56 protein-coding genes (1 of these 56 cut by a window edge) are annotated in these 56296 nt (G+C 53.7%); 15 read left to right on the top strand and 41 right to left on the bottom strand.

Translation table 11 applies throughout. From position 1 onward, the window contains the following. Positions 1-170, bottom strand: the 5' portion of a protein-coding gene (locus FPZ49_RS24825; RefSeq protein WP_144852189.1) for an ATP-dependent DNA helicase. It extends 1783 nt beyond the left edge of the window; the window shows 170 of its 1953 coding nt (coding positions 1-170); it begins with the start codon at positions 168-170; its stop codon lies off the left edge, out of view. A 178-nt stretch (positions 171-348) separates the two neighbouring features. Here FPZ49_RS24825 and FPZ49_RS24820 point away from each other — a divergent pair, with 178 nt between their 5' ends. Then, entirely contained in the window at positions 349-1029 is a 681-nt protein-coding gene (locus tag FPZ49_RS24820) for an SIMPL domain-containing protein (protein WP_261381599.1), read from the top strand. 48 nt (positions 1030-1077) lie between these two features. On the opposite strand, the gene FPZ49_RS24815 is transcribed toward FPZ49_RS24820, so the two are convergent. Together FPZ49_RS24815 and FPZ49_RS35995 are read right to left on the bottom strand one after the other, a co-directional pair. Then, complete coding sequence (locus tag FPZ49_RS24815) at positions 1078-2808, bottom strand: proline--tRNA ligase (RefSeq protein ID WP_144852185.1); 1731 nt, start codon at positions 2806-2808, stop codon at positions 1078-1080. A gap of 155 nt (positions 2809-2963) precedes the next feature. Beyond that, the gene (locus FPZ49_RS35995; protein ID WP_186446069.1) at positions 2964-3137 is read right to left on the bottom strand and encodes a hypothetical protein; all 174 of its coding nucleotides are present in this window, start codon (positions 3135-3137) and stop codon (positions 2964-2966) included. A 98-nt stretch (positions 3138-3235) separates the two neighbouring features. Here FPZ49_RS35995 and FPZ49_RS24810 point away from each other — a divergent pair, with 98 nt between their 5' ends. Then, entirely contained in the window at positions 3236-3535 is a 300-nt protein-coding gene (locus FPZ49_RS24810; protein WP_144852182.1) for a hypothetical protein, read from the top strand. A 57-nt stretch (positions 3536-3592) separates the two neighbouring features. Further along, entirely contained in the window at positions 3593-4186 is a 594-nt protein-coding gene (locus FPZ49_RS24805) for a YdeI/OmpD-associated family protein (protein ID WP_144852179.1), read from the top strand. A 45-nt stretch (positions 4187-4231) separates the two neighbouring features. Here FPZ49_RS24805 and FPZ49_RS24800 read toward each other — a convergent pair whose 3' ends face one another. The 3 genes from FPZ49_RS24800 to FPZ49_RS24785 all read right to left on the bottom strand — a co-directional run bounded on the left by FPZ49_RS24800 (position 4232) and on the right by FPZ49_RS24785 (position 6841). Further along, positions 4232-5221, bottom strand: coding sequence for a helveticin J family class III bacteriocin (locus tag FPZ49_RS24800; RefSeq protein ID WP_144852177.1), 990 nt, complete (start codon positions 5219-5221; stop codon positions 4232-4234). A 462-nt stretch (positions 5222-5683) separates the two neighbouring features. Continuing rightward, complete coding sequence (locus tag FPZ49_RS24790) at positions 5684-5941, bottom strand: YqkE family protein (protein WP_144852171.1); 258 nt, start codon at positions 5939-5941, stop codon at positions 5684-5686. 123 nt (positions 5942-6064) lie between these two features. Continuing rightward, positions 6065-6841, bottom strand: coding sequence for a YheC/YheD family protein (locus FPZ49_RS24785; protein ID WP_186446068.1), 777 nt, complete (start codon positions 6839-6841; stop codon positions 6065-6067). Positions 6842-7000: 159 nt separating this feature from the next. Between FPZ49_RS24785 and xerS the strand changes: the two genes are divergently transcribed. Beyond that, on the top strand, positions 7001-8086 hold the full coding sequence (gene xerS / locus FPZ49_RS24780; RefSeq protein ID WP_144852165.1) for a tyrosine recombinase XerS: 1086 nt from the start codon (positions 7001-7003) through the stop codon (positions 8084-8086). 99 nt (positions 8087-8185) lie between these two features. Here xerS and FPZ49_RS24775 read toward each other — a convergent pair whose 3' ends face one another. The 3 genes from FPZ49_RS24775 to FPZ49_RS24765 form a co-directional block, all read right to left on the bottom strand. Beyond that, positions 8186-9064 carry an aldo/keto reductase gene (locus tag FPZ49_RS24775; protein ID WP_144852162.1) on the bottom strand — a complete coding sequence of 293 codons (879 nt, stop codon included), beginning with the start codon at positions 9062-9064 and terminating at the stop codon, positions 8186-8188. 35 nt (positions 9065-9099) lie between these two features. Then, on the bottom strand, positions 9100-9570 hold the full coding sequence (locus FPZ49_RS24770) for an NUDIX domain-containing protein (RefSeq protein WP_261381598.1): 471 nt from the start codon (positions 9568-9570) through the stop codon (positions 9100-9102). A 117-nt stretch (positions 9571-9687) separates the two neighbouring features. Then, positions 9688-10095: a VOC family protein gene (locus tag FPZ49_RS24765; protein ID WP_144852156.1), complete on the bottom strand. Its 408-nt coding sequence runs from the start codon at positions 10093-10095 to the stop codon at positions 9688-9690. 262 nt (positions 10096-10357) lie between these two features. On the opposite strand from FPZ49_RS24765, the gene FPZ49_RS24760 reads away from it, so the two are divergent. Beyond that, positions 10358-11299, top strand: coding sequence for an aldo/keto reductase family protein (locus tag FPZ49_RS24760; protein WP_144852153.1), 942 nt, complete (start codon positions 10358-10360; stop codon positions 11297-11299). A gap of 171 nt (positions 11300-11470) precedes the next feature. On the opposite strand, the gene FPZ49_RS24755 is transcribed toward FPZ49_RS24760, so the two are convergent. Then, complete coding sequence (locus FPZ49_RS24755) at positions 11471-12934, bottom strand: amidase family protein (RefSeq protein WP_144852227.1); 1464 nt, start codon at positions 12932-12934, stop codon at positions 11471-11473. A gap of 163 nt (positions 12935-13097) precedes the next feature. Then, on the bottom strand, positions 13098-13778 hold the full coding sequence (locus FPZ49_RS24750) for an SOS response-associated peptidase (protein ID WP_144852151.1): 681 nt from the start codon (positions 13776-13778) through the stop codon (positions 13098-13100). Positions 13779-13975: 197 nt separating this feature from the next. Between FPZ49_RS24750 and FPZ49_RS24745 the strand changes: the two genes are divergently transcribed. Next, the gene (locus FPZ49_RS24745; protein ID WP_144852224.1) at positions 13976-14842 is read left to right on the top strand and encodes an aldose epimerase family protein; all 867 of its coding nucleotides are present in this window, start codon (positions 13976-13978) and stop codon (positions 14840-14842) included. Between the two features lie 165 nt (positions 14843-15007). Here the strand turns inward: FPZ49_RS24745 and FPZ49_RS24740 are convergent, their stop codons facing one another. Both FPZ49_RS24740 and FPZ49_RS24735 read right to left on the bottom strand, forming a co-directional pair. After that, the gene (locus FPZ49_RS24740) at positions 15008-15652 is read right to left on the bottom strand and encodes an NUDIX hydrolase (RefSeq protein WP_144852148.1); all 645 of its coding nucleotides are present in this window, start codon (positions 15650-15652) and stop codon (positions 15008-15010) included. Between the two features lie 2 nt (positions 15653-15654). Then, positions 15655-16584, bottom strand: coding sequence for a D-2-hydroxyacid dehydrogenase (locus FPZ49_RS24735; RefSeq protein ID WP_144852145.1), 930 nt, complete (start codon positions 16582-16584; stop codon positions 15655-15657). 53 nt (positions 16585-16637) lie between these two features. On the opposite strand from FPZ49_RS24735, the gene FPZ49_RS24730 reads away from it, so the two are divergent. Next, complete coding sequence (locus tag FPZ49_RS24730) at positions 16638-16898, top strand: DUF2533 family protein (RefSeq protein WP_144852142.1); 261 nt, start codon at positions 16638-16640, stop codon at positions 16896-16898. 92 nt (positions 16899-16990) lie between these two features. On the opposite strand, the gene FPZ49_RS24725 is transcribed toward FPZ49_RS24730, so the two are convergent. Next, entirely contained in the window at positions 16991-18145 is a 1155-nt protein-coding gene (locus FPZ49_RS24725) for an MFS transporter (protein ID WP_186446067.1), read from the bottom strand. Positions 18146-18184: 39 nt separating this feature from the next. Next, a complete protein-coding gene (locus FPZ49_RS24720; protein ID WP_144852137.1) occupies positions 18185-18712 on the bottom strand; it encodes a hypothetical protein in 528 nt (175 codons plus the stop codon). A 121-nt stretch (positions 18713-18833) separates the two neighbouring features. Here FPZ49_RS24720 and FPZ49_RS24715 point away from each other — a divergent pair, with 121 nt between their 5' ends. Next, on the top strand, positions 18834-19391 hold the full coding sequence (locus tag FPZ49_RS24715) for a hypothetical protein (RefSeq protein ID WP_144852134.1): 558 nt from the start codon (positions 18834-18836) through the stop codon (positions 19389-19391). On the opposite strand, the gene FPZ49_RS24710 is transcribed toward FPZ49_RS24715, so the two are convergent. After that, on the bottom strand, positions 19363-20124 hold the full coding sequence (locus tag FPZ49_RS24710) for a (S)-benzoin forming benzil reductase (protein ID WP_144852131.1): 762 nt from the start codon (positions 20122-20124) through the stop codon (positions 19363-19365). The two genes, FPZ49_RS24715 and FPZ49_RS24710, sit on opposite strands and share 29 nt — an antisense overlap. Positions 20125-20211: 87 nt before the next feature. Then, positions 20212-20736, bottom strand: coding sequence for an ADP-heptose synthase (locus FPZ49_RS24705; RefSeq protein ID WP_144852128.1), 525 nt, complete (start codon positions 20734-20736; stop codon positions 20212-20214). Positions 20737-21124: 388 nt separating this feature from the next. On the opposite strand from FPZ49_RS24705, the gene FPZ49_RS24700 reads away from it, so the two are divergent. Further along, complete coding sequence (locus tag FPZ49_RS24700; RefSeq protein WP_144852126.1) at positions 21125-22048, top strand: DMT family transporter; 924 nt, start codon at positions 21125-21127, stop codon at positions 22046-22048. A 57-nt stretch (positions 22049-22105) separates the two neighbouring features. Then, positions 22106-23035 (top strand): DMT family transporter, encoded by a 930-nt coding sequence (locus tag FPZ49_RS24695; protein WP_144852123.1) that lies wholly within the window; start codon positions 22106-22108, stop codon positions 23033-23035. 25 nt (positions 23036-23060) lie between these two features. Here FPZ49_RS24695 and FPZ49_RS24690 read toward each other — a convergent pair whose 3' ends face one another. The 4 genes from FPZ49_RS24690 to FPZ49_RS24675 form a co-directional block, all read right to left on the bottom strand. Then, positions 23061-23330 carry a hypothetical protein gene (locus FPZ49_RS24690; RefSeq protein ID WP_144852120.1) on the bottom strand — a complete coding sequence of 90 codons (270 nt, stop codon included), beginning with the start codon at positions 23328-23330 and terminating at the stop codon, positions 23061-23063. 128 nt (positions 23331-23458) lie between these two features. Next, the gene (locus tag FPZ49_RS24685) at positions 23459-23947 is read right to left on the bottom strand and encodes a C40 family peptidase (protein ID WP_144852118.1); all 489 of its coding nucleotides are present in this window, start codon (positions 23945-23947) and stop codon (positions 23459-23461) included. 223 nt (positions 23948-24170) lie between these two features. After that, the gene (locus FPZ49_RS24680) at positions 24171-25541 is read right to left on the bottom strand and encodes a sensor histidine kinase (protein WP_144852116.1); all 1371 of its coding nucleotides are present in this window, start codon (positions 25539-25541) and stop codon (positions 24171-24173) included. Continuing rightward, positions 25538-26227 (bottom strand): response regulator transcription factor, encoded by a 690-nt coding sequence (locus FPZ49_RS24675; protein ID WP_144852221.1) that lies wholly within the window; start codon positions 26225-26227, stop codon positions 25538-25540. The genes FPZ49_RS24680 and FPZ49_RS24675 overlap by 4 nt, the downstream gene beginning before the upstream one ends. A gap of 237 nt (positions 26228-26464) precedes the next feature. On the opposite strand from FPZ49_RS24675, the gene FPZ49_RS24670 reads away from it, so the two are divergent. Continuing rightward, positions 26465-27124 (top strand): deoxynucleoside kinase, encoded by a 660-nt coding sequence (locus FPZ49_RS24670; RefSeq protein ID WP_144852114.1) that lies wholly within the window; start codon positions 26465-26467, stop codon positions 27122-27124. Positions 27125-27153: 29 nt separating this feature from the next. On the opposite strand, the gene FPZ49_RS24665 is transcribed toward FPZ49_RS24670, so the two are convergent. The 17 genes from FPZ49_RS24665 to FPZ49_RS24585 form a co-directional block, all read right to left on the bottom strand. Then, positions 27154-27675, bottom strand: coding sequence for a hypothetical protein (locus FPZ49_RS24665; protein WP_144852111.1), 522 nt, complete (start codon positions 27673-27675; stop codon positions 27154-27156). Between the two features lie 37 nt (positions 27676-27712). Beyond that, complete coding sequence (locus FPZ49_RS24660; RefSeq protein ID WP_144852108.1) at positions 27713-28003, bottom strand: hypothetical protein; 291 nt, start codon at positions 28001-28003, stop codon at positions 27713-27715. Between the two features lie 81 nt (positions 28004-28084). Then, on the bottom strand, positions 28085-30388 hold the full coding sequence (locus FPZ49_RS24655; RefSeq protein WP_144852105.1) for a thiamine pyrophosphate-dependent enzyme: 2304 nt from the start codon (positions 30386-30388) through the stop codon (positions 28085-28087). Positions 30389-30424: 36 nt separating this feature from the next. Then, complete coding sequence (locus tag FPZ49_RS24650; RefSeq protein WP_144852102.1) at positions 30425-31432, bottom strand: 2-oxoacid:acceptor oxidoreductase family protein; 1008 nt, start codon at positions 31430-31432, stop codon at positions 30425-30427. Between the two features lie 278 nt (positions 31433-31710). Then, the gene (ggt, locus tag FPZ49_RS24645; RefSeq protein WP_144852099.1) at positions 31711-33306 is read right to left on the bottom strand and encodes a gamma-glutamyltransferase; all 1596 of its coding nucleotides are present in this window, start codon (positions 33304-33306) and stop codon (positions 31711-31713) included. Further along, positions 33299-34543, bottom strand: a complete 1245-nt coding sequence (locus FPZ49_RS24640) for a pyridoxal-phosphate-dependent aminotransferase family protein (RefSeq protein ID WP_144852096.1) — start codon at positions 34541-34543, stop codon at positions 33299-33301. Before FPZ49_RS24640 ends, ggt begins: the two co-directional genes overlap by 8 nt. A 32-nt stretch (positions 34544-34575) precedes the next feature. Beyond that, positions 34576-35835 carry an allantoate deiminase gene (gene allC, locus FPZ49_RS24635; RefSeq protein WP_144852093.1) on the bottom strand — a complete coding sequence of 420 codons (1260 nt, stop codon included), beginning with the start codon at positions 35833-35835 and terminating at the stop codon, positions 34576-34578. A 13-nt stretch (positions 35836-35848) separates the two neighbouring features. Continuing rightward, on the bottom strand, positions 35849-37288 hold the full coding sequence (locus tag FPZ49_RS24630) for an allantoinase (protein ID WP_391563865.1): 1440 nt from the start codon (positions 37286-37288) through the stop codon (positions 35849-35851). Positions 37289-37312: 24 nt separating this feature from the next. Continuing rightward, positions 37313-37684: a hydroxyisourate hydrolase gene (gene uraH, locus FPZ49_RS24625; RefSeq protein ID WP_144852087.1), complete on the bottom strand. Its 372-nt coding sequence runs from the start codon at positions 37682-37684 to the stop codon at positions 37313-37315. After that, a complete protein-coding gene (gene pucL / locus FPZ49_RS24620; protein WP_261381595.1) occupies positions 37681-39198 on the bottom strand; it encodes a factor-independent urate hydroxylase in 1518 nt (505 codons plus the stop codon). The genes uraH and pucL overlap by 4 nt, the downstream gene beginning before the upstream one ends. Further along, positions 39195-40472: an amidohydrolase family protein gene (locus tag FPZ49_RS24615; protein WP_144852084.1), complete on the bottom strand. Its 1278-nt coding sequence runs from the start codon at positions 40470-40472 to the stop codon at positions 39195-39197. The genes pucL and FPZ49_RS24615 overlap by 4 nt, the downstream gene beginning before the upstream one ends. A 30-nt stretch (positions 40473-40502) precedes the next feature. Continuing rightward, entirely contained in the window at positions 40503-41573 is a 1071-nt protein-coding gene (locus tag FPZ49_RS24610) for an ABC transporter substrate-binding protein (RefSeq protein ID WP_144852080.1), read from the bottom strand. A gap of 15 nt (positions 41574-41588) precedes the next feature. Continuing rightward, positions 41589-42965, bottom strand: a complete 1377-nt coding sequence (locus FPZ49_RS24605; protein WP_261381593.1) for an amidohydrolase family protein — start codon at positions 42963-42965, stop codon at positions 41589-41591. 3 nt (positions 42966-42968) lie between these two features. Beyond that, positions 42969-43883, bottom strand: coding sequence for an ABC transporter permease (locus FPZ49_RS24600; RefSeq protein WP_144852077.1), 915 nt, complete (start codon positions 43881-43883; stop codon positions 42969-42971). Beyond that, entirely contained in the window at positions 43864-45228 is a 1365-nt protein-coding gene (locus FPZ49_RS24595; RefSeq protein ID WP_144852073.1) for an FAD-binding oxidoreductase, read from the bottom strand. The genes FPZ49_RS24600 and FPZ49_RS24595 overlap by 20 nt, the downstream gene beginning before the upstream one ends. A 33-nt stretch (positions 45229-45261) precedes the next feature. Continuing rightward, entirely contained in the window at positions 45262-46068 is an 807-nt protein-coding gene (locus FPZ49_RS24590) for an ABC transporter ATP-binding protein (protein ID WP_144852071.1), read from the bottom strand. After that, positions 46065-46919: a creatininase family protein gene (locus FPZ49_RS24585; protein WP_144852070.1), complete on the bottom strand. Its 855-nt coding sequence runs from the start codon at positions 46917-46919 to the stop codon at positions 46065-46067. The genes FPZ49_RS24590 and FPZ49_RS24585 overlap by 4 nt, the downstream gene beginning before the upstream one ends. 247 nt (positions 46920-47166) lie before the next feature. On the opposite strand from FPZ49_RS24585, the gene FPZ49_RS24580 reads away from it, so the two are divergent. Both FPZ49_RS24580 and FPZ49_RS24575 read left to right on the top strand, forming a co-directional pair. After that, a complete protein-coding gene (locus tag FPZ49_RS24580; RefSeq protein WP_144852067.1) occupies positions 47167-47889 on the top strand; it encodes a metallophosphoesterase family protein in 723 nt (240 codons plus the stop codon). A gap of 82 nt (positions 47890-47971) precedes the next feature. After that, the gene (locus tag FPZ49_RS24575) at positions 47972-48289 is read left to right on the top strand and encodes a cyclic-phosphate processing receiver domain-containing protein (protein ID WP_144852065.1); all 318 of its coding nucleotides are present in this window, start codon (positions 47972-47974) and stop codon (positions 48287-48289) included. 34 nt (positions 48290-48323) lie between these two features. Here the strand turns inward: FPZ49_RS24575 and FPZ49_RS24570 are convergent, their stop codons facing one another. From FPZ49_RS24570 to FPZ49_RS24560, 3 genes are read right to left on the bottom strand one after another with little or no spacing between them, the layout of a single operon-like run. After that, positions 48324-49316, bottom strand: coding sequence for a Gfo/Idh/MocA family protein (locus FPZ49_RS24570; protein ID WP_144852063.1), 993 nt, complete (start codon positions 49314-49316; stop codon positions 48324-48326). Positions 49317-49347: 31 nt separating this feature from the next. Further along, positions 49348-50658: an enolase C-terminal domain-like protein gene (locus FPZ49_RS24565; protein WP_144852061.1), complete on the bottom strand. Its 1311-nt coding sequence runs from the start codon at positions 50656-50658 to the stop codon at positions 49348-49350. A 17-nt stretch (positions 50659-50675) separates the two neighbouring features. Further along, positions 50676-51674: a hydroxyacid dehydrogenase gene (locus FPZ49_RS24560; RefSeq protein WP_144852059.1), complete on the bottom strand. Its 999-nt coding sequence runs from the start codon at positions 51672-51674 to the stop codon at positions 50676-50678. A gap of 163 nt (positions 51675-51837) precedes the next feature. On the opposite strand from FPZ49_RS24560, the gene FPZ49_RS24555 reads away from it, so the two are divergent. Beyond that, on the top strand, positions 51838-54957 hold the full coding sequence (locus FPZ49_RS24555; RefSeq protein ID WP_144852057.1) for a phospholipid carrier-dependent glycosyltransferase: 3120 nt from the start codon (positions 51838-51840) through the stop codon (positions 54955-54957). Between the two features lie 18 nt (positions 54958-54975). Beyond that, entirely contained in the window at positions 54976-55956 is a 981-nt protein-coding gene (locus FPZ49_RS24550; RefSeq protein ID WP_144852055.1) for a glycosyltransferase family 2 protein, read from the top strand. Positions 55957-56296: the final 340 nt, after the last annotated feature.

The following is a 56296-nucleotide window of genomic DNA, read 5'->3' as shown; positions in this document are numbered from 1 at the left end:
GTCTTCTTCTCTGCAAAGGCGCGCTCCAGCTGAAACGCCATATAAATCTGCTCATCCCGAACCTCAAACCCGGCTTCAGGCAAAATATCGTAAAACACATCCGCCACCCAATCGCCTACTTGCGGCAGGAAAGGCTGCGACGGATCATGAGTAAAAGGATACCGTTCCAATACGAGAGAACCTCCAGCTTTGAGATAAAAAAATAAACGTCCTATCAATATAACATATTTTCGACATTTTTCGTAGCCGCACATTTCATGAGCATCATTCCTACTTCCCGCCATATGACTAGTAATAAGAAGCCAATACACTGACAACGGTTAACAGTTGAAGTAAAGGATGTGACCTATGAATTATTACCCTGCCATGTCTTATGCCCCCGCGATGACGATGACGCAAGCGGTGCCCTCCGGCCAGAGAAATACCCTTGAGGTGATTGGAGAAGGCTCGTCAACGGCAGCCCCGGACAAAGCCGTGATCGTACTCGGAGCCATTACGGAAAATGTAAGCCTTAGCGTCGCCCAAAAAGAAAACGCCGACGCCGTCACGAGCATTCTAAGCGCGTTAACCAAATTAGGCATCCCGAAAGAGCAAATGCAAACCGTCACCTACCGCATCGATACGCAATATGATTACGCCGATGGCCATCAAACCTTTCGCGGCTATCAAGTGACTCATATGCTGCAAATTACGATACCAAACGTGGATCGAACCGGCCTTGTGGTGGACACTGCAGTTGCAAGCGGCGCAAACCAAGTCAACAGCATCCAATTTGCCATGGCGCATCCGGAGCAGCATTATCGTCAAGCACTGGCTGAAGCTGTCGCAGACGCGCGATTGAAGGCTTTAACGATTGCCGGCGCGCTTGGTGTAACCTTGTACCCGGTTCCCGTGCAGGTGCAGGAGCGTTCGCTGGGAGCCGAGCCGTCTCCATTGCCGATGGCCAAATTCGCGATGGCTTCCGCCACTCCGATTCAGCCGGGGGAGCTGAAAATCGCAGCTGCAGTCAAGCTCGTGTTCACCTATTAAGTGGAAAAAACCGGCTGCACTCGCTCGCACGCAGTCGGTTTTTCTTCCTTACATTTTGTTAACGGCATTAAGAATGCACGTTATCCCCTCGTCCACGGTCATGCTTGCCGCCTCCGGCGTCCCCCGCTCCTTGAACTCGATGCGCTTCTCGCCTGCCCCTTTGCCCACGACGATCCGGAATGGGCTGCCCATTAGATCGGCATCCTTCAGCTTTACTCCAGGACGCTCGTCGCGGTCATCGAGCAGCACTTCGATCCCCGCTTGGCGCAGCCGGTCATAGATCATCTTCGCCAAGTCCCACTGCACCTCATCCTTCACCGAAATCGGCACAATATGCACCTGGTATGGAGCGATTGAAGCTGGCCAGATCACACCGTTAGCATCGTGATGCTGCTCCACAATCGCCGTCATTACGCGTGAAACGCCAATGCCATAGCAGCCCATCATCATTACCTGCTCTTGGCCGGTGCGGTCAACGTACTTCGCGCCAAGCGGTGCACTGTACTTCGTGCCCAACTTAAACACATGACCGAGCTCAATCCCGCGGTAAAAATGCAGCGTCCCCTCCGCACAACGCGGACATGGTTCGTGCTCACAAGCATTGCGGAAGTCCCCGACCTGAGTGAGCGTAAAATCGCGGCCAGGACGCACATGGGCCAGATGGTAATCCTGTTTATTCGCTCCCGTAATACAGGATGGCATTTGAGCAACGTCATGATCCACCAAGACCGGAATCGTTAACCCCATCGGTCCGGCAAAGCCTACAGGAGCGCCGGTAACCTTCTGTACTGTTTGCGCATCCGCCAGCTCGACCGAATCCACTCCCAGATGATTTTTCACCTTGATCTCGTTCACTTCATGGTCTCCCCGCACGCAGACAGCACACACCTGACCATTGTCAGCTTTATAGATCAGCGTTTTTATAAGCTGGTTGGCGGTAGCACCTAATGCAGCGGTAAGCTCCTCAATTGAATGCAGGTCCGGCGTGTGCAGGCTCTCGATCTCGCTTTTATCGGAAGAAGCGGCGGATGAATCTAAGCTGAAGCTTGCTCCCCTCCGTCCCTGCTCCGCCCTCTCCAGATTGGCGGCATAGCCGCAATCGCTGCAAGCCACGACCGTATCTTCGCCGATGTCCACGAGCGCCATAAATTCATGAGTGCCCCCCTCTCCGCCAATCGCCCCCGCATCGGCCTCCACCGCTCGGAAGTTCAGTCCGAGCCGTGTAAAAATCCGATGGTAGGCTTCATACATCCGCCGGTAAGCTATCTCCAAGCCCGCTGCATCCGCGTCAAAGGAGTACGCGTCCTTCATCAGAAATTCCCGGCCGCGCAGCAATCCGAAGCGGGGACGGCGTTCGTCGCGGAACTTCGTTTGAATTTGATACAAATTGAGCGGCAGCTGGCGATAGGAGCTGACTTCGCCCCGAACAAGCGTCGTGATAACCTCCTCATGCGTTGGCCCCAGCGCGAACTCCCTGCCATGGCGGTCATGAAGACGAATCAGCTCCGGCCCGTAGGCCGAGTACCTCCCGGATTGCTGCCACAGCTCTGCGGGCTGCATCGCTGGCATGAGCAGCTCCTGCGCCCCGGCCTCATCCATTTCCTCGCGCACGATGTCCGCGATTTTTTTCAACACGCGCCAGCCGAGCGGCAAATACGTATAAATCCCGGCCGCTACCTGCCGGATCATGCCTGCGCGAAGCATTAGCTGGTGGCTGGCCGTATCCGCATCCGCCGGCGCTTCACGTAAGGTAGGTATAAGCAGTGTACTTTGTCGCATCGTTATCTCCTCCTGGAAAAAGACTTCATTAAAAAACAAAAAAACGCACTCGTAAGGGACGAATGCGCTCGTGGTACCACCCTAATTTCCCGCCATTGCCTCATGACAGGACTCCATCGGATAACGGGATGCTCCCGGAAGCGGCTACTGTCCTCTTACAGGTTCGCCGCTGCAGCTCTCAAGGTGGGAATCGTTTCATCGTGTCGGGAAGCCTTGCAGCCGGGGGCCTCCTCTCTGTACAACCGGTACGAAACGTCAGATCCTTGGTCGTTGCTATTGTGCATATCAATAATTTTTTCCACTTTACTCCATTCTCTAAGATTAGTCAAGGGATGAAAGCCCCTGCCGTTAGACACTCTACTTGCGTTCCTTCGCGGATGCCAGTACATTAAAATACTAGAGACAGCAAGCAAAGGAGCCCCATTCGATGAACAAAAAAGAGATGGAAGAACAAATCATCCGCAACTTCCAGCAGGAGGAGCAAATGATGATTCTTGTTTTCGCACAGTGGTGCGTGAATCATGAGCTCGATCCAGCGGTTCTGTACACGCGTGCTTACCCGGACCAAGAGGCGAATCCCGCTTTGCAGCAGGTGCTTGAGCTGACCGTGCCGAAGGAAGAAGCTGGCGAAGTACCGGATGCCACGGTGCTAGGCGTCTTGTCGCTGTTCGGCAATGAGGAGCTGGCGTTCGTCGTTACCGAAGAGATTGCCAAACGTAAAGGTTGATGTATAATCATGTAAAGACAATATGTGGAAGAAACCATTGAAGCGAGGTGCTCTTAGATGACCAACAGCACATTGAATCCTAAGGTGGATGGATTTTTAAGAAAGGCCAAGCAGTGGAAGGACGAATTCGAGAAGCTGAGAGAGATTGTGCTTGACTGTGAGTTAACCGAAGATTTCAAGTGGATGCATCCTTGTTACACATTACAGGATAAAAACATCGTGTTAATCCACGGCTTTAAAGAGTACTGTGCGCTTCTGTTTCACAAAGGTGCCTTGCTCAAGGATACCCATGGGATTCTAATCCAGCAAACCGAGAATGTTCAAGCGGCGCGCCAGATCCGATTCACCAACGTGCAAGAAATCGCGGCCATGGAAGACATTTTGAAGGCCTATATTTATGAAGCCATTGAAGTGGAAAAAGCCGGGCTGGAAGTGTCGTTTAAAAAGAGCACCGAATTCCCGGTTCCCGAAGAGCTGCAAACGAAATTCGATGAACACCCCGACTTGAAAACGGCATTTGAAGCGTTGACACCGGGGCGGCAGAGAGCTTACCTTCTTCATTTTGCCGAGGCCAAGCAATCCAAAACAAGAGTGTCCAGGATAGAAAAATATATGCCGCAAATTATGAGTGGCAAAGGCTTAAATGATTAGAGCATCTCAACGGGGTTGAGATGCCCTTTCTTTTTTATACAGAGATTAAAAGATGCTGTCAGCCACGTAGTAGATTTTTTGCGTATTTTGTTTATTCACGGTGTCTGGAACGATATTGAAATAAACTCTGCTATCTTTCGTCTGTACACCCTCGATTTCGTACATTCCCACATTGGTAATGTTCGCAAGCGTTTTGTAAGCTCCCGTGTTGTCCATCATCGCAATTTGAGGGGTATCACCTGCCGCACCGCCAGAGGTGAAGATTTTGGTTTTATCAAGCATATCTACACCTTGGAACGACCCGTTGGGCCTAACGATTTCAGTCCCTGACTGCGTGAAGCTAGTAACACAGGCACTCACTGCGGCCGCACTGTTCATTTGCACCTGCTCATTGCTGTCCAGCAGCTGGTTCAAAGCGACCGTGTCATAAATGGACCAAGTGACGGTTCCCTCCTCCGTCTGGACGCGGAACACGGTATAGGTGCTGTTGCCGCCGGCATCAACCCGATAGGTTGTCCCTAGGCTGGTGCCGGTCGTGTCGGCGTAGTTCATATAAGTGAACCGGTGCAGGTCGGTGTAATCAACAGTAGTGCCAGGCGAATATTCCAATCTGGCTACTTGGAGAGACCAGTAGTAGGTAGGATCTGTATCAGCTTTGGAGCTGAAATATAAATAATTGATGCCGTTGTAGGTGTACATATCCAGCGTTTGGCAATGGCCCGCATTGGTGATCGTCATCTCATCCACGTATGTCGCGGTGCTTCCGCTCATCAGCAATCTGGACAAATAGCAGTTTGACCCCGAGCGCTGAGTGACGTATAGATACGTGGAGGCGACGTAAAATTTTTGCACATTCAGATTGTGGTTCAATCCTTTGAGCGTGTACGCAAGGGTGGCCGAAGCGTTTACCGTTGTCGCAGGTGTAGCCGCAAACACGGGCAGCACCGACAAGCTCCAAATCAGGATGGAGAGAACAACGGAAGTCAGAAGCTTGATTGGCTTTATTAAAGGGCTTGATACAGAAACTTGATACATACGAACAATACCTCCATTCAAAATGAGCTTGCCATTGGAACATGCGCATTGAACTGACCTGCCTTCTCGCTTCCCTCCCTCCCCTCAGAATCCAACTCTCCGCAAGCGGCGGGCAACAAAAAAACCCGAAACATTATACCTCTCCCTAAAGAAGAAGTCGTAATGTTCGGGTTCTCTCTGGACTCCACCCACATAACGATCGTTGCGTTAACCGCTTACATCCCCATTATTATCCAGCTGTTACTTACTGTCAAGTTAAGGTTTTATGTTCACGGCACTTGAATGACAAAAGGAACGGTGAACATGGAGATGCTGCTCGGCGTCGGCACTTAGAATGACCACGTGGCCTACGGCACCAAGGTAAGGCTGCAGATTTGTAATCGGATTTTTGATTTTAGCATCCTTAATAGTAAATGTCATTAATGATTCTTTGCCGGCCGTTAGCTTGTCACCCATTCCACTTTAGTCATACTTTTTAAAATCCTTACTGTTATTCAACAAATATTCGAAGTCGTTCTCGCGCCGCTTCTGTTCCGCTTTCTGAGCATCCGCCGCCTTTTGTCTGGCCTCGGCCCGCTGCTTCTCCTCCTCCGCACGCATCTGATCCGACTGCGCCTTCAGCCGATTCACCACATCCGGATTCAGCAGATCCTTCAGCGTCGCAGGCTTATCCTGAGCGGCGGGAGTTTTCGCGGCTTGCGGTCGATTTTTCTTCACCATATGCATCACCTCTTTACAATGTCTTAATTATACCACTTTATTACCCATGGTTCTATTCAGGCCGAGACAGATAAAAACAAGGTTACATAACATTTGTTATGTAACCTTGTTTTGCGTAACTCATCATATGATTTTTTTATGCTTTTTCCGATATGCCCAATACAATCGCCCAATGCGTCTGTAAAAGGTTTTGTTCTTCAGCTTTTTGAACAGTGAGTGTGCCGGATTGTGAAGATTGACTTCGATGATCCACACTTTTCCATTCGTATCGACAGCCAAATCGATCCCGCATTGGAAAGAGAAAAACGGATACGACTTCGAATGCTTCATTATCGTTCGGCTTAGCGAGATGAGCTCTTTTTTCACGCGCTCAATCTGTTCCTCATCGTAGTTAAGTGACTGGCGCAGCGCTTGATCGACCGACATTACGTATCCGCGGCCCTGCTGAACATTGGAAACGACGCTTCCCTGCCCGGCCACCTTCGCCACCATGCCTCCGTACTGCCACTTCCGCTCGCCGTCGCGCATCATCATGACCCGGATATCGAAGACTTTTCCCTTCACCTTGGCCAGATCAATGGCTCTTTGCACGATAAACGTCTGCTTGGGATTGCCGCTTTTTATTCGCTGTACCAGCTCCTGCACCGTCGCGGCCTTATTGATCTTCCCGCGTACCCGAACGAAGCGATAGCCCTCATCCGCCTGCCATACCTTGACAACGCCTCTCCCCTGATGCTGCGTGCTTGCTTTGACGTATACGGTCCCGTAGTCATTCAAATAGCGGGTCAACGTTTTCACGTTCAGCATCGTTGTCGGAGGCAAATAAGCAGCAATGCCAGAATGCTTCGAATAAAACCGGTGCAGCCTCCATTTGGCCAGCAGCTTCATTTTTTCGTACATGCCATCCATCCCTCTGCAATAGACTTCTTTCTTAGCATAGAAAAGTTGCCCCTCATTGGGTACGGCGACAGCGGAGTTGCTGTAGATTTAATGTGCTGAATGTGTTCGAAACCGATGCCAAAACATGGTATGCTATGGACAGAAGAGGTGATTGAAGCCATGAATGTCATTAAAGTCAAGGACCGCACCGAGCTGGAAAAGAAGCTGCCTGCGATGCCCTGGTATGTGGAGAAATTTATTAACTATAAGCTGCCGGACCTGTCTCCCTCCTCCTTGCTGGAGTATGTTCGAGACTATGAAGCGTTTCTTTCCTGGCTGATTGCCGAAGGGCTCACAACCGCACCGGTGATCAAGGACATCCCGATTGTGGATCTCGAAAGACTGCACATGGAAAGCATCGATAATTTCAAAATGTTCCTGGCCACCCGCAAAGAACAAGCGAACACGAAAACAACCATTTCCCGCAAGCTGTCCTCGCTTCGTTCGTTATTCCACTATTTGAGCCAAATCGCGGAGGACGAAAATTTTTATCCGCTGCTGAAACGAAATGTCATGGCCAAGGTGGAAATCAAGCGGACGCACAAGCCGAAGGACACCGCCGCGAAGCTGGAGGGCAAGCTGCTGCAGGAGTTTGAAATTGACGAATTCATCGACTATATTAAAACCGGCTATCCCGTCGATGTCGCCAAGAACAAACAAGCGCTGTATTCACACGAGCTGAATAAGACACGGGACGCTTGTATCGTCAGCCTGATTCTGAATTCCGGCTTGCGCGTGTCTGAGGTTGTCAACCTGAACCTGGACGATATCGATCTCAAAAAGAAGCTGGCCTACGTGTACCGCAAGGGTAAAAATGACGATACGTTCAAAACCCCCGTCTATTTCCGGCAGGAAGCGATTGACGAGCTGTCCCTGTATATCGAGCTGCGCGGTCTGCAGTACAAGCCGGTGAAGCGGGAAAAAGCCCTCTTCCTAGCCATCGCCAATGGCAAGAAAGAAGGCGAGCGGATGACCAAGCGGGCGATTCAAGAAATGGTGATGAAGTATGCCAAACGGTTCGGCAAGCCGTATTTATCCGTCCATAAGCTGCGGCATTCGTTTGCTACGGACTATTATTTGCGCAATGACCTGTATAAAACGCAGGAGCAGCTCGGTCACGCTTCCCCCGAAACAACGCAAATTTATGCGCACTTAACCGATAAAACGATGGCGGAAGCGATTGATCGTATTAAAGAAAGCAGTTAATTAATGAAGTAGATCATTTACGTTGTTAATTAATTTCATTGTTGAAAAAACCTTGAAGCGAATCGTCAGCCATTGCTGATCGCCTCAAGGTTTTTATGTTTAAGCTATTGAAGTCGGGGCACCGAACGGGCTCTCATACCGCGCAACTTGCGCCAGCACCTGCTCCGCCTCCGCTCGCTTCCCAGGCTCATAGCGGTTCACCGCATCCACAATTTTCGGGAACAGATGAATGTCTCCGGCGGTGGCAAACCCACAGACGCCTTCGAAGGAGAGCACAAATTGCACACAGGCGTCGATCAACTGCTGCTCATCGAACGGCTCATACCAAGTCGCATAGGTTCTTTGCTGATCTTGACCCCAAGGCGCTTTGGCAATCGCTTTGATGACGCGCAGCGGAACATTGCGTTTCATCGTTTCTTCCTGCAGCGCATCGAATGCTTCCCGGTACTCCGGCATAGAGTACAGCCGGTAGTTGAGCGGCGTCAGCACGGTTTCGAACGGATAGCGGCGAAGCGCCTCCAGATGCGTGCTTGGTGCAAGATGGCCATGGCCGGTGATGCCAATCGCTTTGATAATGCCCTCTTCCTTCGCTTCGATCGCGGCTTCAATCGCCCCGCCTTTACCCAGCGCTTTATCCAGCTCCGTCAAATCGCCGATGGCGTGCAGCTGCAGCAGATCGACGTTATCGACCTGCAGACGCTCCAGGGAGCGATAAATTTGCTCCTTCGCCTTCTCCTTGGTCCGCTCGCCGGTCTTGGTTGCGAGGAAGATTTGGTCCCGGTGCTTGCTCATAAGCGGGCCCATCCGCACTTCGGCATCGCCGTAGCTAGCCGCCGTATCAAAATGATTGACACCATGCTGAAGGGCAAACGTAATCGATTGGTCCGCTTCCTCCTGCGTCACTTTCCCGAGACTCGCGGCGCCAAACATGACGACGGAGCTTTCATAACCAAGGTTGCCCATAGTTCGCTTAAGCATGTGGAACTGCCTCCTTTTAGCTGATGGTCTGATGATTAATCGTTGAGGATCGAAAATCCGTGTCCATTCACCGGTACGATCGGCGACTTATCGGCCTTCAGGCCGGCCCCTGTTTGGTTCAAGGCAATATTAACCAGCCACTGGGTAAAGCCGGCGACCTTCATCTCTTTCATTTCCTCCAGGCTGAAAAAGCCCGCGCCGTCCGATTCAACACCGTCCGGAACGGGGTCGCCTTCTTGGTATTCCATCGCAAAAGCGATATAAACGTTATGTATGTCTCGCGGTTGGTCGCGCACAGCGACGATCTCTCTGACCTTCGCCCGTACGCCGCTTTCCTCATACACTTCGCGCACAATCGTTTCTTCGATCGGCTCATGCTGCTCGATGTAGCCGCCGGGATTCGTCCAGTTGCCTTTTCCGGGCTCGATCGCTCTGCGCACTAGCAGCACCTTTTCATCGCGCAGCACTAATGCGCCGACTCCGATACTATAGTTTCCCCAATGCACGAACTTACAACCTTCCCCAGTACATGCAAGGCGTTCCGTTCCCAGAAAATCGCGTAATTCCAGCGGTTGCCCGCATTCCATGCAAAATTTTGCCGCCACCGTGCATCCTTCTTTCTATTAGCTTCTCATCTGTGGTGATCCCGGGTTCATCTGCATAAACTCGATGCGGTTCCCGTCCGGGTCTTTGGCCCAGCATTGATCGTTGCCGTCTTTTCCTTTTTTCGGCTCTACATCGAGCGTGATTCCTTGGGCTTTCAAATGTGCCGCGATTTCATGGATATCGTCTACTTCCAGGCAAAGATGGTTGAAGCCAATCGGTTTCGTCACAGGCTCCGGCTTATTTTCGCCCCCATAGAAGAGCTCGATAAATTGGCCGTCGCACACTTTAATATATACGATCCATGGCTCGTCTTTATCATTATGCAGCTCAAAAGCCTGTTTAAATCCCAGCACGCCGCAGTAAAACTGCAGGGATCGCTCCATATCCTGAACTGTCAGCGCCAAATGCCCAATCCGTTTAATCATCCCGCGCATGCCTCCTGTGATCTGTCCGACAAGCGAACAGACTCCTTAGTTTGGAAACTCGCAATACTACTCCATCATAATATAATCTAGCGCCTGATTAGAAGTGCTGAAATGAATATAACCTACTTACCTCCAGGTAAGTAAAGATCTGAACGGGTAACTAATGCACGAATTTTTCACTACTTTGAATCTTTTCTCAATTCGTATACAATGGCTCCTGTACATATTGAAACCATTTTTGATTGCTGGAGGGAACGATACGATGAAATACCGGAAATTAGGAAGAACAGGACTCAAGGTCAGTGAAATCAGCCTTGGCAGCTGGATGACCTATGGCGGCTATGTGGAAAATGACAACGCGATCCGCTCCATTGAGCAGGCTTATGATTTGGGTGTGAACTTTTTTGATACGGCGAATGTGTACGAGCGCGGCGCCGCCGAAGTACTCATGGGTGAGGTGCTGAAGGCCTACCCACGGGACTCGTACGTGCTGGCCACCAAAGTATTCTGGCCAATGGGTGACGGGCCGAACGATCGCGGGCTATCCCGCAAGCATGTGATCGAGCAATGCCACGCCAGCTTGAAGCGGCTGCAAACAGACTATGTGGACATTTACTACTGCCACCGCTACGATCCGGAGACACCGCTCGAGGAAACGCTTCGTGCGATCGACGACCTGGTGACACAGGGCAAAGCGCTGTATGTCGGAGTCAGTGAGTGGACAGCGGCACAAATGGTCGATGCGCTGGGCATCGCCGACCGTTACCTGCTGGACAAGATCGTGGTCAACCAGCCGGTATATAACATGTTTAACCGCTATATTGAGAAGGACGTCATTCCAACCGGTATCGAAAAAGGCATCGGCCAAGTCGTCTTCTCCCCACTGGCTCAAGGACTGCTGACCGGCAAATACCGCCGGGGACAAGCCATCCCTGCCGAGAGCCGCGCGGCCAGCAAGGATTGGGGCGAGACTCAGCTGAGCGAGAGCAAGCTGCTCAAGGTGGAGCAGCTGATCGGCATCGCCGATGAGCTCGGCATTCAGGTGTCGCAGCTGGCGCTGGCCTGGATCCTTCGCCAGGACAACATCGCAAGCGCCCTCGTGGGTGCGAGTCGTCCACAGCAGGTAGTCGAAAACTGCGCCGCCTCCGGCATCGTGCTCAGCACCGATGTACTGGAGCGGATCGAGCAGATTTTAAGCGCGTAAGCGTGGAAAGAACCTCAACTCCCATGGATATGGGAATTGAGGTTCTTTAATTTGCGTTGGCGCTGCTGAACGCCGTGCTCAGGCGGCATGTGAGGGACTTTTCCCGCTTTTTCGGCTCAATCCCGCTTGCGTGGGCGGCATGTGCGGGAAACTTCCCGCACTTACTCGGTCCTACCGCTCCAATATCGGCGGCACGCGCAGCGGCTCGCCAGCCTGTTCAAACGCGTATGCCAGCTTAATCAGTGTCGGCTCACTGTACGCGGAACCGGTAAAGCAGATGCCAAACGGCTTACCGTCCGACGACGTGTATCCCCCTGGTACAGCGACAGACGGATACCCTGCCTTGGCAGCAATGGCAGCACCTGTCGTCGTCGGGAATAGCAGTGCGTCCAGACGATGCTCCGCCAGCACGAAGTCAATCCCCTCTTCTCTGGATAGACGCAAATCCCTCATCCGATCCTCCAAATACTGTGCTTCCGTTAAAGTCCCTGAAGTTTCCTCTGCGGCCATCAGATGAACTTGGCCATATTTTAGCGTTTTCTCAAAATGCTTAGCATTGTAAACAATGAGCTCTCTCAGCGAATGGACAGGCAAGTGTGGAGCAAGCTTTCCCAGATACGCATTGAGATCCGCCTTGAACTCATGACGGAACACCGAGGATTGCAAATCAGCCAGCGCTTCTGCCGATGGAATATCTACCTGATCGACAATTACGGCTCCCGCCTCACGCATCCGTCCAAGAAGCTGCTCGAACAGCTCCTTTTCCTCCTCGGTAAGCTTGTCATGATAAACCTTACGCGGTACACCAATTCGTGCACCTCGAAGCCCATCCCTGTCCAAAAACGCAGCATAATTGTCCGGTACCCGTCCAATCGAAGCACCCGTCACCGAATCGGCCGGATCAAAGCCCGTCATCCCGTTCAGTAAATAAGCAGCATCTGCTACGGTACGAGCCAGAGGCCCTGCCGTGTCTTGGCTGTGCGCAAGCGGGATGACACCGAAGCGGCTGATCAGCCCGAGCGTCGGCTTAATTCCGACGACCGAATTGTTGACGGCCGGGCTAAGAATGGAGCCCGACGTCTCAGTCCCCACCGCCACCGGCGCAAAGCCTGCGGCAACCGCCACACCCGACCCCGCGCTTGAGCCGCCGGTAGGGAATTGACCAGGGCTGTACGGATTCAGCACTTGCCCGCCGCGCGAGCTGTACCCTCCCGGCATGCCCACGGTCATGTAGTTCGCCCACTCCGTCATATTGAGCTTCCCAAGCAGGACAGCCCCAGCCTCTCTCAAGCGTGCAGCCAGAAAAGCATCTTGCGCCGCATAATGCTCCGCGAGGGCGATGGAGCCTGCACTGGTGTGCATTTTATCCCCTGTATCAATATTGTCCTTCAAAAGAACCGGAATGCCATGTAGCGGCCCTCTTGCACCCTGGCGTTTCCGCTCGTGATCCAATGCTTCAGCAATCGCCACCGCATCCGGATTGAGCTCCAGCACCGAGTTCAGCTTCGGGCCTTGCTTGTCATACGCTGCAATTCTTGCAATACAGCTCTTCACCAACGCTGCAGCTGTCAGCCTACCGGATTCCATCGCTTCCTGCAGCTCTGCAATTGTGGCTTCTTCCAACGGAAATACCATTGTCATCCATCCTCTCCCATACTTCCTACTTACGATACTTTACAACCGTTGCTCACAGCAAGGGAAAAATCGGGTATAAGTATCTAAATCCAATCATCGAAATGATTAGCTACACAAAAATAAGCCCGCTCGACTCATAAAGTCAAACGGGCAGTAACGCACCTTACTTCAACAAAGCATATTTGGCGGGAAGCGATGCCTCATCGAAGCACTCCTCCGACTCAAGCGACAAGTCGCTCAGTCTTGGGGTCACCGGATAAGCCCGCATCCGCTCGGGATGGTAGGGCTTCAGCAGTGTTTGCAGGTAGTCCGGCTCCTTATTGCGCGCGGGATCGAGCCAAGAAGCCATCTCCTCCTCCCGCAATATCGCTGGCATTGCCGGAGCATAGTCGTAAATCAGCCGATTGGAGCGCGTCGTCATGAGGGTGCAGGTGCGAATTTCATTCCCGCTGGGGGTTTGCCAGATGTCATATAAGCCCGCCATCCCGAACACGCCTTGATCCTTAAGCACGATCCTCACCGGCTGGCTCACCTTGCCCTCGTGCCTCCACATATAAAACCCGTTGCAAGGGATGATGCAGCGCTGCTTGCTGAACATCCGGCGATAGGCCCTCTTCTCCATCACTGACTCACTGTCAGCATTCACCGCATCTTTGGCCCAGAACGGCATCAGCCCCCAGCGGAACGACTCCAACCGCCGCTCCCCCTCTACGTTCACGATCGCAGCCACGGACTGCGTCGGTGCAATATTGTACCTCGGCTGATACGCCGACCGGACACTGGCGATTTGAAAATAATCGGTCAGCTCTGACAGCTCCACGGATAACGAATATCGGTCACACATGCGAATAGCACCTCACCACTTGAGATTTGTTACTTCCAGTATCTTCAAGGATTGAGATATTATGCATGATACGCATCATCTGATCAGCACCAACCATTTTACAATTGCAAACACGCACGTGCCAAAGCCTGCTAAATTTGAACTCCAAGCCGTTCCCTATGGTATGATGTCCTTATGATGTGAAAGGAGCTGCAATGATGTCCAATTACGAAATCAAAACCTACACGGATGGGTTCCCCATCTACGAAGTAATCGAGCACAGCACGAACTCCTGGTTTAAAATAGCACCGGTGCGGGGCGGCATTGTCATCAGTTATGGAGTTCAAGGGCAGGAGCTGCTCTATTTAGACAAGGAGACGTTTTATGATCCAGCGGCCAATATTCGCGGAGGAATTCCCGTGCTCTTCCCGATCTCTGGCCAGCTGACGGACGGGAAATATGAGTGGAACGGCCAGCACTATGCGATGAAAAATCACGGTGTCGCGCGTATCAATCCCTGGGAGGTAGTCGGAACCGACGTAACGGACAGCGCCGTCATCACACTCCGATTGGCAAGCAGCGAGGAAACCCGGGAGTCGTTCCCATTCGACTTCGAGCTGCTGTTTACATACCGGCTAAAAGATGGCCAGCTGACGATCGAACAGCATTACGCCAACCGCTCGGATAGCGAAATGCCGATGTACCCCGGCTTCCATCCTTATTTTGCTGCGGATCGAAAAGCATTGGCCTATGAGACGGATGCGCGGAAGCTTTACAATTACAACGATAACAGTACGAAGGAGTACAGCCAACAGGTCATCGATTTGGATGATACGGTCGAATCGGTTGTATTTTTGGAAGCGGAAAAAAGGGAAATCGCGTTCTCACCTACTGCGGAGCGAACGATTCGGATGACGTATGGCAAGGAATTTCAAGCCGTCGTGCTGTGGTCGGTTGTCGGCAAACCGTTTATTTGTGTCGAACCGTGGATGGCGCGAACCAATGAGCTGAATCGAAAGCAGGAGCTGGTGTACGTCAAGCCTGGCGCGGGTTTGAGCACTTTTTTGACGATCAGCGTGAATTAATTAACCTCATTAAGAAACAACCGTTCGCACTTAAAATCATTTGAAATTGACACGTTTGTCGAAATATTCAGAAAAATCGAAAATTTAATCGAGTATTGCGCTTGCCCGGGAAATGATTCGAAATTTCCGCCATCATTTCCCGGTAAGCGATCATTTATTTCCTCGCTAAACGGGCTGCCGGTAAGTATCGATTGCATGCAGCACGAACTCGTAATACGCCTTGGGATGCGGTACGAAATCCTCCGCTTTTACCACGATTTTCCTCTGCGCCAGCCTGCCATCCGGTTCCCGAGTAACCCCGGACAAGGTCCAAGCCTCCCCCGCATCCGTCCCTTCGATCATCCGACGCATGTCTTGCAGCGGCATCCGATACAGCCCTGTCACTTCATCCTCCTGCAGTTGATAGTCCGCCAATGGTTGATCCGAGCAATACAGATAAACATGGCAAAACTCCCGGTCAATAACTCCATTTGACAAATGCTTGTCTACGGGAAAGGTTCCACAAGCGATCAGTTCCTCGAATTGAATCGTCACTCCCAGCTCCTCTGCCAGCTCTCGAACCCCATCTTCTACGTCTTCACCAGCCGACAAATGACCGGCGCACGAGATATCCAACAATTCAGGATGCGTATCCTTGTCCGGATGACGCTTTTGGAACAGGACATGAGGACCGTCCGCCGTCTCCGTCCAAATCCAGCACTGAAAGGAACGATGCCAGTACCCTTTGGCATGCGTCTCTCCTCGAGTTGCCGTTCCAAGGTGATTCATCTGCTCGTCGTAAATATCGAATAGCTCTTGCGCTTTTGACATCCCTAATATCCCCGTTCCGTATTCACTTGATTGGTGAGCGTTGCGCCTTTTTCCAGCTGCTCGAGCGTGCTTAGAAGTCCTTCAGCAGCTTCCTCCACACTAGTCACCGCCGAAATGTGCGGAGTGATTTGGACATCCGGTCTCGACCAGAGCGGCGAATCCGGGGCTAGCGGCTCCTCCTCGAAGACATCCAACACGGCCAGCCGGACCGAACCGCGATCCAATGCGTCCAGCATCGCTCTTGTATCTACCGATGGCCCGCGCCCAACGTTGATAAATCCCGCCCCATTCAGCTCAGCTAGCAGCGCCTGATTAAACAGGTGATGCGTCGCATTCGTCAAAGGCAGCGTGTTAATGACCCAATCAGCTCGGGCTAAGCAATCCCCCATAGCGTCCAGTTTGCATACCTGGTTATAAAATGGCTTTGCCTCCCCGCTGAAGGAAATACCGGTAACTTGGGCGCCAAGCAGCGATAATACCCGGGCAATTTCTTGTCCAATAGAGCCGGTTCCGAAGACCACAGCTCGGATCGAGCTTAATAAAGGCGACGCTGCGGGCGTCCATTCCGAACGCGCCTGCTGACGGGCAAACGTCGCATGCTGATTTAAATCCGCCATTATATAGCCCAGGCAATACTCCGCGATTTTGCGGCCGAACTCCCCGGTTGTACGTGTCAGCAGCACATCCGACTGCCAGGGCTTACGGAACAGGAAGGCGTCGACCCCTGCGCCCAGGGCATGGACCCACCGCAAGGATCCAAAATGAAACGTCGGCACCGGCTTAAAAGCGACATAAGCATCAGCCCAATCCAAGTCCGCTTCCGTCACCTCCGACTCGGCCAGAAAACGAAACTGCTTGTCCGGCCTCCGCTCCTTCAAAATCTCAAGCTCACGGTACATCCGGCCCGTAATTAAAAGGTTGTTGATCTCCATTGCTTCCCCGCCTATAATTCAAATATGAGACATACATAAAGGAGCAGCGAACCATGAATGCACATGAAGCCATCACGGCGCATATCCGTAAACAAAACGCTCACCTCGAGCGATTTCTAGAACTGGACGAGGCCCGCGAGCGCGCCATCGAGAAAGCGACAGCGCTCTGCGCAGCCGGCCAGCCCTTCTCCACAGACGAAATAAACGAATGGTCGGCCCGCATCAACGCCCATGCGCGCAACGGCATTTCCCCGACCCGCGTGATCGTGACCCAGGAAATGATCCGCGAGCATGCACTGCGCAGCCAGTCCTAACACACGAACGCAAAAGCAGGCTTTACTTCCCGACTTCACTTGGAGGGAGAAGTAAAGCTTTTTTTTTAATCAATTAGTTTACATAACATTTTTTATGTCACCTTATTGGCGACCTGCCCGGTTCGCTTTAGCAGAATAAAGCTGTAAGCAAAACTGACCGCCGATAAGCATGCCATCACTTTATACAACGCTGACCCTCCCAGCAGCTCGATCAGCCACCCTCCGAAGCCAGAGCCGATAATCCCCGATACGCCGAAAAACACCACGGTGAGTACCGTCTGACCTGTTGACTTCCACTGCTCGGGTACGATCGAGTACAAATATTGGATGGATGCCGCATAAAAAAAGACAAACGTACAGCCTTGAAATACCTGCAGGCCAACAAGCTCAGAAGGAGTACGAACAAAAGCACAGAGCAGAAACCGCAGTGCGTATAGTCCTGCCGCGATCGACATGAGGAGCGTTTCTTTCCCCGGCTTAATCAGCTTGGAGCTGAGCGCGAAGAACACCGTTTCCGTAATCGTCATCACAAACCAGCAGAGCCCGGTGTAAGTGACACTGCCCCCCAGCTGTGCCATGTACAGCCCGATGAAGCTGTCGTTCATTTTATGAGGAATGGCGACAAGCAGCACCAGGACAAAAAAAGTAAGCGTATGCGACTGCAGGAAAAACGCGCCTAAATGCTTAAGCCTGGCAGGCTTCGATGAAGCTTCGACATCCGTCAGCCCCAGACAGAGCAAGAGGCTCAGTACGCCGAACGTCAGAAAAACCCACGACAAGCTCCCCATGCCCCAGCTTTGTACGAATAATCCCGCCGACAACGAAGTCACCGCATAGCCGAGCGCGCCGAACATGCGTAGTGAGCCGTAGCTGACCCGGATCCGCTGCGAGGTTTGAAAATTCAAGCTTTCGACCAGCGGGTCAGTCGGCAAGTACAGCAAATACATCAGTCCGACCATGAGGCTCAATGTCCAAACTTGGTGGGAGCGGTACATCCCCGTTCCTACTAGCACGGAGGCAGCCAAAATGAGGAGCAGCACCGTTTTGATTGTGCGGTATTTATCGCTGACCATCCCCCAAAGCGGCTGCGAGACGATGCTGATTACGCTGCCGGCGCCTAGAAGCATCCCGATCTGAGCCCCCGACATCCCTATGCTAGAGCAATAAACCGGCAGAAACGAAAGAAACAGCGCGAACAGCGAGAAATAAAAAAAGTTAAAGCCTCGTAAGCGTAGTGCCGTTGACATGCATGTCTCCTTAAAGTTGCGATTCATAACCCAAGTTGGCTATACCTGGCGCTCCAAGAGCTCCAGGCTTTCGACGATATGCTCCAAGAGCGAATCCAGATCGGCGATATGGTTCTCATCGACCTTGCGCTGGAACGCGACCGTCGCAATAAAAATCGTTCGGCGCGGAGCAGGCTGCGTGGTAAAGCGGCTTCGTTCCTCGTACCCAATCGCCGCCTCGCTTCCCCATTGCTGATGCAGATGCCGATGAATCGCGTCGAATCGCCCGATACCCACCGGATCAGCGGGAAGCTCAAATTCAATGGACAGCTCGGCTCCCGGCTGGGCACCTACAACGCTTACCCCGCGCAGCTCGGCGGCAAAATCCAACAGCCCGCTGCTAAGGCGCAATTCCGCCTTCACCTTCCCCTCACGCAGCTTCACAGCGATTCCGAACGTACGGCTCATGCTGGCTAGGTCTATCTGATCGACCCGTCCGATGACCGAAATCAGCTCTTCCGCATCGAGGTCGTACAAGCCCCCTTCCAGCACGACCTTTAAATTATCAAAAATGGTCGGATCAAACATGGTTGACTCACCCTCATCGTTAACTGATCAATATCTTGTGCATAAAATTTTCCATTTCGATGAAAGCTAGTATGGTTTCGCCCCATCCAATCCCGTTCATCAGAGTCAAAGGAGCAGCATTATGTCCATACGACAAATGGTTTCCATTTTTATCGCTTTCATTCTCTTCGGTATACTGCCGGTCACACCGCTTGCCGCGCAGCCCGATATCAGTAAAATCCGGCTTCAGCACGTCCCTGTCACCACGGAAACGGAGCTTACGCGCAGCGCCGATCTGATCGTATACGGGCATTTTGACACGCGTATGGAGACGTTTCCCACGGGCATCAAGCTGTCCGCAGGCGAGCTGGTTAATTATGTACAGCCATTTCGAATCCATGAAACATTGAAAGGCCGCGCCGAGCGCAGCCCCATTCGGATTGTGACCGACGGTGTTGAACCGCTGCCACCACCTGCCAATCCACTCAATCTTACGTATACCGGTCCGTTTGCCGAAGGTGAGTATGTCGTTTTTTTGCGGCGCGTTCCGAACACCAAGCTGTATTCGCTGGTCGGAAGCTGGCAGAGCATTTATCCGCTGCTCGGCGGGAAGCTAATTACCCTGCGTGAGGGCGGCTTCGCCGCCTACAACGGCCTTACGGTAGATGAGCTTAAGCGTAAAGTTGCCGCAAATCAATAACATCGCCTTGCTGGAAGCGTCCGCTCTCCAGGACACCAGCGATGCGATCGGCAGCGTCTTCCGGTGAAGTCAGAGCGTCCGTTGCCTTGAGCTCGATGAACTTGTTCACATCCGGGAACGAGGCCTCCGGAGTGGAGCGGATGAGCTCCTGCATTTGGGTGTCGACAATGCCTGGCGCGATGGAGAGGAGCTTCACGGCGTGAGCGCCCTCACCCTGCTCCAGAGCTACGCAGCGGGTCAGCATGTCCAGCCCGGCCTTCGACGTGCAGTACGCCGCCCAGCCGCTGTAAGGGTGCTTGCCTGCGCCGGACGAGATGTTCACGATCGTACGAGGCATTTCCCAGCCCTCCGTTAAGCGGATGAACGCTGCGGTGCAGATCATCGGAGCGAGCAAATTCACCTGCAGGTGCTCCGTCATGACTTGACTGTCCGCTTCCTGCAGCGGCATGATCGGCTCGAGCATCCCGGCATTATTGATGAAGGTGACGGAGCTTGTCTCTTGTTTGTTTACTTTTGCAAACACTCTCTCCAGCAAAGCGTCCAATCCCTGCGTTTCCTTGAGGTCATACGGAAAAAATTCATACGCCGCCTCTTGCTTCTCAGCCCACGCCGCAAGCTGTTCATTAGCTTTACGTGAAATGCCAATGACCCGATTCGATGGCTGCAGCAGCCGCTTCGCCAATGCCTCCCCGATCCCTCGCGAAACGCCGGTAATGATATAAATGTTGTTCATCCAATTATCCTCCTCATTTTTCGTGAACACCTAAGCAGAAAAAAATCCCCGGACGGGGATTGATCCATCAAATGATCACTTCCTGCTTTATGGAGCGAGCCAATCGTCCGCGGAGATGCCTTGCTCCACAGCAAAATCGAAATCGTATACATCATAGACTTGCACTGGAACCTCGGCTTGAATAATTTTTTCCATCAGCTCCAGCTGATCCGTCAAAATCGGGGCTTGCTCCCTGAGCGAAGTCAACACCACCTCCGTCTCGATCGGATCGAAGCCCTCCCCATACTGCGCATTCTCCATGGCATTCACGATAATAAACGTGACGTTCTCATGGATTGGCAGCGGCGGGCTGAGCCGCCAAGGGGACTGCAAGGAGCGCTCCAGCTTCTTCTTATTAAAGGAATCGTCGAAATAAGCGATCAATTCTCCGATTTTCAGCTTCACGTGCGCATCGTCGTCTGGCTCCGACATCACCGGTTCCGGACTGTCTTTCATTTCGTACAGCTCCATCACGGTGGAATACGGAATTAAATATTCCACAGGGCGGCTCGGCAACATCAATTCGCCATAGATCGCCACCAGTACCGCTTCAATTACAAACCGCCGGGTCATCCGTCTGCACCCCCATTATGCCGTGCTTGATATAGTGTTGTTCCTGCCTGCTGCCCGGTCTATCTTCTTTCATATCATAAAATGGCTAAAATGTCCATGTATCCGTTCTCTTTCATCGTTTGCATCATGACCGGATGGTCGAACACGGTCTGCAGATCCGGAATGCGCGGCAAAATGTTGTTGCCCGGATTCCCTTCTCCGTCGTATACTTCATTAAGCTGTTGTATTAACGTAGCATGGAATGATTACGGAAAATCCGTATTAAGTATTAAGAAGCCCTCGGAATTAATGGATTGGACGCACTTCCAATAAATACATAATCCCATTACAAGGTTGCACAATCCTAAGGTGTTCCAGTACAACTTGAGTTCAGAGAGGTGTGTGTACCATGTGGAAATCCCCTTATGTGCTGCTGCTTGTCGCTACCTGCCTTTGGGGCGGCAATTTTGTCGTGGGCAAAGCGATCGTAGCGGACATCCCGCCGCTCATGCTGGCAGCCACACGCTGGATGCTGGCTCTCCTTCTGGTATTGCCCATCTGGGGCAAAGAGCTGCGAGCTAACCGTCCCTTGCTGCTAAAGCATTGGCGAATGGTGCTGTTCCTCTCGCTGACCGGTGTAGCGGGCTTCAACACATTGACTTACATCGCGGTGCAATATACCGATTCGATCAACGCCTCCCTGATGAATGCGGCAACACCGATTATCGTCGTGCTCCTCTCCACCCTCATGCTGCGGGAAAAGACAGCTTGGAACGCCATACCCGCGATCCTAATTTCCATGGTCGGCGTCCTGTGGATCATTTCACACGGCACCTGGTCTGCTATTAGCGGGCTTTCTTTTAACAGTGGTGACTTGTGGATGATCGTGGCGATAACCTGCTGGGCTGCTTATTCCGTCGGGATGAAAAAGGTAGCTGGAGTGCTCCCAGTCAATGCGCTGTTTGTCGCCAAAATCATCGTCGCTTTGATGGTCCTAGTTCCTAGCTCAATTGTAGAGTGGATCGTTCGACAGCCTCAGCTGCACCTGACAGCACCGCTTACTGCCGGCGTCATTTATGTAGGGATATTCGCTTCCGTGGTGGCCTTCTCTTCGTGGAATTCCGCGATTATGGTGCTCGGCCCTGCTCGATGCTCCGGTTTTCTGAATTTCATTCCGCTGTTCAGCGCCATCTTCGCTACATTATTCCGAGGCGAGGTCATTCATTATTACCACCTGATCGGCGCGTGCCTGATCGTCACCGGCGTCTTCTGGATGAATCGCGTGCTGCAGAACGGAACAAAAACCAACTCGACTCGGGCGACAGCCGCCTAAGCGTAAAACTAACAACTAACAACTAGCATATCTCTCACAAAAGGAGTCCTTAACCTCATGAATCATCACAAACGATTGCCTGTTCCCCTGTGGCTGCCGCTCATTATTGGCATTATAGCCATTTCTTTTTCCGCTATATTTGTCCGATGGTCAACTGCGCCGGTTTCCGTGATCGCGATGTATCGTCTGCTGCTCACCACTTTGCTGATGCTTCCCTTTCTTCTACGTCATCGGGAGGCCATTGCATGCATGAGCGTAAAAGAATGGCTGCCGTTGTTCTGGTCCGGCCTAGCGCTGGGGGTTCACTTCTTGCTTTGGATGGGCTCCCTTCGCTTCACAACCGTGGCCAGCTCCACCTCCATTTTGACGCTTGAACCGGTATTTGTACTGATCGGCGCGATAATCGTATTTCGTCAACGCACGCATCCGCTTGCGGTGGCCAGCATGCTGACCGCCATGGTCGGGGCGATCATGATCGGCTGGGGCGATTGGAGCTTCAAAGGGGTGGCGCTGCTGGGTGACCTGCTCTCCCTGCTCGGTACGGCGGCGATTGCGGTTCATATGATTATGGGCAAAAGCCTCGTGTCCCGCATCCCGTCCTTTGTTTACAGCTTCTTCGTCTTCTTGTTCGCCGCTATCGTTTTGGCTGGTTACAATGTGGTGACGGGGATCGCTTTTACCGGTTACTCTTCCTCTGATTGGGGCATTTTCTTGCTGCTTGCGGTTGTGCCGACGCTGTTCGGCCATTATTTGTTTAACTGGCTGCTCAATTATCTTCGCCCTGAAACAGTGTCGATGAGCGTGCTTGGGGAGCCGCTTGGCGCGTCCCTGCTGGCTTTTCTGCTGCTGGGCGAATCGCTCACTTGGCTGCAAGCCGCAGCGGGCGCCGTACTGTTGCTCGGTGTATGGATGTTTCTTCGTGTCGGCGAGAAAAAGCCCGAGGATGCCCTCGCGCCAGCCAAAAAACCTTCAGGACTCATGTCCTGAAGGTTTTTTCTTTCTTGCGTCATACCTACTGCCCGCCGCCCAGTGTTGCGATTTCTTGATCCCCCGAGCTGTAAATCGACGCCGCGGCGAGATTTTGTTTGTTCGCCATTTGGGTGACATCGAGCATCAAGGTTGCATTCGAGAACGTCTGCCCGTTCGTACTATGCCCGGAACGACCGTCATGCTTGCCGCAAACACCGCATCCGGAGACACCGGAGTCACAAATATGTAAAAATTGACCGCTGGTGAAGTCAATTTTCAGTCCGACAACGCAAAAAAGCCTTATTACTCCCAAGAGCATTGGGCATACTGTACTTAAAGAGCCTCATATTTGTACAAAATCTTGCGACGCAGCGCGGATTTACTGCACTAAAGTCTCATCGAATAGCAAAAACCGCCCTTCAAAAAAGGACGGTTCGCTACTTACAACACGCGGCGCGCGGTTTTGTAGTGCGCTTTCCACCAGCCGGTGTTCAGATTCGAGATCGTTACGCCGGGCTTGCCCCACGTATGAATAAACTGGCCATTACCGATATAAATCCCGACATGGTGGATCGGCGAGTAGAAAAATACCAGATCCCCAGGCTTCAAATTGCTTTTCGAAACATACGAGCCAACTTTAGACTGTGCTTGCGAGGTACGAGGCAGATTAATCCCATACTTATGGAACGCATACCAAGTAAGCGACGAGCAGTCGAACGAGCTCGTGTTACCAAGCGTAGCTCCGAAATTATATGGACGGCCCATAAACTTCTTGGCTGTGGAAATAACACCCTGCGCTTTAGATGTAGCGGAAGCCGCTTCGGCCTTCGGTGTCGGAATAGCGACTGCTGTACCACCCATTAATACTGCAGTACTAAGTGTAACTGCCATTGTCATTTTACCCAAACGCTTTTGAATCAGGTTTCTCATCGTAACGTCCTCCTTGAATTTGAGAGTTTAGTTAGCCGGTGATTGGCCTGAACACACTATAACACAGCTAGTTTTGGAGTGATTTTCCTAGACTTCCTCTGAACGCAGGGTTGGTCAAGGGTTAGGCTCGATTATTAGAATTCCATGAGAATTCTCTCAGAGTTTGCTTCTTGCAAGCTTTTAAAAACGCTTTCATTATTGGTATGCCGCGATTCCTCGCGGCTCATTTTTGCTGCTGAAACCCGATAGTCACGGTGGTGCCGACCCCGATTTTACTGTCGATATGAATCGTTCCGCGGTGCTGCGTCACGATTTGCTTCGCAATGGACAGTCCGAGCCCAGTCCCCCCGGTTCCTCTTCCTCTAGCCTTATCTACGCGGTAAAAACGTTCAAATAAATGAGGGAGCTCATCCTTCGGAATCCCCATCCCCCGGTCGATAATTTGCAGCTGTACGTGGTGTCTAACGCGCGAAATATCAATTTTGACGGGCTCCTTGCTATATTTGAAGGCATTATCGATTAAAATAATAAGCAGCTGCTTCAACTTCTCCCGGTCGGCACACAGTACGATAGGTCGTTCTTCTTCATCCGGACAAAAGAGCTCAATCTGACGTTGAAAAGCATGCTCCATTTGCTCTGCCGCCTGCTTCACCAGCGGAATCAGCTCGACATCACTGCAATTCATCAATTCCTCGCGCTCCACCTCGGCAAGCTTCAGCAAGGAGGTGATCAAGCTTTTCAGCCGAGCACTCTCCGAATGGATCGCCTCGATCGCTTCCTCTCTTACGGCCGGATCGTTGCCTCCCCATCTCTTAAGCAAGGAAGCATAGCTCTCGATGACCGTCAGCGGCGTTCGAAGCTCGTGTGAGGCGTCCGCGACGAATTGCTTCTGCTTCTGGTCTGTATCTTGCAGGAACAAGATCATCTCATTAAAGGTTTGACCCAATCGCCCCAGCTCGTCCTTTTTCGACGTATATTTCGGATCCAGCAGCACAAAATCCCCACTGCTGCGGATCGCTCGCATCGTTTCCAGCAGCTGCCTGAGCGGTCGTATGATCACTCTGGTATAAAACACAGCAGCTATAATAGAAAATAAAATGATGCTGATCGTCGTAATCGTGAGCCCGGTAACCAGGATGTCCAGGACGGAGCTGATGAAATCCAGCTCTTTGCCCAGCTCCAGCAAACCGATCTGCGTGCCGGTATTCTCACTGATGATAGGCACTTGAATAAACAGCTTACGGGAGTCAAAATCATTGACTACAGTAGATTGATACCCTGTCCGGTAAACAGCCGGGTACGCCGACAGCTCTTCGTTCGAGGACAATTGCGCACGAATCCTCCCGCTGGCTCCAATAATGCGAATCAGGGTGTCCTCAGCGCCAAACTCCTGTAGCAGGTCGGGACGGCTCCAATTCCTCGGATTATGGATGTCTGGATTGCGCAGAATGATCTGAGCTTTATTCCATAGCAGACGGTCCTCCTCCGAGGTCGTTTTTTTAAACGTATAATAGTAGATAAAAATATTGAAAAAGATCAGGATGATCAAAATCCACGATCCTGTAAGCCATACTAAACGTGTTCTCAGGCTCATCCGTCGGACTCCGTCAGCTCATAACCGATGCCGCGGGACGTTCGAATCAGCTTCGGTTTGTAGCCTTTATCGATTTTTTGGCGCAAATAGCGAATGTAGACGTCCACGATGTTCGTATCGCCGACAAAGTCATAGCCCCAAACGTCGGAGATGATCTCATCCCGGCTCAGGACGTGATCCTTGTGCTGAATCAAATAGTGCAGCAGCTCAAATTCCTTTGGTGTCAGCTCGATCAAATTGCCCGCACGCGTCACCTTCCTCGCTTTCACATCCACCACTAAGTCTGCGCAGCGCAAGATGTCCCCTGAGGGCTTCTGGCGGTTGGTTAGTGCGATTAGATTGCGGATACGGGCGAGCAGCTCCTCCAGCACAAACGGCTTCGTTACATAGTCATTCGCTCCTTGATCGAAGCCGCTCACAATATCAGGTGTAGCATCTCTTGCAGTGAGCAAGATGACCGGCACCGTTTCATTGGCTTGACGGATCCGTCGCAGCACTTCAAGCCCGTTCAAACTAGGGAGCATCACGTCCAGCAAAATCAAGCTCCATGGTTTAGCAACCGCCATAGCCGCTCCATCTCTGCCATCGGCCGCCCTCTCCACGGTGTAGCCTTCGTGCTCCAGCTCGAGCTGCAGCACGCGAGCAATTTTATCCTCATCCTCAACGATCAAAATGTTCCCAGTCATCATACGCTCCGTCCCAAGCTGTAAAGTTGAATCTAGCTTTTCCTATCCACTTCCTCCCTATGCGATCCAGCTCAAAATTAGGTACCAATTGACAATCTTATGCAGTGATTTCTTTGTCGATTCCTGCTATAATGAGTCGGTTCGGCTTTTTAGCCACTCAATAGTTCATAGGGATAGATTCATAGGGTTCGCTAATCTTGGTAAGCAATCGGTCTCGTAAAAGGAGAAAGGGGAAGCATGGCAGTGATTGTTGTCGGGGGAATGATTGGTTTAGGGAAGACATCTGTAGCCACCTTACTGGGTGAGGCATTGGGCTCGCAGGTTTTTTATGAAAGCGTCGATGAAAATCCGATTTTGCCTTTATTTTATACGTCCACACCAGAAGAAATTGAAAGCAAACGGTATCCGTTTCTCCTTCAGCTATACTTCCTAGACACACGGTTCAAAGCGATCAAAGAGGCCTTGGTACATAGGCATAACGTGCTGGATCGCAGCATTTATGAGGATTGGTATTTTGCACGGATCAACAAACAACTGGGTAGAATTAGCGATCTAGAGTTTACGATATATGAAAATTTGGCCAATAATATGCTGGAGGAGCTGGAAGAGCTTCCGAAGAAGGCGCCGGATCTGATGGTTTATTTGAAAGGCTCCTTCGAAACGGTGATGTATCGCATCGGACTCCGCGGGCGGAGCTTCGAGCAGGACCCTGCTTTGGTCGAGTATTATCGGACGCTCTGGCGCGACTATGACGATTGGGTGATGCATCATTACCACGCTTCGCAAGTGCTGATCGTTGATATGGATACGACCGATGTCGTTGGACGCCAAGAAGATGCGGAACGTCTTGTAGTTCAAGTGAAAGAGAAGCTTCAGCTGGTCGCGGCGGTTGGTTAATTCAGCATAGAAAAAAGAGCAAAGCCGAATTATCGGTCTTTGCTCTTTTCTTTTTTCGCGCTGCCTTCGCTGCCGAAGGCCATGATGAGGTTTTGGATTTTTTGCAGCCGGATGTACTCGTTCTGCTTGAGATCCGTCCGGAAGTAAGCATACATATAAGCGCCTTCGATAAAAGAGAGCGACGGATAGCAGACGATATCCGAATTGGTGAATGGATTATCGATGAGAATCTGCCATTCGCCATCTCTGTCCGCTTGCGGGATCGATTCCAGCACGGTGATTTTGTACGCGATCAGCTGCTCGAATTCATTCCACACCACCTGCCAGACCGGGCTAAAATGGCCTGGCACTGGAAACAGCTGCTTCGCTCGCTCCAGCAGCGTCGTAATCTTCTCGATCTCAGTTTCATCGAAGCCCTTGAGCCGTTCCCGGAACCCATCCAGAAAATGACGGAACGCGGTAAAGCCCTCTTTCTGAATCAGGCTCTGAAACTGCTCCAGCTCTTGCTCCGAGCTTGCTTGCTCAAACACGGCAAAGGGATTCATTTTCATACCTATTAGTCCTCCGGTGTCCGTTATGATGTTCGCTTCAATCTCGGGCTTGGACCGAAAGAAGCCCTGCAGTATCCATAATCAGCCTGCGAGAAGGATCGTTCTTCAGCTTCACGTTGAACACCTTCACGCGGTCCTCCGTGACCGAGGTTACGAACCACTGATCCTTATCCTCAAAACCAAGCGTATCCAGGAATGCTTCCTTCTCCTGCTCCGCCTCTGAGCTTTGGCTCCACTGCTTCACACCGAAGTAATCCAGGTTGTAGTTGTTGCGCTGCACGCACGCGGCGATCTCGCCGGTTTGCGCATGTCTTAATACAAACGGCATAAGCTGGCCCCCTTGTCTTACGATTGAAACGAAAAGGCGCAAGCTCTAAGAAGAGTTTGCGCCTGAATGCGCGTTACTATTTTACAAGTAAGGATTTTCGTGCTTGGCCTTGAGCCGGCTCCAACGGCGCTCGACTTCCGTCTCAAACGATTGAAGCGCTTCGGCGTACTCCGGCTTCGTCAGGTGCTTCGTTTTACCCATGTTTTTCAGCCATTCGCCCACCGGAATCCGCTTGCTCTTATCTTCCGGGTTGTAGGTGATCGTAGTGACTCCGTTCTCCACTTCATAAAGTGGGAAGAAGCACGAGTTTACGGCTTGATCAATCAGCGACTGGCCGATTTCTTCTTCCGACAGCCAGTTCAGCGGACAGGTGATCAAAATTTTGCCGTACACCATACCTTCATTCTGTGCATAGTACTGAGCCTTCGCCGCTTTCTTCAGCATATCCTGAGGCGCTGCTTCGGACCCTGTAAATACGTAAGGAATGTTGGTTGCCGCCATAATTTGCGGAGTATCTTTATGGTGGAACAGCTTACCGCCTTGATGCTTACCAACGTTGGACGTCGAAGTCCGGTGGCCCAGTGGTGTCGAGTAGGACAGCTGTGCACCCGTATTCATGTATCCTTCGTTATCATACTCCAGAACGATCATTTTATGGTTCCGCAGTGCAGCACCGATGGCAGGACCCATACCGATGTCCATACCGCCGTCTCCAGTAATCATAACGAACGTGAAGTCCGCCGGCAGGTTCAGATGATCCAGCTCGCCGCGGCGCTTACGCTCCCAGAACATTTCCACTACGCCGGACAGTGTTGCTGCCCCGCTTTGGAACAGGTTGTGGATGTAAGTCGCTTTATGCGAAGAGTACGGATAGCCTGTGGTAACAACCATCGCACAGCCCGTGTGGAACAGTGCTACGATGTCACCCTCGATGCCTTTGAAGAACAGCTCGAGACCGGAGAAAATACCGCAGCCCGGACATGCGCCATGACCTGGAGCCAAACGCTTCGGCTTCTTCGTCAGCTGACGAATCGGCGGAACTTTGACTTTCAGCTGGCCAGTCGCTTCGTCTTTGTCGACGGTGATGAGCCCGGTTTTTAAATCTTCATATTTCATTGGCTCGATTACGCGTTCAGGCTTTTTGGAACGATCTCCTGGCGTATGGCCATAGTAATCGAACGGCACTTCCACTTTGCCTTTGCTTGCCGCATCAATGGCGAGTTCAAACAGGTGGTGACCGTCTTCTGCGTAGAAGTCTTTACCGCCCAGACCGTATACACGGCTTACGACTTGCGTAGAAGTATTGCCAGCCGTGAACAACGCAGCTTTGATCTCCAGCGACATGTTACCGCCATGTGCACCGTACGAGTCTGCACGGTCACCGATGGTGACGGCTTTCACATTCTTGAGCGCTTCAGCGATTTGCTTCGCAGGGAACGGACGAATCATGTTCGGCGCGATGGAACCGGCTTTGATGCCCTTCTCGCGAAGCTGGTCTACGACATCCTTGATGATCTCGGACGACGAGTTCATGAGGAATACCGCTACCTCGGCATCTTCCATGCGGTACAGGTCCAGGATCGGATAATCGCGGCCTGTCAGCAGCTTATACTCTTGTTGGATGCGGTCGAACACTTCGCCTGCTTTGTACATGGCAACGGACTGCTGGTAGCAGTTGTTGATGTAGTCCGGCTCGTTCATGTAAGGACCGACCGTGATCGGATTGTTTCGGTCAAGCACGTGCGGGAATTGCTTCGGTTGTTCGCCGATGAACGCATGCACGTCTTCTTTATGTGCAAAGGTTTGCACGCGGCGCTTCTGGTGGGAAGTGAAGTAACCGTCGGAAGCCACGATAACAGGCAAACGGACTTCTGGATCTTCAGCCAGCTTGATCGCCATAATGTTCATATCGTACACCGCTTGCGGATCGCGGCACATCAGGATCGGCCATCCGGTGTTCAAAGCATAGTACAAATCGGAGTGGTCGCCGTGAATGTTCAGTGGACCGGATACGGAACGGCACACCAGGTTCATTACCATCGGGAAACGCGTACCGGATTGCACCGGCATTTGCTCCAGCATGTACAGGTAACCGTTGGCGCTGGTGGCGTTGAATACGCGTCCGCCGGCAGTAGCCGCACCATAACAAATCCCTGCGGAGCCGTGCTCGCCGTCCGCTGGAATCAGCTTGATGTCATGCTGGCCGTTGGCTTTCATCAAGTCAAGAAATTGCGCAACCTCCGTCGACGGGGAGATTGGGAAATAACCCATCACATGATAGTTGATTTGATGTGCTGCATAGGCCGCCATCTCGTTACCGGACTCATAAACCATCCGCTGCTCGACTGTGCCTTGGCTGACTTCTTTGTTCATTTCGATTGCCATCTTATGGTTCACCTCTTCCGAGATTTCTGTGTCCTATTACTTAGTGACTAAATTGAAGCGATGCGGAACGCGATGCTGCTCGCCGTATCCGTCGGTTTCCCTGTTGCGCGAGAGCGCCTCGGTCGGACAGGCCACGACGCACTTCAGACAGCCTTTGCAATATTGGTAATCGATCCCTTGCAGGAACATCTGAGGGCGGCCCTTCTTATCCGGCTGCTCTTCCCAGACGAAGCAGAAGTCCGGACAGGCCGTATCACAGGCTGCGCAATGGATACACTTGTCATCGTCGAAGTGAGGCATCATCCCGCTGCGGGAAATGCTCAGGTCTTTCAAAATGCTGTTACCAGGGTTGGACACGATCCCGCCGATCGGCTGGGTTTCGTAACCATATACAGGAATGTCCCAACGCTTAGGCGCAGGCATCTCAGTACCTTCAGGTAAGGTAAAGGTTTGGAACTTCACTTCATCATAGCCGCGTTGGAACGTGCGGAGCGCAGGCTCTACAGCTTGCGGATATTTCTTCTCGAGCGATTTGCGAATGATCGCCTTCATGCCCTCAAAATCCAAAAACTCACAAAGACGGAATAAGCCGCCAAGCATCGCCATGTTAACGCGGTTCTTTTCTTCCAGCGCAATGCCGGTCGCGTCAACGACAGCAAGCACGCCGCCGGTCAGTTTCAGCTTGTCTTTGAGTGCTTCAGGGCTTTTCTCTGAGTTAACCAGCACAACGCTATCTTCATAGATACCGCTGATGACATTGACCGTCTTGGACAGGTTTTCATGGAAAACCCCGACGACATGTGGTCTTTCCACCGGCGTGGTATCACGGATATTCGTATCCAGATCACAGAAACGGATGTGTGCTTTCACCGGCGATCCTTTTTTCTCGGAACCATAGGAAGAAAAGCTAACGCCGTTGAAACCGCTTCCTACAACGCCCGCTTCAGCAAGCATCTTACCTGCCAAGTTGGCACCAAGACCGCCGATGGATTCGAGCCGAATTTCAAAGAAGCCGAGTTCGTTCGTTTTCGGTAGAACCCTCATGTCTTCAACTCCCCTCAATATTGTAAAGGTATTATATTCCTTATCAGACAGTATAACAGTTTCTAATCTGCACGCATAGTGTTTTCAGACATCTTTTCCGCATAAAATCTGGAGACCGAAGTAACTGTACTATAATGTATGCAAGGGTGTACTATGTTGGTAACCAGCTTGTACAAAATGGAAGCGATCGATACACTCTATCAGCGATTGGCCTTCATTATATGAAAATAAATAAATCCCCAACAGCTAGTGTCAGGGATTTCTATTTGTTATGATGCTTACCAGCCTATTGCCATGCCGTCGCCTCGAGGATCCGCCGCCCCGCTTAGGAGTCCCTGCTCGCCGATCATGATGCCCTGCGCCTGTCCGGCAACGCCGCTCCATGATGGCAGCAGCTCCACGTCGTGCCCCCATAGCTTGAGCCGCTGCGCCTCCGTGTCGAGTCCACGGTTTTCGATCCGCAGCTTGTCGCTGTCCTCTCCCCAGGTTCTTCCGTACACCCAGCGTGGCAATGCAATCGCCTCCTGGATGGAGCAGCCGTAATCGAGCACCCCCGTCATGATCGACAGCTGCGTCTGCGGCTGACCTTCTCCCCCTTGCGTTCCCATGAGCAAAAATGGTTTTCCCTCCCGCGTAATCATGCCCGGCATTAAGGTATGAAACGTGCGCTTCCCCGGCTCCAGCCGATTGGGATGATACGAATCCATGGAAAAGTAGCTGCCCCGGTTCTGCAGGATCATTCCACTTGTGCCCGGCATATATGCCGATCCAAAATCGAAATAAAGGCTCTGGATAAACGAAACGGCGTTGCCCTCCTCGTCTCGAACGGCGGCATACGCAGTGTCCTGACCGCTGGCTGATGAACAATGCTGTCCGGCGTGCGGAGGCTGCAGTTTGATGCAATTCAGCAGATGGCTGGCGTACGCTTTGGAGAGCAGCCGCTCCAGCGGAATGGAAACGAAAGCGGGATCGCTCAGATAGCAGTCGCGGTCGGCGAACGCTTTTTTCACCACCTCGGTCATGCAATGGTAAAATTCAGCCGAATGGCGCTCCAGCTTGGACACGTTCAGCCGCTCCAGCATATTCATCATCATGAGCGCGGAGAAGCCTTGAGAATTGGGTGGCAGCTGGTAGATGACATTCCCTCGATAGGTGGTTGAGATCGGCTCGACCCAGTCGCTGCGGTGGGCTCGAAAATCGTCCTCGGTGAGCAGGCCCCCGTCATGCGCCATGGATGTGGTGATCGAGTGCATGAGTCTGCCGTTATAAAATGCGTCGCGTCCATCGGTTTGCAAAATGCGCAACGTGGCTGCCAGCTCAGGCTGTGTCAAGCGCTCGCCCTGGCGCTTAAGCCGGCCTTGATGTAAAAAGGTGCGCGCCATCGACACGCTTCGTCTTAGCAGCGGCTCATCTCTAACCATCCAGACGGCTAGGTCACGCGAAATCGGGAACCCGTTCTCGGCGAATTGAAGCGCAGGAGATAAGAGCTGCTCCCAGGGCAGCCGTCCGCGTTTGGACGAGACTTCCCACCACGCATCCACCATCCCAGGTACGGTAATGGCGCTTAAGACGCCGCGATGCGGGATGGCCTGCAGTCCCCGCTTGCGAAACGCCTCCGGTGTCGCTTGGCCGGCAGCCCGTCCGCTTCCGTTGAGCGCTTCCACCTTTTTGCTGCGAGCGTCATACATGAGAAAAAAGGCGTCCCCGCCTAGCCCCGTCATATGCGGGTACACCACCGCCAGCGCAGCACTGATCGCTACAGCCGCGTCATAAGCATTGCCGCCCTGCTGAAGGATGCGGCTCCCGATCTGCGTAGCCAAATAATGCGGTGACGCGACCATCGCGTGAAAGCCGGTAGGCATGAGGTTATTCATAGCGCGACCTCCCATACGAATCCAGGGCCGCTTGCACTGCTTGTCCTGTATGAACTCGTGCGCCATGACGCGCCAGCACGGCTTCGAGCGCACCTAGGATGTGCAGGACGTTCTTTTTTCTGCAGCTGTAGCCCATTGTGCCGATTCGCCATATTTTTCCTTTGAGCGGTCCGAAGGAGCTTGCGATTTCAATGCCGAAGTCGTCCAAGAGCATCGCCCTCACCGATTCCCCGTCCACTCCAGGCGGAATCATCACACAAGTAACCACAGGGAGCTTACAGGTCGGGTCGCCGTACAAGGTCATGCCCATTGCTTGAATGCCAGCTACTAGCGCCGCTTCTTGAGCTCTATGTCGAGCAAAACGGGCCTCTAGCCCCTCCTCGAGCACGATTCGCACTCCCTCCCGAAGCGCATACAGCATGGAGGTCGCCTCGGTATGGTGATTGAGCCTGTCCGCACTCCAGTAATCCTGAAGCTGACTCAGGTCAAAGTAATTGCTTTGAATGCCCCGGATTTGCGTTTGGCTTGACTCAGGATGGTGGGCTGGGCGAAGGCCACGTTCGATTTTTTTGCGCTTCAGCACTTTAGCCTCGGCGCGCTGATTATAGGAAATCGGAGCCATCCCGGAGGGGATGGAGAGGCACTTCTGCGTCCCGCCGATGACGGCATCAATGCACCATTCATCGGGTTCCACGGGCACACCGCCAATCGTTGCAACCGCATCGACTACAAAGAGCACATCCATCTCCCGGCATGCTTTGCCGATGTCCGCGAGCGGCTGCATGCAGCCCGTCGACGTTTCGCCGTGCACCATGGCCACGATGTGTGGACGGTTCGCGCCGATGTGACGGATGACCTGCTCCTGGTCAAACACCTTGCCCCATTCCTGCTCGAGGGTGCTAACCATAGCGCCGCAGCGCTCCGCAATCTCCACCAGCAAATGCCCGAACCGGCCAAAGATGGGTACGAATACCCGGTCTCCCGGCTCAATCAGGCTGGTCAGTACGGCTTCAATCCCTGAGCGTGACGTACCGTCAATCGGATAGGCCCATCGGTTCGTCGTTTGGAACAATTCCCGGAGCATTTCCATCGTTTCATTCATTAACCCCGTAAATTCCGGATCAAATTGCCCCAAAATCGGGAAGGACATCGCCCGCAGCACTCTTGGATCTGCTTCTACCGGACCCGGTGTCATGATGGTCCTTGGGGAAGGCGATAAATCGCGGTATTTTTTCATCGGGTGCGCCCCCTCTTGTCTTTCGTCTGTTGTCATGAATAGGCTAAGTCGTATAGCAAATCAATGAGCACAGCCACACCGGCCGAAAGTGATTCCGGCGCCGTATATTCCAGCGGAGAATGGCTGATGCCATGGCGGCTCGGGACAAACAGCATGGCTGTCTTACACACCGGCTGCATGATTTGAGCGTCGTGACCGGCCCCGCTGAACATCGCTCGTGAGCTTAAGCCTCGGGCTTCGCAAATGTTTGTAAGCTTTTCCATGAGCTCAGGATGCATCGGCACAGGCTGGGCATTCATCCACTCGCTTCCAGACAGCTTGAGCCCTCTGGTATCGGCAATGGCTTGAAGCCGGCTGCCGATCTCTTCACAGAACGACGCCAACACGATCTCGTCCGCATGACGCACATCCAATGTAAATTGGACGGTGCCGGGGATGACATTGGGAATATTGGGCGAAACTTCGAGCTGCCCTACGGTAGCGACCATCGGTTCTTTGAGCGCCGACGCTTTTTCTTCAATTAAAGCAATCATCTCCGCCGCTCCCGCCAATGCATCGCGCCGCCAAGCCATCGGAGTTGTCCCCGCATGATTCGCTTCCCCCATCACCATAAAGGTGAATCGGCGCTGCCCTACGATGCCGCCGACGATTCCGACAGCCTGCTCCTCCCGCTCCAGAACAGCACCTTGCTCGATGTGCAGCTCAATAAACGCCTGAATATCCGTTCGCTTAGAAGGTCGGTGCGTTCCTGCGCCGAAGCCCGCCGAATGCATAGCTTCCTGAAGGCTAATGCCTTGGGCATCCCGGATATCCAGTGGTGGCTCTGCGGTTTGGAAACGGCCGGTAACATTCCCGGAGCCCCAGTAAGTTAGGGGGAATCGACTTCCTTCTTCTTCGGCGAATGATACGACCTCCAGCGACCTTTTGGGCTGGCCGTAGTTGGCAAGTAGAAAGCTTAGGGCAGCAATCCCTGCTGCGACTCCATAAGCCCCGTCATACTTGCCTCCAGAGCGGACCGTGTCGATATGAGAGCCGGTGAGGATGCAGCCCTCGCCAAGCTCCTCTCCCTCCAACCGGCCGAATAAATTGCCCGCATCGTCAAAATAAGCGGTCAGTCCGCTGGCTTCCATGACTTCACTCAGCGCAAGCTGTGCCTGCATCCACGAATCGGAATACAACAGTCTCGTTACCCCGCCGGCCGGATCGGCGCCAAAGCCCGAGAGCCATTCCAACTGGGTTTGAATCTCTGTTGCAAATTGCTTTAAATATTGAACGTTCTCCTCCGTGGTCACGGTAATCACCTCCTTATGCCGAATTGCTATGATCTGTATCTGTAGAGGCTGTCCCAATGCTTCTAGGCAACCATTCTCCGAGGCATTCCCCGATGATAGGCAAGGGATTGCTAATGTCGTAAATTATTAGCCCCCTAAGTAATGTCGCGGTCACTCGGCAATGGAAGGTACGGCCCACATAGGGGCTTTGTTTATGCTTATACTTTAGCTGCTCCGCAGTCAACGTGTACCCGCCCGACGACAGGTCTAGCAGCGCCAAATCGGCATCCATTCCAATACGAATGGCGCCTTTGCTGGGGAGACCAAACCGTTTCGCGGGATTTTCGGACAGCATGCGCGCTAAGTGCGGCAGCGAGATACCTCGCTTCACAAAGCCTTCGCCGACCATCAGCTCCAGCGAGCTCTGGGCACCTGAGATGCCGCCCCAGGCTTCGAACCAGCTGCCGCTCGCGGCCTGTTTCAAGTCCGGCGGACAAGGGGAATGGTCGGAGGCGATCAGGTCGATCTGGCCGTTGGCCAGCGCTTCCCATAGGCCTTGCTGCTCCTCTTCGGTGCGAAGAGGCGGCGCGCATTTGGCAACCGGCCCGAGACGGGCCATGTCTTCCGCGGTCAGCGTTAGGTAATGCGGGCACGTTTCGACCGTGACATCCAGCCCCTGCCGCTTCGCGAGATCTATCGCAGCAACCGCCTGAGGGCTGCTAATATGTACAAAATGGAGCGCACAGCCCGTCTGCTCCGCATAGAAGAGCGCACGGCGCACGGCCTCCAGCTCGGCGATCACCGGTCGGGACGCAGCGTAGTCGAGCGCCCCATGCCTGCCCGCTCGCTTCGCCTCCGCGGCCAGCCGGGATACAAGCGGCTCGCTCTCCGCATGCAGCGCCAGCACGCCCCCCAGCTCGGCGATGACTCGCATCCCCTCATAGAGCGTCCAGTCGTCGACCTCGCGGAAGATGTCTTCGCCTTCCCCGCCGGGATCGGACATGAACGCCTTGAAGCCCGCCACGCCCGCCTCGGCGAGCGGCCGCAGCTTCTCCGCGTTGCCCGGCACGAGCCCGCCCCATAAGGCGTAATCCACGTAGGAGCGCCCGTGCGCCGCATTTCGTTTGAGCTGCAGCGCCTCCGGCGAAACCGTGGGCGGCCGCCCATTCAGCGGCATATCGATGTACGTCGTGCAGCCGCCGGCAGCGAGCGAGGCCGAGCCGGTGGCGAAGCCTTCCCAGGCGTTTAAGCCCGGCTCGTTAAAATGCACGTGCGCGTCCACCATGCCCGGCATGATGTATCGGCCATGCGCGGAGAGCATGCGGGTTGCCGTGCTGTCAGCATCAGAGGCCAGCGATTCGCCTAGCGCGGCGATTTTACCATCGCGAATACCGATGTCCAGCGCAGCCACACGATCCGGCAGGACAACCAGACCCCCGTGTACAATCAAATCAAATCGTTCGCTTATGCTCATCCCCATGCTGCTCACCTCCTCAGTCTAGCTTCCACGATACGTACTGTAGCCTCCGGGGGCAACGAGCAGCGGAACGTGATAGTGCTCCTCTGGCGCGTGGAGGACGAATCGAATGGGTACATGCTCTAGAAATGGCGGTTGTGACTGTGCCTCCAGAGCCTTTGCATCATGTTTTCGGAAATATTCTCCAACGATGAAGACCAGCTCATAAACCCCCGCTGTACACTCTTCTCCTGCCAGCAAAGGAGCATCCAGCCGCCCGTCGCCATTCGTCACCGCTTGCCGAACCAATACCCACGCGCCGCCTTCGTCCAAGCGCCACAGCTCCAGCGCCATTCCGCCGGCCGGTTTGCCAATGGATACATCGAGCACATGCGTCGTCAGCCGACCGCTCATGGCGCTTCTCCATCGGCAGCCGCCTCCGCTCGGGCCAGATCGGCCCTCGTCACCGCAAAGCCTTGGAAGCCGTAAGGCGGCCTCGGCTCCGTATAGACTCGCCCTTCGCCATCGGGAATCGATTCCACGATCGTCTCCCACGTCCGGTTATTCGACTCGAAGCGAACCTCCTCCAGCTGAGGAAACCGAGTTAAGATTCTCAGACCGATGTGATAGATCAAATTTTGAATGGAGGGGCTGTTGAGCTCGTGAAACACACTATGGGCGAGATCGCGAATTTGCTCGGCGGCGACGTAGCGTCGCTCACCAGGTGCGATGGCATCCATCGGGTCCAAGTAGCTCCATCGGATGTTCAGCCAAATAAACAGCGGGCGATCCGACGTTTCCGGCAGCGTCGTATACTCATCACGCACAAAGCCGGCGAAGGCGCTGCCCTTCACTTTGATCAGCTGCAAATCCGATACGGCACATTGGTGTCCGAGTACGCAAAGGCCGCTGTCACTGTCGCTTCGTGTCACTTCCAGCGCTGCCGAGGCATGATCGTTATGAGAGCGACGGTAGACTAAGCTGCTGTCCGTCAATCCCCCCGCCCCGTCGGGCACCTGCAGCATTTCGAACGGGATGCGGTCGGCGCTGATCTCAATGGCGCTCATCTGGCTGTATTTGTGCAAAAACGTCCCGCAAATATGGTACAAAAACCCTTCGATCGTGCTGCCCGTAAAATCGGCGGCATGTCGCAGGATCAAGTTTTTCATGGAGTCGGTGGCGACGACCATCGAGTTATCCCCCTCCGTAAAGGAAGGCAGAAACGCATCCCCGCGTACCGCGATTTTGACGTTCATGGCGAAAATGACATTATCATGCCCCGAAAATCCGGACTCCGGAATCGGCGCCACAGCGGTTAAAGGTGCGGCAAAGGTGCGATAGACGAGCACGTCGCCTTTTCCATAGTACATCGTCCGCCCTGCCATGGAATTGGTCGAAGGGGTAGGACTAGCTGCAGAAGCATTTTCATCAATGAGATCGGTTAAACGAAACATGGCGATTTTCCCCACTTCCCTTAGCGCTAGTTCTAGCTCCTCTTCCGGAGAGCCCTTCAGTCTGCTCATCATGGCTGCCAGAATCGTATGCTTGGTATGGCCGCGCACCGCTTTAATGAACGGAAACCCGAATTTATCGGTATACAGCTTGTTGTAGGACGAAAAAGCAGCAAACTCCTCCGGCGTCAAATCGGTCAGCCCCGCCCCCTGCTGCTCTGAAACCGACGCTTCCGACATTTTCAGCCTGCCGGCCAAATCCGGGTGGGCCCGCAGCAGCGCGAGCTGCTCGGATTCGGTGGCCAGCTGGACTTCCAGCTGCATCGCCTCATGGAGCTCGGCCAGTGATCGAAACGGCGCCGACTTCTTCCACGCCCGAACAGCGACCCATGGCGAATGCTCGAACACCCAGCCGATCGCATCAATAAATTGCGGTCCGGTCATTTCATTCAGTTGATCGATCGTGTAGGCTTTCATATCGCTTCACTCGCTTTGCATTCAAATAAAAGCTGCTCCATCAGCACGGTTCGAGCCGGTACGGTAACGGAGACGACTCGCCCCTGGCTCACCACATAGCGGCATGCAGGCTGCGCAGCCAGCAAATCCGATGCGTCCCGGCCTGGAAGCAGAATAAAGCTGGCCGGTTTGCCGGGCGCAAGGCCGTATTGGTCGCCGAGCTGCAGTACATCTGCCGCCCGGACGGTAACCATCCGCAGCGCCTCTTCCAGCTCCTCCCGGCCGGTCATATGCGCCAAGTGAACCGCCATGTGGGCGGCCTGCAGCATACTGCCCGTGCCCAGTGGATAAAAAGGGGTCCGAATATCGTCGTGCGCGATGCTGACGTTGACCCCCGCCTGCCACAGCTCCTTGATCCGGGCGATGCCCCGCCCCTTCGGATAGCCGTCGAAGCGCCCCTGCATGGCGCTGTTGATGAGCGGGCAGCTCACGATGTGAATGCCCGAGCGCACCAGCAGCCCCAGCAGCTTTTGAAAATAGGCTTCGCTATAGTAAGCCGTCGCATTGACATGGCTTGCTGTGACGCGCTCGCGGAGCCCCGTTCGCAAAGCCAGCTCGGCCACGGCTTCAAGAAAGCGCGAATGCCCATCGTCCAACTCGTCGCAGAATACATGGACGAAGCGGTTGTACTTGGCCGCAAGCGTAAAGCAGATGTCGAGCGAAGTGAGGCCCGCCTCGCGCGTCGGCTCGCAGTGCGGAATCGCACCGATACCGTCTGCTCCGAGGCGTATCGCTTCTTCGAGCCGCTGCACGTTGTCGGGGCAAGCGATGAGGCCGTCCTGCGGGAACGCGATGACCTGCAGCTGCACAAACGGCCGAACAAGCTCGCGCAGCTCCAGCAAGGCCCGCAGCGCCGTCAGCTTCGGGTCGGAAATGTCCGCCTGCGTCCGCACGTGCAGGATCCCACCGGCCACCTGTGCCCGAATCACGGCTTCCGCTCGCTGGAGCACATCCTCCCGCGTCAGCTCCTGCTTCCGCGCCTGCCACAGCCGAATCCCTTCGAACAGCGTCCCGCTTTCGTTCCAGGCCGGTTCGCCCGCCGTCAGCACCGTGTCCAAGTGGATGTGCGATTCCACGAAAGGGGGCAGCAGCAATAGGCCGCTGCCGTCAACCTCTTGCGCCCCGGTGCCGCTCGGCACACTGCCGATCACAGCGATGTCGCTTCCGCTTACAGCCACGTCAACTGCAGCCTCCGCCCCGGAGAGACGAACCTTGCGAAATACCAGATCATACATGCAGGCTCCCCCTCGCGCCAGTCATCGCTGTTATTTTTTCGGCAAAAATTCCTGTGTAAACACCTTGCTCACATCCTGAGGCGCCTTCAGCAGTCTCAGATCGTACAGCTGCTTATTCAGCGTTTCCCATCGATCCTTGGACATGTAACCTACGCCCTTGGTGGCAGCATCGTCACCGAAGACAAGCGGCTGCAAGGCCACGGCGCTGTAGTCCAGCTTATCCAACGGCATATCCGGATTTTTTTCTTTGATGGCAGGATTGATTTCCTTGTAATTGTCTTTGTAATAGTTCCAGCCTTTAATGGTCGCTTCGACGAACGCTTTGACCGCTTGCGGATTTTCCTTCAGGAAGCTCTCCGTCGTGTACATCAGATTGCCGTACGGGTTGTAGCCGAAGTCCGCGTTAAGCAGCACATCCACCTCGACCCCTTGCTCCTTCATGGAGAACGGCTCCGAAGTAATGTAGCTTTGGCTGGCCGACGTTTTATCCGCCACAAAATTCGCCAGCTGGCCGGTATACTTGAGCTCCTCGACCTTGTCGAGCTTGAACGCTTTCTTCATATACTCCCAGTACGCCACGCCGCTGCCTACATACACCTTGTGACCGTTCAGGTCCGACATGCTTTTCAGATTTTGGCCTTTGTGGACCATGATGCCTTGGGGATTTTTCTGGAACACCGCCATAATCGCCACGAGCGGAATGCCGTTCTCACGAGCAAACAGCACCTCATCCGCCTGGCCCATGCCGAATTGCGCTTTACCGGAGGCGACGATCTGTGTAGCTGAGATGCCCGGGCCACCCGATGTAATCGTCATATCCAGCCCTGCATCTTTGTAAAAGCCTTTGATCTGTGCCGTATAATTGCCGCCATGCTCGGCTTGGGCGAACCAGTTGGTCACCTGGGTGACGGCGATCGGCTTTTTCTCCGGTGCAGGGGCTGGCGTTGTGCTGCTTGCAGCCGGCTTTGAATCGGTAGTGGCAGCCGGTTTCGTCTCCGCGGAGGAGCCGCAGCCGCTCAAGAGGCTCCCAGCCGTAAGCAGGAGTGCCAGCGTAGTGCGAATCGGTCGAAAATTCCCCCAAAAAGATGATGCTATTCTCATGTATATTCCCCCGTCTCACTTTTTATTTTGAACACCCGAAGCTTGAGTGGCATGCTGCTCGGGATCGGATACCCAGCCCATGTGATGCTCCGTCCGTGTCACGGACAGCCAGCGCCTGTTGTTGTAGACCCAACGCCCCGCCGGCTGCTCGGCAAACCACTCATCCACCGTCAGAGCATCCATGATGACAAAATTTACCGGATGCCCCTCTGCAATTCCGTACTCTTTTAGCCCCAGAATGGAAGCCGGAATGTCCGTCATCATTCGCAGCAGCGTGCGCAGCTCCTGCGGGCTGCCCATATGTGCCGCATAAGCGGTTAGCTGCCCGATCTGTGCCAAATCGCCCCGGCCGAACGGGTGGAACGGGTCTTGAATATTGTCCGACGCCGTCGCCAGTGGAATTCCGGCTTCCAGCAGCTCCTTAATTCGGGTCGTTCCTCGCCGGATCAAGCCGCGATCGCCCCGACCCTGCAGATACAGATTGCACGCCGGAAGCGTTACAGCCTGAAGCTTGGCGTCCGCCATACTGCGAATGACCGATGCCGCCGCTTCCTCATCCATCGCAGATAGGGAACACAGATGGTCCACGGTGACGCAGCCTTGAAAGCCATACGCAATCGTTTTCTCTGCGATGTAAGCAGCGGTCCGTTTCGTTGGATCGTCGCTCTCATCGGCGTGCAGATCGATCGGTTTCCCGTATCGTGCCGCAAGCTCAAAGATGCGGTCAATATCCCGCTCCGGTGTTTCCGACAAGTGCGGCGCCCCTCCGAGGCCATCTAAACCTAGCTGCAGCGCCTCATGAATGGCATCCTGCTCCAGCAGCGTATGGCTGTTATACGGACACATCGGGAAAAACTCCAGCGCCACCTGCCCACTTAGCTCTTCCTTTAGCTCCAATGCCGCCTGCACCGTTCGCATCGCAACCTCAGCGCCGGTCCGCAGATGGAAGTCGATATGGCTGCGGATCGCCGTCGTGCCAAACGAGAGTGCACGAAGTGCCGCTTTGCGCATTCGCGCTTTGATTTGCTCCTTTGTAAACATTGGCGCCACCCGGCTATAGCTATGGATCGCTTCATAGAGCGTACCCGATTGATTCGGCGCAGCGCTCAAAGAATAAGCTTTATCCAGATGCATGTGCGCATCCACCAAACCCGGCAGCAGCATCCGTCCCTCTAGGTCGATCCGACAGCCGGACAAATCTCTACCGTCACTCAGAGTGGATAACGTTGCAATCGGACCTCCTTGCTGCTCTTGCAGCTCCCCGGGCTGCTCCTGCTTCCTAATCGATATCCAACGTCCTCCGGCCGCTTTTAGCTCGAACAGCTTCTTTTCCTCCAGCAGAGGCAGCGCTGCATTGATCAAATGCAGCTCGAACGTATTTACCATAGGCATAGGCTAGTTCTCCGATCGCATCTCGGATTCGTGCCACGAGCTGAGCATCCATTTGGCGAAGGCATTCACGAGCAGGAAAAAGCCGATGCCGAGCACCGATGCGGACAGCCCGCAGGCAAACAAGTAAGGCGTCTGCAGTCTGGAGGCCGCCACCGTGATCGCGTAGCCCAAGCCGCCCTTGCCGCCGCCGATGCCTGCGATGTATTCTCCGACGATGGCACCGATGACCGCGAGCGTACAGGAGATTTTGAGCCCTGCAACGATGTACGGGAGAGCGGCCGGGAGGCGCAGCTTCCACATCGTTTGCAGCCGGGAAGCATTGTACAGGTAGAACAAATTTTTCATATTATGGTCGGTCGAGTTTAGCCCAATCAGGGTGTTCGAGAGCATCGGGAAAAACCCGATCAAAAACGCGATAATAACGATGGCGTTCATCCCTGCGCCGAACCAGATCACGATGATGGGCGCAATCGCAACGATCGGGATCGTCTGCAAAATGATCGCGTACGGATAGACGCTTTTCTCAATCAGCTTGGAGCTGGCGAGCAGCACCGCCCCCAAGACGCCCATCACGATGCTGAGCAAGAAGCCGAGAACGGCTTCCGATATCGTCGTCATCACGGATACGAACAGTCCGTTAGCATGCTCTGTCGCCGCTTGAACAATATCCGAAGGCTTCGGCAAAATGTACGGCGGAACGTTCAGCAGCCTTACCACCAGTTCCCAACCGCCGACGAAGACGATAAACGCTGCGAATGGGGGCAGCAGTTGGGCCAGCACCGTTTTGAACGATCGGTTCCCCCGCCCACTTGATTCTCGCTCCAGCTTATGCGTCCATGAAGCGCGTTCGCGGGGCGGATAAATTTCATCTGCCATGCGCTGCAGCTGCAATCCGCTTTTATCCATGTCGAGCGCCATACCGGCTCCCCTCCTCTGTCCATTCGTCCTGAATTTTTCCCGGATTCAGCAATCCTAACGGATCGTTCTCGCGCTTCTTGCGCTGCATGCTGCCTACCTCACCCCGCCCGCCGTTCGCGAGCATCCAAGTGTGCGGATCGAAAATTTTCACGCCGATCGATTCGAAATACCCAATGATCTCGTACAGCCGCTCCTCGCTTTGAAATTTCACGAGCGGGAGCGAATTGGGAGAAAGCTTGCCGCCGCTTCGCACCCATTCAAAATGCAGCAGCACCTCGTCGCCGTACTTGTTTTTAATGAGGCGGATTTGCTCCAAATATTGATCCGGAGAAAAGCCCGCCTGCAAATAGGTGATCGTAGGGTCTGATTTCAACGCCCAGAGCGTTGTATGATTCCATGTAAAATCGGACAGTCCAAGCGTCTTGCGGTACTGCTCCGCCTCGATCACATGACCGATGCGGCCCTGGTAGCGCAGCGCCAGCTCCTTGACCTGCTCCTGCGTGCCGTTCGCCGTCTCCAGCAGCACCGCCGCCGCTCCCAGCTCCAGTACCTTCGCCAGCGGCATAAAATAAGACGGGATCGGCCACTCCATCGGACTGATCAGCCGCTTACGGATCGTCTCCTCCTTCGCCAGCGCTTCGCCGAAGCGCACCGCCTGCTCGAAGCTGTCGAAGTGAGCGACCGACTGTACCCATTCCATGCGGGGGGCGAGCGGGATCGTAAGCTCCGTCATAATGCCCGTAGTGCCATAGTTGTGGATGTAGTCATAGAGCGCTTTGCCGTTGACGACGAGCCGCCGTGGCGTTTCTTCCATCGTGTAAATGACGGCTTCGAGCACGTTGCCATCCCACAGATTGCCCCACGTAATCGAGCCGATGCCGCCGGACCCTCCGCTTACAAATCCGCCCGCCGTCGCTTTCATGAAGGTGCTTGGATAAATACGCAGCTCCTGGCCCAGCTCCCGGGCTTTTTTTTCCAGCGCCCCCAGCTTTACGCCGCACTGTACGGTGGCATAGCCCGCACCGATCGTGATGATACGGTCCAGCCCGCTCAGATCGAGCACCAGTCCGCCGTTCAGCGGCACCGCTTGCCCGTAGTTGCCTGTGCCGGCGCCCCGCACCGTAACCGGTATCTGGTGACGGTAGGCGAAGGCGAGCAGCTGCGCCACCTCGCGCTCATCCTTCGGCGCCACGATCCCGTCGGCCAGCTTCGTGCGCAGCTGCCGATCCAATACCGGCGAGTACCAATAGTAATCCTTCGACAGACGCTCCCTCGATTCCGTGTCCAGAAGCAGCCGTTTGTCGCCCATCAGGTCACTTAATTCCTTCTCCCATCCGATAGCCATCTTCTCTCTCCTTTCTATCTGACAACCTAAATCTTAGTGCTTCAACGCGCCGGAAACGGTTCGAACCAGCTCACTGAATTCCGCGGTCGTACGAAATCGCTCATCACGTGGAAACGGGATCGGAATATCGATCGTCCCGGATACCTTCCCCGGCCTTGGAGTCATAACGACCACACGCGTGGACAGGAACACCGCTTCGAACACATTGTGGGTGACGAACAGCACCGTCATTTTCGAATCCTGCTGCCAAATATTTAACAGCTCATCTTGCAGCGTCTGGCGGGTAATTTCATCCAGCGCGCCGAACGGCTCATCCATCAGAAGCAGCTTGGGTCTGGACACGAGAGCTCTCGCGATCGAAACACGCATCTTCATACCGCCCGACAGCTGTCTTGGCAGCACCTTCATGTAGTCCTTCAATCCGACTAGCTCGAGCACCCGCTCGGCTTCCTGCTTTTGTACGGCCTTCGGGCCCCCCCTAAGGTCAAGCGGCAGCGTGACGTTATCTTGCACCGAGCACCATGGCAGCAGGGTCGAGTCTTGAAATACGAAAGCAATTTCGCTTTGCTTCCGGGCCTCCTTCGGCGTCATGCCGAGAATAGCAAGCTCACCGTCCGTCGGCTCCCCGAGTCCGGCGATCAGCTTGAAAATCGTTGATTTCCCGCAGCCCGACGGGCCGACGAAGCAGAGAAATTCACCCTCGCGAATGTCCAGCTGCACATCCTTTAGCGCAACAGTTCCATTCGGATAAATTTTAGAGATGTGATCCATCCGGACCAGCGTCGGATTCCCGGCGGCAGGCTCCACTTGCAGCGCTGCTTCTGTTAATTTGATGTTCATAGCCCCACTCCCGTCTGGTTCACGACTGCTGCCGACTCTTCCGCTTCTGCCTTCAAGGACGACATCTCGAAAGCCGCCATCTCCATCAGCGCCTCTGCTAAGAGCAGCCCGCCCAGCTTCAGTATCGCTTCGCCTTTTTCTTTGGTTGCCTTGGTGGCATCCCCCGATATCCCCGAGGAGGAAAGATCGTCCATCACCCAGGCAAAAGCTTTATTGCGAAATTGCAGATAACGCGACTCTGGAAAGTACGGCAGCTCCGTCGGAGCCAGCTCCGGATGCACCCAGTTCTCCTTCGCCGCCAGTACGATGGACGTTTCTGAATCGCCGGCGTGAATGCCTACTTTTTTCTCGATATCACTGATCAGCCCTTCGCCCAGCCCCAGTGAGCCGGGATCGAGTCGAAAGACCGCTAGGCCAGTCTCAATGCGAATTTCACGGGCCATCATGTTGAGCAGGTCCGTGTTGCCTCCATGAGTGTTCAGCAGCACCAGCTTTTCAAAGCCGCTGCGGCGCACGCTTCGGGCAATATCGAGCAACAGCTGCATCAGCGTCTGAGCGGATAATGTAATGGTGCCTGAATGACCGAGATGCTCGGTGCTTTTTCCGTAGGGCAGTGGAGGCAGCAGCCAAATATTCGCTTCCTCCGGCAGCTCCTCAAACGCATATGTCAGAAAAGCTTCCGCAATTAAGGTATCCGTAAACACCGGCATATGCGGTCCATGCTGCTCTACAGCGCCCACAGGCAGTACCAGCAGCGCGCCTTCCTTCGGAAGCTGTGCCACCTCCAGCTTGCTTAATCGCGGGAAAAACCGCTTATCCCACGCTTTTCCTTCATATCGATTGAACCTCATCGTTCAGCACCTCCATTTGCTCTTATTTTAGTGGAGCGGATGGGAGGGGTAAATAGCCAACGCAATTATTTGTTATGTTTTATAACATATCAATATCATTTTGTGCACTACGCACAGAGATTAAGTCAATTTAATGTTATGTTATATAACATTAAATAGTTTTTGAAATGTGCCGACGCTCAGTCCCGCCGAACTCGACGTTACGTATACTGTAGCAAGCACGAATTTGCCGGAGAGGAGTTTGAGCATGAGAGGGTCGCAGAGAAAAACATTTGTCATCAGCGATATTCACGGCTGCTTGGTCGAACTCGAGCAGCTGCTAACCGCGATCCCTTTTCGCAAAGGGAAGGATCAATTGATTTTACTTGGCGATTATGTGGACCGGGGACCTAACAGCAAAGAGGTACTGGAGCGCATCATCCAACTGACGGAGACTTGCCATGCGGTGGCTTTACGGGGCAATCATGATCAAATGTTTCTGGAATTTTTGGAAGGCGAGGATCCGTACTCATTCATATACAATGGAGGTATTCACACGCTGTTGAGCTACTGCGGGCCGCATTGGTTTGATGAGCTCGATTTTTTCATCGGCCTTGAAAAGGCTCGAGAGTATATCACAACACACTTTCCGACACACGTCGCTTTTCTGCAATCACTGCCGCTTTATTATGAGGCTGCGGATCATCTGTTTGTCCATGCCGGCATCAACCCGGACTACGCCGACTGGAAAAACCAGCCGATCGACGATTTCCTCTGGATTCGTGAAGACTTTATCGACCATCCGACGGGTCTGGAACAGCCGGTTGTATTCGGTCATACGACGACCTTGGATATGGAGGACGCCCAGGGAACGGTTTGGTTTGGCGGGGATAAAATCGGAATTGACGGAGGCTGCGTATACGGAGGACAGCTCAATTGTCTGGAAATCGGCCCTAGAGGGTATCGAGCCTATTCCGTCAGGAGCGTCTGAGGCTGCAAGCCCAATCCATGTCAGCTCATGCCGCATAGGATAAGGGGATTGTCACAGTTGCCATAAAGGGGAGAATTCGTATATGAATGTATACCTGGACGATATACGGCCGTGCCCTTCCGGATTTCACTTGGCGCGGACGGCAAAGGAATGCATCGATCTCATTCAGTCGGGGAAAGGGAAACTCCAAACACTGTCGCTCGATTACAACCTGGGCTTAGGCAACCCTACTGGGTACACCGTGGCGCAATACATCGTCGACAATAACACCTACGCCAAGCAAATTATTATTCATAGCGCCAATCCGTTCGGACGGATGAAAATGTTCAAGCTGCTTCATCACCATAAGCCGAAGCATGTGAAGCTGTCGATTCGACCCGCTTCGTTGTTTCTGGCCTAAAGCCTGCAGACTGAAGCAGCTCAACGTGAACCCCCTACACCTCCAGCTCACGCCCCGACCGGTGCGATTCATAAACCGTCTGAACGATACGAATCACGTCTCTGGAGTACTCCGCCGTGACCGCGAGCGGCGCATCCTCGTGAATGCTTCCGAGCAGGTCAAGATATTGCAGCACGAACGGATGTGTGCCGTCCTCGATCGGTACGGGCTCATAAACCCCATTGCGGCTGATGGAGAGTCCGCGATTTTGTTCGATTCGGAGCATGCCTTGGGTAAAAACAAACTCCGTATCATTCCGATTGACGCCGCCGTAGCCACCAAGGGAAACCGTCGCTGTAGCTCCATTCGACAACGCGAGCCAGAGATGCCCGCTCCCCTCAATATCGCCCTTCAAGCCGAAATGGGTGAGTGCAGCTTTCAGCTTCACCACCCGACTGTCCGCCAGCCATTGAATCTTGTCGATGGAGTGAGAGCCCAGATTCATTACGATGCCGCCGCCTGCCAAGTGCTGGTGGAAGAACCATTGCGGTCTCGTATCGGTAAAATAAGACACCAATCGCACGTCGTTCACCATCACCAACTTGCCCAGCTCGCCGGATTGGATGATGTCCCTCGCCTTGCGATTTTCCGGCAAGTACCGCTGAGTATGTCCGATCATGAGGCGCACACCATACCGGTCAGCAGCTCCCATAATCTCATTGCACTCCTCCACATTTAGCGCCATCGGCTTCTCCAGCATCATATGGCAGCCCTGCTCCGCACAGAAAATCGCCGCCTCCTTGTGCAGAAAGTGGGGCAGATTGATCGCCACCGCATCCGGACGAACGCTGCGGATCATCTCCTTGTAGTCCGTGTACACCGGCATGTCCATGCTATGACTTGCCAGCAGCGCCTTTGCCCGGTCCGCGTTCGTATCGCAGATCGCCGCGCCGATCAGGCTGTCCAATTCCTGAATCGCTGTCAAATGGCTGCCTGCAATAGCTCCCGCTCCGATGAGCGCAAGCCGCAGCTTTTTATTCGTATACATACAGCTCTCCTCCATGGGTTACAACGTTTTGTCAGACACCTTGACCATCCGAATCAGATTGGAGCACAGCTAGATAGTGCCGGCTGGCAGCAAACACACCTCCGCTGACTGCAAAAAATTCATCCGTCACCGGGAACAAGCCTAGCTCGGTCCGCGTCCACGATTTACCATGCGCCGGATGATACGTCTGCATCAGCTCCCAGTTGGCATAATTTTGCGGTCCGTTCGATTCCAGCGCCCCCACCTTCAGACCGGGAAGCGGCGCCAGGCGAGCGGCCAAGCTTTTATTCCAGTCGACCATCATAGGATTAACCGTCAAATCCGCCCCAAAGCATGGCACTCCGCGCGTTTTCGCCGCCATGGCGACTTGCAGGCTCAGGCTCATCGTCTTGGCAATCGGCTTCAAAGCCATCGCGCCATAGCCCAGATCCATCCGCTCGATCGCATCCAAAACGCTATGTACACTCTCATCGGCAGCCAGCCGAACAGGAACATCGGATACATCCATCTTTTGCTCCTCCGGAAACGGCTCCTCCAGAAGCAGGATTCGCTCCAACGCACCGATCTGATCGGCGTAGTCCAGCAGTCGAAGCAGCCGGTCTTTGGTGTCATATCGCCCATTGGCATCTATGTAGTAAGCAATGTGACCGGATTCGGTATAGGGTGTCTTATACGATATCGCGAGCTCGTGGACGAGTTGCAAACGCTTGCAATCCCAGGCCAGCATCTTCTCGGGGTCGCCATCCTGCTCAGGGTCCGAACCTATTTTTAGCTTCAGCAGAAAATAACCATCGTCCAGCAGCTTCCTGATGTCCTCCGCAGACATGCCGTAGGCGACAACCGGAATGTTGGCCAGTGCCGTATGGCGATAACCGAGGGCATCGCGAACTGGATTCGGTACGAGCGCTGCCAAGTCGGAGCTTCCCGCCCTAATCGCACTCAACATCCACGCGGCCTGATCGACCGGCACTAGTGAATTCAGCACGAACGTCCGGCTGACACGTTGACCATTCATTTCATCCGCATACGCTTGTGCCAACGGCAGCAGCTGATCGAGCAAATCCAGCGGCGTTTCGAAAGCCAGTCCGCGCGCAGCAGCAATCATCGTTCTTGTAACTTGCTGCATCAAACGGTTGCCACCCAGCTCACCGGATCGAATAAACACCTCACGATCGGACCACAGCACACTTTGTACGCCAAGCCCGATGCCTTCCTCGCCTTGATCGCTCTCCAAACGCACAAGCGACTGCCAGAGCTCGGTCAAGTATCCCCCTTTAAAGCCAAACGGAGAGCGAAGCGGCTCTCGCTCCATCGCCGAGCTGGCGGAACGGATTGTGATCACGGTAGACCCACCTCTTTCTATGCGATAATGCTCATTTGGGCTTGCTCCACTTGACCCGATAACGATTGTCCTTCCAAGAAGGCTTTCGTTTCGTCCACCACGAATTGAGCCAAGGCGTACAACCCGTTCGTCACGCCTCCGGCGATATGCGGTGTCATGACCAAATTCGGCAGCCGGCGGAACGGATGATCTGCTCTCGGCGGCTCGGGATTCGTCGTGTCGAGGCAAGCGAACAGCCGCCCTTTGGCCAATTCCTCCGCGAGCGCTTCTTCGTCAATGACCGTCCCTCGTGACGTATTGATCAGGATCGCATCATCCTTCATGAGCGCTAAGGTGTCGCGGTTGATCATTTTATCGGTCGCCGGAATACCCGGAGCATGGATGGAGACGACATCCGCCTGCGTCAGCAGCTCTTCCAAGCTGGCCTTCCTTGCGCCCATAGCCCGTGCTTTTTCTTCACTCACGTAAGGATCGTACAGCAGAACGTCTACCTTAAAATTTTGCATCAGCTTGATGTAATGCGTACCCGCATGCCCTGCGCCGATCACTCCTACCGTTATGTCGTACAGCTCACGAGCTTTACTGTTTTGCTTGTTCCATTCACCTTGCTTCGTCACGACCGAAAGCCGCCACATATCCTTCAACGATGCAATCGTCATCCCGAGCGCCGTCTCCGCCACCCCTTGGCCGATCACACATGCACCGGACGTAATCTGAATATCGCGCTCCCATAGCTCTGGACTAACGATGCCTTTCACGGTGCCTGCAGCATGAACGACCAGCTTGAGGTTCGGGGCCAGGTCGAGTGCCGATGCGTCCAATCGCGGGCAGCCCCACGAGGTAATCACGACATCCGCACCTTGAATGAGCTCTTGCACACGCTCCGGCGTCGGATTCACAGCTTGCTCGTTCATTACCAGCTCCCCCAAGGCACGCAGCTGCTTCAAATGCTTCTCGGCGAACACCCGGTTAATTTGATGCACGCCTTGCAGCATGACGATTTTAGGCTGACTCATCGGTAGTCCATCTCCCTTATCGCTTTGGATTTGTACTTCTCCTTATAGTACCATATGGCATTCTTTGGCAACATAAAAAGATCGATCCGTTGAAATTGCGGAGAAGAAATCTTACAATTAACTTATGTCTAGCGTTAATTTTATCCATTTGGAGTGAAGTCGCTTGCTGTCAACCTGGGTCATCGGACTGTTTTTCACGCTATTCTTCGCTGCAATCTACGATCAACTCCTGCGCAAAGACGAGCTTTTCCCAAACAACCGGCAGAGCACCTACCGCTTGGGCTGGACGGTTCTGGCCATCGGACTCGTGATCCGTGTCATCCTTGCGTACCGCGTAGTGGGCTACGAACCGGATGTGACGACGTTCAAATCCTGGGCAGGACAGCTCGCTTCAGGAGGCCCAGGCTCCCTCTACCGGAGCGGCATGTTCGCCGATTATCCGCCTGGGTATATGTATGTGCTATGGCTTATCGGACAGCTGCAAAGCCTGTTCCAGCTCGGATGGGATTCACCGGGAATGCTGGTGCTGCTGAAAAGTCCTGCGATCTTGACCGATTTAGCTCTATCGATTCTTATGTTCAACTGGGCAATGGAACGCCGGCTCAAGCTCGCGACAGCCTTTGGGATTGCACTTCTGTTCCTGTTTAACCCGGCCATTATCCTGAATTCCGCAGCCTGGGGACAGGTCGATTCGGTGTTTATGGCCTTGATTTTGTTTTATTTGCGGTTCATGGAACGCGGGCGCTGGAACGCTGCTGCCGCCCTCTTGGCGCTAGCTGTTCTCATGAAGCCGCAAGCGCTGCTGCTTGCGCCTCTCTTTTTGCTTGCCTGGATTCGGTTGCGCAGCTGGCGCATCGTGCTGAATAGTGCCCTCACGGGTGCGGCCACATTCATCCTGCTAAGCCTTCCATTCGTCCTTCACCAGCGGCCGAAGTGGCTATTCGAGCTGTATTTCTCCACACTCGCCTCCTATCCTTATGCTTCATTAAATGCCTTTAACCTGCCGGCGCTTTTAGGCGGCAACTTTGCTCCTCTGCATGACCGCATGCTGCTTGGCCTCAGCTACCAAACCTGCGGCACAGCCCTCATGATCGCTTTATATGGGTATATCGTCGTCCTATTTTTCAAGTCAAAAAAAGAAGCTCGCGAAGCTCTATTCCCCCTGCTCAGCTTCCTCGTGATGGCTGGCGTGTTCACCTTTATGGGCAAAATGCACGAACGCTACTTGTACTATGCTCTGCCGCTGGTGCTCTACAGCTTTATCCGCTGCCAAGACCGCAGACTGCTATTTTTATACCTCGGCTTCACCTTAACGCATTTTATGAATGTGAGCGTGGTGCTGCAAAACAGCTTTCAGCAGTTATATCATATCTCCAAGTGGGACGCTGGGATGCTGGCCATCTCTGCAGCTAACGTCGGACTTCTGCTCTACGCCCTGATTCTCAGCTGGAGTCTCCTAACCCAGGGACGTGTCCGGTTGATTTGCACCGTGGACTCAGGCTTCACGAGCAAGCTGCAGCAGCTCAGCGACAAACGCTCATTACTACTGCTTGGCGCGCTAATGCTCGTTTACTCGGCGCTGGCGCTGTACCATCTCGGCTCGCACCAAGGGCCCGTCACGCTCTGGAAGCCTGAGAAGGCAGGAGAAACCGTGATTTTGGACTTGGGTAGACGGCAAACGATTACGAATATCAATACTTATGCTGGCATCGGTGACGGCAGCTTTTCCATCGCCTTGTCCGATGAAGGACTAGGCTGGCGCAATTCGATCACGGAGCCACTGGACGTTTACAAGGGTTTCGCCTGGTGGAGCCAGGCGGTGAGCGGAGAGGCCAGATATGTGAAGCTAAAGGTGGAGCAGCCGGGCTTTTCGTTGTTTGAGCTCGCCCTCTTCGGTCCCGATTCCTCCGCTCCGCTGCCGATCGTGAGCTGGGAAACGGATGGGGATCAAGCTGCTACCACCGCCGGGAAGCTGTTCGATGAGCAGAGTGCAGCCCCTAAGGTTCCATCCTACGAAAATGGAGCCTATTTCGACGAAATTTATTACGTCCGCACCGCTTATGAGCACCTGCATGGCATGGAGCCTTACGAAACGACCCACCCGCCCCTGGGCAAGCTGTTCATTGCCTTTGGCATCTGGCTCTTCGGGCTGAATCCGTTCGGCTGGCGCATCATCGGCACGCTGTTTGGCATCGGCATGATTCCGCTAATGTATCTGTACGGCAAAACATTGTTCGGACGCGCGGAGTACGGCCTTGCCGCCGCATTTTTATTCACGTTTGACTGCCTTCACTTTGTCCAGACGCGGATTGCGACGATTGATGTGTATGCTGTCTTTTTCATCCTGCTGACGTTTTACTTTATGTACCGCTACACGACGACGCCGTGTTACACCGCATCTTTCTCGCGCAGCTTACTGCCCCTTGGCTTGTCAGGGCTGTTCTTCGGGATGGGTGCAGCCTCCAAATGGATTGTGCTGTACGGCGGAGCCGGACTGGCGTTTCTGCTGTTCGCGCACCTGCTCGTCCAGTTCAGAGCGTATAGAGAAGCACGGCGCCGGCTCTATATGCAGCAGACCGCTCTGTCAAAAGCACAGGCCGAGCTGTTGGTCGCTCTTTTCCCCCGCCGAACGTTCTGGACGCTTGCTTGGTGCCTGCTCTGCTTTGTGGTGGTGCCCGGCGCGATTTACCTTTTATCCTACGTTCCGTTCATGGCCGTTCCCGGTCCCGGACACACGCTGATCGATGTGCTTAAGAATCAGGTCGGCATGTATAGCTACCACGAGAACCTGAAAGCCACGCATCCGTTCAGCTCGTCGTGGTGGCAGTGGCCGGAGATGAGCAAGCCGGTCTGGTATTACGCCGGAGTGAGTTTGCCCGAAGGCCAAATCTCCAGCATAACTGCGATCGGAAACCCGCTCATCTGGTGGGTCGGGTTTATCGCGATGCTCGCAGTGACCTTTATCGCCGTCAAGCGAAAACAGTGGAGTCTGACCCTCTTGTCTGTGGCGTTTTTCTCGCAATATTTGCCATGGACGCTGGTGCCAAGGCTGACCTTTATTTACCATTATTTTGCCATGGTACCGTTCTCGGGGCTGGCGCTGACTTATTTTTACAAACAATTGAAAGAAAAGCTTCCAGATGGAAAGAATTATGCATATGGCTTCCTTGCCGCCGTGTTCGGCCTGTTTCTCTTGTTTTATCCGGTGCTATCAGGTGCCGTGATCAGCCGCTCGTTCGCGGAGCATGCGCTTCGTTGGTTTCCGCAGTGGATTTTTTTCTAACAATGGAGGAGATTGCCGATGCCTGAGGCCATCGTTTATTCCGTCGTCATCCCGATGTACAACGAGGAAGAAGTCATTTCAGAAACGTACCGCCGGCTTAAGCTGGTCATGGATTCGACGCAGGAGCCTTATGAATTGGTTTTCGTCAACGACGGCAGCCAGGACCGAACGGAGTACATTGTTCAGAGCCTTTGCTTAGCGGACCCGCGGGTGCGGCTCTTGAACTTTTCTAGAAATTTTGGCCATCAAGCGGCCATCAGCGCCGGCATGGATTACGCCGAGGGGAAAGCGATTCTCGTCATCGACGCCGACCTGCAGGATCCGCCCGAGGTCATGCTGGATATGATCGACAAGTGGAAGGAAGGCTACGAGGTCGTTTACGGCAAGCGACTGAAGCGCAGAGGCGAAGGGCTGTTCAAAAAGGTGACCGCACACCTGTTCTACCGGTTCCTGAAGTCGATGACGCATGTGGAGGTGCCTGTGGATGCCGGGGATTTTCGCCTGATCGACCGCAAGGTGTGCGACGCCACAAAGCAGCTGCGGGAAAAGAACCGCTACGTCCGCGGGCTGATCAGCTGGGTCGGCTTTCGGCAAGCGTCGGTTGAGTATGTGCGCGAGGAACGGTGGGCTGGGGAGACCAAATATCCGCTGCGCAAAATGGTCCGGTTCGCCGCCGACGCCATCACCTCGTTCAGCTACAAGCCGCTCAAGCTGGCGTCCTATCTAGGCTTCACGCTGTCGGCGCTCAGCTTCCTGTACCTGTTGACCGTACTGTACCAAAAGCTGTTCACGAATACGACGATCGTCGGCTGGACGTCGATTGTGGCGATGAACCTGTTTTTTTACGGCATTATGATGATGATTCTGGGCATCATCGGCGAATATATCGGCCGCATTTACGACGAGTCAAAGGATCGCCCGCTCTATATCGTCCGCAATCAAGCGGGCTACGAGCAGAGGTTCGAAGAGGAGCTGCCGCGCCGTGAAGCTCGCCATTGACCGACAAGCCTGGCTTCAGCTGCTGAAATTCAATTGGATTGGCCCTATCAATACGGCGGTCGATTTCTGCGCGTTTTTTTGTGTTCAGTAATCCACGTCAACGGAAAAAAGGGAGGCCTAAGACCCAATGTCATTTAGTTAAGCTCAAAGACTAGACTGGGGATAAAAATGTAATCCGAAACGGCATGGGACAAAGTCCTGTGCCGTTAGTTTTTTGGGTTTAGTCAAGCAAAATGTGCACAGCAAACAAGCGGATGTCATATCCGCTTAAAAAATGTTCATTCGAAATGAATTATGCTACTCTGTAGACGAAGCTAACGGCTGATTTATAACGGATTTT

The sequence above is a fragment of the Paenibacillus cremeus genome, assembly GCF_007786445.1.
Lineage (GTDB): Bacteria > Bacillota > Bacilli > Paenibacillales > NBRC-103111 > Paenibacillus_G > Paenibacillus_G cremeus.
This window is presented reverse-complemented; position numbering and strand designations above follow the sequence as displayed.

What these genes read in the sequence shown, in the direction of transcription:
- FPZ49_RS24820 (WP_261381599.1), top strand. Translation starts at nt 349, where the DNA reads ATGAATTATTACCCTGCCATGTCTTATGCCCCCGCGATGACGATGACG.
- FPZ49_RS24815 (WP_144852185.1), bottom strand. Translation starts at nt 2,808, where the DNA reads ATGCGACAAAGTACACTGCTTATACCTACCTTACGTGAAGCGCCGGCG.
- FPZ49_RS24810 (WP_144852182.1), top strand. Translation starts at nt 3,236, where the DNA reads ATGAACAAAAAAGAGATGGAAGAACAAATCATCCGCAACTTCCAGCAG.
- FPZ49_RS24805 (WP_144852179.1), top strand. Translation starts at nt 3,593, where the DNA reads ATGACCAACAGCACATTGAATCCTAAGGTGGATGGATTTTTAAGAAAG.
- FPZ49_RS24800 (WP_144852177.1), bottom strand. Translation starts at nt 5,221, where the DNA reads ATGTATCAAGTTTCTGTATCAAGCCCTTTAATAAAGCCAATCAAGCTT.
- FPZ49_RS24790 (WP_144852171.1), bottom strand. Translation starts at nt 5,941, where the DNA reads ATGGTGAAGAAAAATCGACCGCAAGCCGCGAAAACTCCCGCCGCTCAG.
- FPZ49_RS24785 (WP_186446068.1), bottom strand. Translation starts at nt 6,841, where the DNA reads ATGTACGAAAAAATGAAGCTGCTGGCCAAATGGAGGCTGCACCGGTTT.
- xerS (WP_144852165.1), top strand. Translation starts at nt 7,001, where the DNA reads ATGAATGTCATTAAAGTCAAGGACCGCACCGAGCTGGAAAAGAAGCTG.
- FPZ49_RS24775 (WP_144852162.1), bottom strand. Translation starts at nt 9,064, where the DNA reads ATGCTTAAGCGAACTATGGGCAACCTTGGTTATGAAAGCTCCGTCGTC.
- FPZ49_RS24765 (WP_144852156.1), bottom strand. Translation starts at nt 10,095, where the DNA reads ATGATTAAACGGATTGGGCATTTGGCGCTGACAGTTCAGGATATGGAG.
- FPZ49_RS24760 (WP_144852153.1), top strand. Translation starts at nt 10,358, where the DNA reads ATGAAATACCGGAAATTAGGAAGAACAGGACTCAAGGTCAGTGAAATC.
- FPZ49_RS24755 (WP_144852227.1), bottom strand. Translation starts at nt 12,934, where the DNA reads ATGGTATTTCCGTTGGAAGAAGCCACAATTGCAGAGCTGCAGGAAGCG.
- FPZ49_RS24750 (WP_144852151.1), bottom strand. Translation starts at nt 13,778, where the DNA reads ATGTGTGACCGATATTCGTTATCCGTGGAGCTGTCAGAGCTGACCGAT.
- FPZ49_RS24745 (WP_144852224.1), top strand. Translation starts at nt 13,976, where the DNA reads ATGTCCAATTACGAAATCAAAACCTACACGGATGGGTTCCCCATCTAC.
- FPZ49_RS24740 (WP_144852148.1), bottom strand. Translation starts at nt 15,652, where the DNA reads ATGTCAAAAGCGCAAGAGCTATTCGATATTTACGACGAGCAGATGAAT.
- FPZ49_RS24735 (WP_144852145.1), bottom strand. Translation starts at nt 16,584, where the DNA reads ATGGAGATCAACAACCTTTTAATTACGGGCCGGATGTACCGTGAGCTT.
- FPZ49_RS24730 (WP_144852142.1), top strand. Translation starts at nt 16,638, where the DNA reads ATGAATGCACATGAAGCCATCACGGCGCATATCCGTAAACAAAACGCT.
- FPZ49_RS24725 (WP_186446067.1), bottom strand. Translation starts at nt 18,145, where the DNA reads ATGTCAACGGCACTACGCTTACGAGGCTTTAACTTTTTTTATTTCTCG.
- FPZ49_RS24720 (WP_144852137.1), bottom strand. Translation starts at nt 18,712, where the DNA reads ATGTTTGATCCGACCATTTTTGATAATTTAAAGGTCGTGCTGGAAGGG.
- FPZ49_RS24715 (WP_144852134.1), top strand. Translation starts at nt 18,834, where the DNA reads ATGTCCATACGACAAATGGTTTCCATTTTTATCGCTTTCATTCTCTTC.
- FPZ49_RS24710 (WP_144852131.1), bottom strand. Translation starts at nt 20,124, where the DNA reads ATGAACAACATTTATATCATTACCGGCGTTTCGCGAGGGATCGGGGAG.
- FPZ49_RS24705 (WP_144852128.1), bottom strand. Translation starts at nt 20,736, where the DNA reads ATGACCCGGCGGTTTGTAATTGAAGCGGTACTGGTGGCGATCTATGGC.
- FPZ49_RS24700 (WP_144852126.1), top strand. Translation starts at nt 21,125, where the DNA reads ATGTGGAAATCCCCTTATGTGCTGCTGCTTGTCGCTACCTGCCTTTGG.
- FPZ49_RS24695 (WP_144852123.1), top strand. Translation starts at nt 22,106, where the DNA reads ATGAATCATCACAAACGATTGCCTGTTCCCCTGTGGCTGCCGCTCATT.
- FPZ49_RS24685 (WP_144852118.1), bottom strand. Translation starts at nt 23,947, where the DNA reads ATGAGAAACCTGATTCAAAAGCGTTTGGGTAAAATGACAATGGCAGTT.
- FPZ49_RS24680 (WP_144852116.1), bottom strand. Translation starts at nt 25,541, where the DNA reads ATGAGCCTGAGAACACGTTTAGTATGGCTTACAGGATCGTGGATTTTG.
- FPZ49_RS24675 (WP_144852221.1), bottom strand. Translation starts at nt 26,227, where the DNA reads ATGACTGGGAACATTTTGATCGTTGAGGATGAGGATAAAATTGCTCGC.
- FPZ49_RS24670 (WP_144852114.1), top strand. Translation starts at nt 26,465, where the DNA reads ATGGCAGTGATTGTTGTCGGGGGAATGATTGGTTTAGGGAAGACATCT.
- FPZ49_RS24665 (WP_144852111.1), bottom strand. Translation starts at nt 27,675, where the DNA reads ATGAAAATGAATCCCTTTGCCGTGTTTGAGCAAGCAAGCTCGGAGCAA.
- FPZ49_RS24660 (WP_144852108.1), bottom strand. Translation starts at nt 28,003, where the DNA reads ATGCCGTTTGTATTAAGACATGCGCAAACCGGCGAGATCGCCGCGTGC.
- FPZ49_RS24655 (WP_144852105.1), bottom strand. Translation starts at nt 30,388, where the DNA reads ATGGCAATCGAAATGAACAAAGAAGTCAGCCAAGGCACAGTCGAGCAG.
- FPZ49_RS24650 (WP_144852102.1), bottom strand. Translation starts at nt 31,432, where the DNA reads ATGAGGGTTCTACCGAAAACGAACGAACTCGGCTTCTTTGAAATTCGG.
- ggt (WP_144852099.1), bottom strand. Translation starts at nt 33,306, where the DNA reads ATGAATAACCTCATGCCTACCGGCTTTCACGCGATGGTCGCGTCACCG.
- FPZ49_RS24640 (WP_144852096.1), bottom strand. Translation starts at nt 34,543, where the DNA reads ATGAAAAAATACCGCGATTTATCGCCTTCCCCAAGGACCATCATGACA.
- FPZ49_RS24630 (WP_391563865.1), bottom strand. Translation starts at nt 37,288, where the DNA reads ATGAGCATAAGCGAACGATTTGATTTGATTGTACACGGGGGTCTGGTT.
- uraH (WP_144852087.1), bottom strand. Translation starts at nt 37,684, where the DNA reads ATGAGCGGTCGGCTGACGACGCATGTGCTCGATGTATCCATTGGCAAA.
- pucL (WP_261381595.1), bottom strand. Translation starts at nt 39,198, where the DNA reads ATGAAAGCCTACACGATCGATCAACTGAATGAAATGACCGGACCGCAA.
- FPZ49_RS24615 (WP_144852084.1), bottom strand. Translation starts at nt 40,472, where the DNA reads ATGTATGATCTGGTATTTCGCAAGGTTCGTCTCTCCGGGGCGGAGGCT.
- FPZ49_RS24610 (WP_144852080.1), bottom strand. Translation starts at nt 41,573, where the DNA reads ATGAGAATAGCATCATCTTTTTGGGGGAATTTTCGACCGATTCGCACT.
- FPZ49_RS24605 (WP_261381593.1), bottom strand. Translation starts at nt 42,965, where the DNA reads ATGCCTATGGTAAATACGTTCGAGCTGCATTTGATCAATGCAGCGCTG.
- FPZ49_RS24600 (WP_144852077.1), bottom strand. Translation starts at nt 43,883, where the DNA reads ATGGCGCTCGACATGGATAAAAGCGGATTGCAGCTGCAGCGCATGGCA.
- FPZ49_RS24595 (WP_144852073.1), bottom strand. Translation starts at nt 45,228, where the DNA reads ATGGCTATCGGATGGGAGAAGGAATTAAGTGACCTGATGGGCGACAAA.
- FPZ49_RS24590 (WP_144852071.1), bottom strand. Translation starts at nt 46,068, where the DNA reads ATGAACATCAAATTAACAGAAGCAGCGCTGCAAGTGGAGCCTGCCGCC.
- FPZ49_RS24585 (WP_144852070.1), bottom strand. Translation starts at nt 46,919, where the DNA reads ATGAGGTTCAATCGATATGAAGGAAAAGCGTGGGATAAGCGGTTTTTC.
- FPZ49_RS24580 (WP_144852067.1), top strand. Translation starts at nt 47,167, where the DNA reads ATGAGAGGGTCGCAGAGAAAAACATTTGTCATCAGCGATATTCACGGC.
- FPZ49_RS24575 (WP_144852065.1), top strand. Translation starts at nt 47,972, where the DNA reads ATGAATGTATACCTGGACGATATACGGCCGTGCCCTTCCGGATTTCAC.
- FPZ49_RS24570 (WP_144852063.1), bottom strand. Translation starts at nt 49,316, where the DNA reads ATGTATACGAATAAAAAGCTGCGGCTTGCGCTCATCGGAGCGGGAGCT.
- FPZ49_RS24560 (WP_144852059.1), bottom strand. Translation starts at nt 51,674, where the DNA reads ATGAGTCAGCCTAAAATCGTCATGCTGCAAGGCGTGCATCAAATTAAC.
- FPZ49_RS24550 (WP_144852055.1), top strand. Translation starts at nt 54,976, where the DNA reads ATGCCTGAGGCCATCGTTTATTCCGTCGTCATCCCGATGTACAACGAG.